This is a genomic window from Streptomyces sp. NPDC037271 (genome assembly GCF_055603605.1).
The window spans coordinates 58,383-113,980 of sequence record NZ_JBVJVN010000020.1; the positions used below are offsets into that span (position 1 = coordinate 58,383).

At 73.1% G+C, this 55,598-nt stretch carries 51 protein-coding genes and 5 tRNA genes (1 of these 56 only partly in view); 21 read left to right on the forward strand and 35 right to left on the reverse strand.

Annotation, left to right across the window (positions count from 1 at the left end):
* Positions 1–336: 336 nt before the first annotated feature.
* Positions 337–897, forward strand: coding sequence for a CGNR zinc finger domain-containing protein (locus ACZ7G3_RS27050; RefSeq protein WP_470928592.1), 561 nt, complete (start codon positions 337–339; stop codon positions 895–897).
* An 86-nt stretch (positions 898–983) separates the two neighbouring features.
* On the opposite strand, the gene ACZ7G3_RS27055 is transcribed toward ACZ7G3_RS27050, so the two are convergent.
* Together ACZ7G3_RS27055 and ACZ7G3_RS27060 are read right to left on the reverse strand one after the other, a co-directional pair.
* Positions 984–1,163, reverse strand: a complete 180-nt coding sequence (locus tag ACZ7G3_RS27055) for a hypothetical protein (protein ID WP_426600820.1) — start codon at positions 1,161–1,163, stop codon at positions 984–986.
* Between the two features lie 169 nt (positions 1,164–1,332).
* Positions 1,333–1,782 carry a hypothetical protein gene (locus ACZ7G3_RS27060; RefSeq protein WP_426518778.1) on the reverse strand — a complete coding sequence of 150 codons (450 nt, stop codon included), beginning with the start codon at positions 1,780–1,782 and terminating at the stop codon, positions 1,333–1,335.
* Positions 1,783–1,973: 191 nt separating this feature from the next.
* On the opposite strand from ACZ7G3_RS27060, the gene ACZ7G3_RS27065 reads away from it, so the two are divergent.
* Positions 1,974–2,498: a DsbA family protein gene (locus ACZ7G3_RS27065; RefSeq protein WP_426600822.1), complete on the forward strand. Its 525-nt coding sequence runs from the start codon at positions 1,974–1,976 to the stop codon at positions 2,496–2,498.
* 26 nt (positions 2,499–2,524) lie between these two features.
* On the opposite strand, the gene ACZ7G3_RS27070 is transcribed toward ACZ7G3_RS27065, so the two are convergent.
* The 3 genes from ACZ7G3_RS27070 to ACZ7G3_RS27080 are packed head-to-tail and all read right to left on the reverse strand — an operon-like array spanning position 2,525 to position 5,267.
* A complete protein-coding gene (locus ACZ7G3_RS27070; RefSeq protein WP_426600823.1) occupies positions 2,525–3,346 on the reverse strand; it encodes a GNAT family N-acetyltransferase in 822 nt (273 codons plus the stop codon).
* A 50-nt stretch (positions 3,347–3,396) separates the two neighbouring features.
* Complete coding sequence (locus ACZ7G3_RS27075; RefSeq protein WP_470928593.1) at positions 3,397–4,218, reverse strand: aminotransferase class IV; 822 nt, start codon at positions 4,216–4,218, stop codon at positions 3,397–3,399.
* Positions 4,215–5,267: a chorismate-binding protein gene (locus ACZ7G3_RS27080; RefSeq protein ID WP_470928594.1), complete on the reverse strand. Its 1,053-nt coding sequence runs from the start codon at positions 5,265–5,267 to the stop codon at positions 4,215–4,217. Before ACZ7G3_RS27080 ends, ACZ7G3_RS27075 begins: the two co-directional genes overlap by 4 nt.
* A gap of 177 nt (positions 5,268–5,444) precedes the next feature.
* Between ACZ7G3_RS27080 and ACZ7G3_RS27085 the strand changes: the two genes are divergently transcribed.
* The 5 genes from ACZ7G3_RS27085 (at position 5,445) to ACZ7G3_RS27105 (ending at position 5,878) form a co-directional block, all read left to right on the forward strand.
* Positions 5,445–5,517 (forward strand) — tRNA-Gly (locus ACZ7G3_RS27085).
* A 38-nt stretch (positions 5,518–5,555) separates the two neighbouring features.
* A tRNA-Cys gene (locus tag ACZ7G3_RS27090) sits at positions 5,556–5,629 on the forward strand.
* 1 nt (position 5,630) lies between these two features.
* A tRNA-Val gene (locus ACZ7G3_RS27095) sits at positions 5,631–5,702 on the forward strand.
* A 19-nt stretch (positions 5,703–5,721) separates the two neighbouring features.
* Positions 5,722–5,793, forward strand: a tRNA-Val gene (locus ACZ7G3_RS27100).
* A gap of 13 nt (positions 5,794–5,806) precedes the next feature.
* A tRNA-Val gene (locus ACZ7G3_RS27105) sits at positions 5,807–5,878 on the forward strand.
* Between the two features lie 165 nt (positions 5,879–6,043).
* Here the strand turns inward: ACZ7G3_RS27105 and ACZ7G3_RS27110 are convergent.
* The 3 genes from ACZ7G3_RS27110 to ACZ7G3_RS27120 all read right to left on the reverse strand — a co-directional run bounded on the left by ACZ7G3_RS27110 (position 6,044) and on the right by ACZ7G3_RS27120 (position 7,766).
* Positions 6,044–6,328: a TFIIB-type zinc ribbon-containing protein gene (locus ACZ7G3_RS27110; RefSeq protein ID WP_426518768.1), complete on the reverse strand. Its 285-nt coding sequence runs from the start codon at positions 6,326–6,328 to the stop codon at positions 6,044–6,046.
* Between the two features lie 116 nt (positions 6,329–6,444).
* Complete coding sequence (locus ACZ7G3_RS27115; protein WP_470928595.1) at positions 6,445–7,404, reverse strand: phosphotransferase family protein; 960 nt, start codon at positions 7,402–7,404, stop codon at positions 6,445–6,447.
* Between the two features lie 179 nt (positions 7,405–7,583).
* Positions 7,584–7,766, reverse strand: coding sequence for a hypothetical protein (locus ACZ7G3_RS27120; protein WP_279565064.1), 183 nt, complete (start codon positions 7,764–7,766; stop codon positions 7,584–7,586).
* Positions 7,767–8,355: 589 nt separating this feature from the next.
* Between ACZ7G3_RS27120 and ACZ7G3_RS27125 the strand changes: the two genes are divergently transcribed.
* On the forward strand, positions 8,356–9,813 hold the full coding sequence (locus tag ACZ7G3_RS27125) for a serine/threonine-protein kinase (protein WP_426600857.1): 1,458 nt from the start codon (positions 8,356–8,358) through the stop codon (positions 9,811–9,813).
* A gap of 96 nt (positions 9,814–9,909) precedes the next feature.
* Here ACZ7G3_RS27125 and ACZ7G3_RS27130 read toward each other — a convergent pair whose 3' ends face one another.
* The 9 genes from ACZ7G3_RS27130 to ACZ7G3_RS27170 form a co-directional block, all read right to left on the reverse strand.
* Positions 9,910–10,728, reverse strand: coding sequence for a TrmH family RNA methyltransferase (locus tag ACZ7G3_RS27130; protein WP_426600827.1), 819 nt, complete (start codon positions 10,726–10,728; stop codon positions 9,910–9,912).
* Between the two features lies 1 nt (position 10,729).
* The gene (cobA, locus tag ACZ7G3_RS27135) at positions 10,730–11,962 is read right to left on the reverse strand and encodes a uroporphyrinogen-III C-methyltransferase (RefSeq protein WP_470928596.1); all 1,233 of its coding nucleotides are present in this window, start codon (positions 11,960–11,962) and stop codon (positions 10,730–10,732) included.
* Between the two features lie 218 nt (positions 11,963–12,180).
* Positions 12,181–16,353 carry a nicotinate-nucleotide--dimethylbenzimidazole phosphoribosyltransferase gene (gene cobT, locus ACZ7G3_RS27140; RefSeq protein ID WP_470928597.1) on the reverse strand — a complete coding sequence of 1,391 codons (4,173 nt, stop codon included), beginning with the start codon at positions 16,351–16,353 and terminating at the stop codon, positions 12,181–12,183.
* A 396-nt stretch (positions 16,354–16,749) separates the two neighbouring features.
* Entirely contained in the window at positions 16,750–17,976 is a 1,227-nt protein-coding gene (gene cbiE / locus ACZ7G3_RS27145; protein ID WP_470928598.1) for a precorrin-6y C5,15-methyltransferase (decarboxylating) subunit CbiE, read from the reverse strand.
* 117 nt (positions 17,977–18,093) lie between these two features.
* Positions 18,094–18,732, reverse strand: a complete 639-nt coding sequence (locus tag ACZ7G3_RS27150; protein WP_470928599.1) for a GNAT family N-acetyltransferase — start codon at positions 18,730–18,732, stop codon at positions 18,094–18,096.
* Positions 18,733–18,892: 160 nt separating this feature from the next.
* The gene (locus tag ACZ7G3_RS27155) at positions 18,893–19,720 is read right to left on the reverse strand and encodes a MetQ/NlpA family ABC transporter substrate-binding protein (RefSeq protein ID WP_470928600.1); all 828 of its coding nucleotides are present in this window, start codon (positions 19,718–19,720) and stop codon (positions 18,893–18,895) included.
* A 75-nt stretch (positions 19,721–19,795) separates the two neighbouring features.
* A complete protein-coding gene (locus ACZ7G3_RS27160) occupies positions 19,796–20,533 on the reverse strand; it encodes a methionine ABC transporter permease (RefSeq protein ID WP_470928601.1) in 738 nt (245 codons plus the stop codon).
* Positions 20,530–21,567: a methionine ABC transporter ATP-binding protein gene (locus ACZ7G3_RS27165; protein WP_470928602.1), complete on the reverse strand. Its 1,038-nt coding sequence runs from the start codon at positions 21,565–21,567 to the stop codon at positions 20,530–20,532. Before ACZ7G3_RS27165 ends, ACZ7G3_RS27160 begins: the two co-directional genes overlap by 4 nt.
* 446 nt (positions 21,568–22,013) lie before the next feature.
* Positions 22,014–22,664 (reverse strand): HAD family hydrolase, encoded by a 651-nt coding sequence (locus ACZ7G3_RS27170; protein WP_470928603.1) that lies wholly within the window; start codon positions 22,662–22,664, stop codon positions 22,014–22,016.
* Between the two features lie 83 nt (positions 22,665–22,747).
* On the opposite strand from ACZ7G3_RS27170, the gene ACZ7G3_RS27175 reads away from it, so the two are divergent.
* Entirely contained in the window at positions 22,748–23,107 is a 360-nt protein-coding gene (locus tag ACZ7G3_RS27175; protein WP_426518745.1) for a hypothetical protein, read from the forward strand.
* Positions 23,088–23,537, forward strand: a complete 450-nt coding sequence (locus tag ACZ7G3_RS27180; protein WP_470928604.1) for a hypothetical protein — start codon at positions 23,088–23,090, stop codon at positions 23,535–23,537. The genes ACZ7G3_RS27175 and ACZ7G3_RS27180 overlap by 20 nt, the downstream gene beginning before the upstream one ends.
* A 97-nt stretch (positions 23,538–23,634) precedes the next feature.
* On the opposite strand, the gene ACZ7G3_RS27185 is transcribed toward ACZ7G3_RS27180, so the two are convergent.
* From ACZ7G3_RS27185 to ACZ7G3_RS27195, 3 genes are all read right to left on the reverse strand, one after another.
* Complete coding sequence (locus tag ACZ7G3_RS27185; protein ID WP_470928605.1) at positions 23,635–24,132, reverse strand: GNAT family N-acetyltransferase; 498 nt, start codon at positions 24,130–24,132, stop codon at positions 23,635–23,637.
* 57 nt (positions 24,133–24,189) lie between these two features.
* Positions 24,190–24,684 carry an RNA polymerase sigma factor gene (locus ACZ7G3_RS27190; RefSeq protein ID WP_470928606.1) on the reverse strand — a complete coding sequence of 165 codons (495 nt, stop codon included), beginning with the start codon at positions 24,682–24,684 and terminating at the stop codon, positions 24,190–24,192.
* 73 nt (positions 24,685–24,757) lie between these two features.
* Positions 24,758–25,933, reverse strand: coding sequence for a glycerophosphodiester phosphodiesterase (locus ACZ7G3_RS27195; RefSeq protein ID WP_470928607.1), 1,176 nt, complete (start codon positions 25,931–25,933; stop codon positions 24,758–24,760).
* Between the two features lie 612 nt (positions 25,934–26,545).
* On the opposite strand from ACZ7G3_RS27195, the gene ACZ7G3_RS27200 reads away from it, so the two are divergent.
* Positions 26,546–27,217: a lysophospholipid acyltransferase family protein gene (locus ACZ7G3_RS27200; protein ID WP_470928608.1), complete on the forward strand. Its 672-nt coding sequence runs from the start codon at positions 26,546–26,548 to the stop codon at positions 27,215–27,217.
* Positions 27,218–27,426: 209 nt separating this feature from the next.
* On the opposite strand, the gene ACZ7G3_RS27205 is transcribed toward ACZ7G3_RS27200, so the two are convergent.
* From ACZ7G3_RS27205 to argH, 4 genes are all read right to left on the reverse strand, one after another.
* Positions 27,427–28,959 (reverse strand): MFS transporter, encoded by a 1,533-nt coding sequence (locus tag ACZ7G3_RS27205; RefSeq protein WP_470928609.1) that lies wholly within the window; start codon positions 28,957–28,959, stop codon positions 27,427–27,429.
* A 3-nt stretch (positions 28,960–28,962) separates the two neighbouring features.
* A complete protein-coding gene (locus tag ACZ7G3_RS27210; protein ID WP_470928610.1) occupies positions 28,963–29,508 on the reverse strand; it encodes a TetR/AcrR family transcriptional regulator in 546 nt (181 codons plus the stop codon).
* 135 nt (positions 29,509–29,643) lie between these two features.
* Entirely contained in the window at positions 29,644–30,615 is a 972-nt protein-coding gene (locus ACZ7G3_RS27215; RefSeq protein WP_426600842.1) for an aldo/keto reductase, read from the reverse strand.
* Between the two features lie 98 nt (positions 30,616–30,713).
* The gene (gene argH, locus ACZ7G3_RS27220; RefSeq protein ID WP_426600843.1) at positions 30,714–32,141 is read right to left on the reverse strand and encodes an argininosuccinate lyase; all 1,428 of its coding nucleotides are present in this window, start codon (positions 32,139–32,141) and stop codon (positions 30,714–30,716) included.
* A 290-nt stretch (positions 32,142–32,431) separates the two neighbouring features.
* Here argH and ACZ7G3_RS27225 point away from each other — a divergent pair, with 290 nt between their 5' ends.
* The 5 genes from ACZ7G3_RS27225 to ACZ7G3_RS27245 all read left to right on the forward strand — a co-directional run bounded on the left by ACZ7G3_RS27225 (position 32,432) and on the right by ACZ7G3_RS27245 (position 36,512).
* A complete protein-coding gene (locus ACZ7G3_RS27225) occupies positions 32,432–33,019 on the forward strand; it encodes a pyridoxamine 5'-phosphate oxidase family protein (protein ID WP_426600844.1) in 588 nt (195 codons plus the stop codon).
* A 3-nt stretch (positions 33,020–33,022) separates the two neighbouring features.
* A complete protein-coding gene (locus ACZ7G3_RS27230) occupies positions 33,023–33,745 on the forward strand; it encodes a L,D-transpeptidase family protein (protein WP_470928611.1) in 723 nt (240 codons plus the stop codon).
* 117 nt (positions 33,746–33,862) lie between these two features.
* Positions 33,863–35,245: a ferredoxin reductase family protein gene (locus ACZ7G3_RS27235; RefSeq protein WP_470928612.1), complete on the forward strand. Its 1,383-nt coding sequence runs from the start codon at positions 33,863–33,865 to the stop codon at positions 35,243–35,245.
* A 27-nt stretch (positions 35,246–35,272) separates the two neighbouring features.
* Positions 35,273–35,719 (forward strand): FMN-binding protein, encoded by a 447-nt coding sequence (locus tag ACZ7G3_RS27240; RefSeq protein ID WP_426600847.1) that lies wholly within the window; start codon positions 35,273–35,275, stop codon positions 35,717–35,719.
* 55 nt (positions 35,720–35,774) lie between these two features.
* Positions 35,775–36,512, forward strand: coding sequence for an FAD:protein FMN transferase (locus tag ACZ7G3_RS27245; RefSeq protein ID WP_470928613.1), 738 nt, complete (start codon positions 35,775–35,777; stop codon positions 36,510–36,512).
* A gap of 171 nt (positions 36,513–36,683) precedes the next feature.
* On the opposite strand, the gene ACZ7G3_RS27250 is transcribed toward ACZ7G3_RS27245, so the two are convergent.
* From ACZ7G3_RS27250 to ACZ7G3_RS27290, 9 genes are all read right to left on the reverse strand, one after another.
* On the reverse strand, positions 36,684–37,223 hold the full coding sequence (locus ACZ7G3_RS27250; RefSeq protein ID WP_426518722.1) for an arginine repressor: 540 nt from the start codon (positions 37,221–37,223) through the stop codon (positions 36,684–36,686).
* Between the two features lie 7 nt (positions 37,224–37,230).
* A complete protein-coding gene (locus ACZ7G3_RS27255; RefSeq protein WP_470928614.1) occupies positions 37,231–38,436 on the reverse strand; it encodes an acetylornithine transaminase in 1,206 nt (401 codons plus the stop codon).
* Between the two features lie 17 nt (positions 38,437–38,453).
* Positions 38,454–39,356: an acetylglutamate kinase gene (argB, locus tag ACZ7G3_RS27260; protein WP_426600850.1), complete on the reverse strand. Its 903-nt coding sequence runs from the start codon at positions 39,354–39,356 to the stop codon at positions 38,454–38,456.
* Positions 39,353–40,504: a bifunctional glutamate N-acetyltransferase/amino-acid acetyltransferase ArgJ gene (gene argJ, locus ACZ7G3_RS27265; RefSeq protein ID WP_470928615.1), complete on the reverse strand. Its 1,152-nt coding sequence runs from the start codon at positions 40,502–40,504 to the stop codon at positions 39,353–39,355. The genes argB and argJ overlap by 4 nt, the downstream gene beginning before the upstream one ends.
* Positions 40,501–41,541, reverse strand: coding sequence for an N-acetyl-gamma-glutamyl-phosphate reductase (gene argC, locus ACZ7G3_RS27270; RefSeq protein WP_470928616.1), 1,041 nt, complete (start codon positions 41,539–41,541; stop codon positions 40,501–40,503). The genes argJ and argC overlap by 4 nt, the downstream gene beginning before the upstream one ends.
* A 47-nt stretch (positions 41,542–41,588) precedes the next feature.
* Positions 41,589–41,984, reverse strand: a complete 396-nt coding sequence (locus ACZ7G3_RS27275) for a GtrA family protein (RefSeq protein ID WP_426518712.1) — start codon at positions 41,982–41,984, stop codon at positions 41,589–41,591.
* Positions 41,984–42,934, reverse strand: a complete 951-nt coding sequence (locus ACZ7G3_RS27280) for a glycosyltransferase family 2 protein (RefSeq protein WP_426600853.1) — start codon at positions 42,932–42,934, stop codon at positions 41,984–41,986. Before ACZ7G3_RS27280 ends, ACZ7G3_RS27275 begins: the two co-directional genes overlap by 1 nt.
* Before the next feature lie 23 nt (positions 42,935–42,957).
* Positions 42,958–45,951 (reverse strand): YfhO family protein, encoded by a 2,994-nt coding sequence (locus ACZ7G3_RS27285; protein ID WP_470928617.1) that lies wholly within the window; start codon positions 45,949–45,951, stop codon positions 42,958–42,960.
* A 1,039-nt stretch (positions 45,952–46,990) separates the two neighbouring features.
* Positions 46,991–49,465 carry an alpha-L-arabinofuranosidase C-terminal domain-containing protein gene (locus tag ACZ7G3_RS27290; protein ID WP_470928618.1) on the reverse strand — a complete coding sequence of 825 codons (2,475 nt, stop codon included), beginning with the start codon at positions 49,463–49,465 and terminating at the stop codon, positions 46,991–46,993.
* A 139-nt stretch (positions 49,466–49,604) separates the two neighbouring features.
* On the opposite strand from ACZ7G3_RS27290, the gene ACZ7G3_RS27295 reads away from it, so the two are divergent.
* The gene (locus ACZ7G3_RS27295) at positions 49,605–50,087 is read left to right on the forward strand and encodes a DUF6314 family protein (RefSeq protein ID WP_470928619.1); all 483 of its coding nucleotides are present in this window, start codon (positions 49,605–49,607) and stop codon (positions 50,085–50,087) included.
* A gap of 127 nt (positions 50,088–50,214) precedes the next feature.
* On the opposite strand, the gene ACZ7G3_RS27300 is transcribed toward ACZ7G3_RS27295, so the two are convergent.
* Positions 50,215–51,672: an aminotransferase-like domain-containing protein gene (locus ACZ7G3_RS27300; protein WP_426601251.1), complete on the reverse strand. Its 1,458-nt coding sequence runs from the start codon at positions 51,670–51,672 to the stop codon at positions 50,215–50,217.
* On the opposite strand from ACZ7G3_RS27300, the gene ACZ7G3_RS27305 reads away from it, so the two are divergent.
* Positions 51,671–52,597: a DMT family transporter gene (locus tag ACZ7G3_RS27305; RefSeq protein WP_426601252.1), complete on the forward strand. Its 927-nt coding sequence runs from the start codon at positions 51,671–51,673 to the stop codon at positions 52,595–52,597. The genes ACZ7G3_RS27300 and ACZ7G3_RS27305 overlap by 2 nt on opposite strands.
* 40 nt (positions 52,598–52,637) lie before the next feature.
* Positions 52,638–52,832 carry a DUF1918 domain-containing protein gene (locus ACZ7G3_RS27310; protein WP_426518696.1) on the forward strand — a complete coding sequence of 65 codons (195 nt, stop codon included), beginning with the start codon at positions 52,638–52,640 and terminating at the stop codon, positions 52,830–52,832.
* Here ACZ7G3_RS27310 and ACZ7G3_RS27315 read toward each other — a convergent pair.
* Positions 52,829–54,136: a glycoside hydrolase family 10-like protein gene (locus ACZ7G3_RS27315; RefSeq protein ID WP_470928620.1), complete on the reverse strand. Its 1,308-nt coding sequence runs from the start codon at positions 54,134–54,136 to the stop codon at positions 52,829–52,831. The two genes, ACZ7G3_RS27310 and ACZ7G3_RS27315, sit on opposite strands and share 4 nt — an antisense overlap.
* A 176-nt stretch (positions 54,137–54,312) precedes the next feature.
* On the opposite strand from ACZ7G3_RS27315, the gene ACZ7G3_RS27320 reads away from it, so the two are divergent.
* The gene (locus tag ACZ7G3_RS27320) at positions 54,313–55,185 is read left to right on the forward strand and encodes a 3-hydroxybutyryl-CoA dehydrogenase (RefSeq protein WP_470928621.1); all 873 of its coding nucleotides are present in this window, start codon (positions 54,313–54,315) and stop codon (positions 55,183–55,185) included.
* Positions 55,186–55,367: 182 nt separating this feature from the next.
* Positions 55,368–55,598, forward strand: the 5' portion of a protein-coding gene (locus tag ACZ7G3_RS27325) for a hypothetical protein (protein WP_426518690.1). The gene runs 27 nt beyond the window's last position; 231 of the gene's 258 nt are visible here — the first part of the coding sequence; it begins with the start codon at positions 55,368–55,370; its stop codon lies off the right edge, out of view.

Genomic DNA, 55,598 nt, shown 5'->3' on the forward strand with positions numbered 1-55,598 from the left:
GGTGGGCCCCGGACTGCCCCCCCCCCCCCCCCCCCCCCCCCCCCCCCCCCACGGCCTCCCACGACCTCCCACGGCCCCTGCCGCCTCCCGCCGGCTCCCGCCAGCTCCCGCCAGCTCCCGCCAGCTCCCGCCAGCTCCCGCCAGCTCCCGCCAGCTCCCGCCAGCTCCCGCCAGCTCCCGCCAGCTCCCGCCGGGGAACGAAGGCCGGCCAGCCACCGTTGTTACGTGCAGCCGACGGCGGGGACCGGCGTGCGAGCCGGGTTCGCCCGCCGCGGAAGCCACTACCATCGGCCAGCATCGGCGGGCGCCCGCCCGACCCCAGCCAGGGAGCGAAATGTGCTGATCACCCACGACGCCCGGTGCGCCCTCGACACCGTGGTGGATCTGGTGAACACCATGCCGGAGGACGAATCGGCGCCGGACGGACTGCCGGATGTCGCGGCCCTCCAGGAATTTGTGGGAAAGCACGAAATCAGCGACGTCGGCGTGCTCTCGGAACTCGACCTCTCGGCGGTGCGCAAGATCCGCGGCCGGTTCGCGGCGGTCTTCGCGGCACCCGAGGCGCGGACCGCGGCGGGACTGATCAACGACTTGGTCGCCGCAGCCGGAACCACGCCCCGGCTCACCGACCACGACGGCTACGACTGGCACATCCACTACTTCGCGCCCGGCGCCTCCATCGCCGACCACCTGGCCGCCGACTGCGGAATGGCCCTGGCGTTCTTCGTCGTCGCCGGGGAACAGGAGCGGCTTCGGCGGTGCGAGGCCCCCGACTGCCGCCGCGCCTTCGTCGACCTCTCCCGGAACCGCTCCCGGCGGTACTGCGACAGCCGCACATGCGGAAACCGCTTGCACGTGGCCGCCTACCGCGCCCGGCGCAAGGAAGCGGCCGGCTGACTCGCCGTTCCCGGTCCGGCACGGACATCCGGTGCTCGATGGCGACGCGGTCCCCGGCGGGTGGCGCCGGGGAACGCGGGTACGGCTCACAGCAACAGCAGGTCATGCAACGCGGCCATGAGCAGCAGACACCCGATCACCGCAAGGAAGATCATGAGCGGTGGCTGGGAAAGGGCGAAGAGGCAGCCGCGCGGTTCGCTCTGCGTTGGCGCGGTTTCGCTCTGTCTCGTGTCCAGCTGGGCATCCAGCTGAGTGGTGTCCTGCATCTCGCCGCGATCATGACGCAGCGTCCAGGGCCCAAGCGATCAACACGCCCGTTTCGACCGGGAGTTCCCTGAATTCCGTGATGTCCGGTTCATGTTGTGACCGTTCCGGAGCGCGCGATGACGCGCTCGGACCACTATGCCGTGGAGAAGGGCAGCCGACGGCGCGGGGTCAAATACCGTGCTTCTTCAGAATCGCCTCGATGTCGCTGAAGTCGTCCTCGCCGCGGGACGTGTTCGCCGGACGGGACGCGGGCCGGGGCGTCGGCCGGGTCCCGGGACCGAGGGAGGGTTCCGAGGCCGCCGGGGCGACGGCGTCGCGCCGTGCCGCGGCGCGGGCCTCCTTGCGTTCCTTGCGGGTGCCGCCGCGACGGCGTTCCACGGTGCGCGTGGTCATGAAGAGGAGCCAGGACACACCCAGCACCGCGAAGCCGGCCCAGGCCACCGGGCTGAAGGCCGTGTCGGCCAGCCACTCGACGACCCCGGTCATCACCAGACCGATCGGCACGAGTGAGTAGGCGGCGATACGGGCCGCGGTGAGGAAACGCCTGCGGTACGCGGTGATCGCCGCGATGCCCAGGCCGGCCGCGGACACCGCGGAGCAGACGGTCTCGGCAATCATCCGGTCCTCCAGGCTGGGCTCGGGTCGGCATGAGTACTTCTGTCCCTTCCATCCTGCACCGTCCGAGCGCCGTGAGGCCATGCTCCGGCCCGAGATCAGGGAGATTCAGGGGTCGGCTCCTTCCCAGGTGCCGGTGACCGCCGCACGCCGGTGGTCGGGGCGCCCTCCCGTGGGCTGGGAGAATGGGGGCCATGAGCGACTCCTCCCCCGCCCGTCCCGCCCCGCCCGTCCTCGACGTCTGGTGCGAGCTGCAGTGCCCGGACTGCCACACCGCCCTGGACGACCTCCGCGCGCTGCGCGCCCGCTACGGCGACCGTCTGGAGCTGCGCCTGCGGCACTTCCCGCTGGAGAAGCACAGGCACTCCTTCGCCGCCGCCCAGGCCGCCGAGGAGGCCGTGGCCCAGGGGCTGGGATGGCCGTACGCGGAGGCCGTGCTGGAGCGGGTCGCGGAGCTGGACCGCAAGGGCGAAGCCCTCCTGGTCGAGGTGGCCCGGGAACTGGGACTGGACGCCGAGGAGTTCGACACGGCGCTGATCGACGGCCGGCACATCCTGATCGTCGACGCCGACCAGGCCGAAGGCAAGGCGATCGGCGTGACCGGCACCCCCACGTACGTGATCGGCGGCGAGCGCCTCGACGGCGGCAAGAGCCAGGAGGGACTGCGCGAGCGCGTCGAGGAGATCGCGGACCGGCTGCTGGCCGGGCAGCCGGACTGACCGGCGGCCGCCCCCGCCCGCCGCCGCTACAACGGTTTGTAGAAGCTGTACCGCGTGGTCCCGTAACCGAGCGACTCGTAGAGCCGTTCGGCCGCGGTGTTGCCCGCGAAGACGTTGAGGCCGATCAGTGGCCGGCCCGCGGCGATCGCCTGGGTCTCGGCCAGCAGCATCAGCGTACGGCCGTGCCCCCGGCCCCGGTGGGCGGCCTCGGCCTCGACGTCGAAGACGTAGGCCCGGTCCTCGCTCAGCGCCAGCCACAGGACGCCGACCCGCGTCCCCTCGTGCTCCAACACGCTGAACAGCATGTTCTCGGTGTCCAGCCCCTGTGGCAGCAGCGTCTCGTGATCGCTGCGCGCCTTGGCGTACGCCTCGGCCTCGGGCACTCCCCGCTCGATCCAGGTCCGGGCGTACTGCTCCGACTCGTAGACACGCCAGGCCTCGAACTCGTCCGGTCGCATGGGCCGTGCGCGGCTGCCCTCGGGCAGGGCGGGCGGCGTGTCGCCGAGCGGCTTGGTCATGCCGCGGGTGCGCAGGACGTAGCCGAGCGCCGAGGCGAGTCGCCGGCCCGCCTCGGCGTCGGGGGCGACGCTCGCCTCGATCTGCCGGCAGCCCCAGCCGCGCGCGATCTCCTCGGCCGCGAGGGCGGCCACCGTGCCCCGGCCGCGCCGGCGGTCCGGTTCGTCGATGCGCAGCTTGTGGATGACGGCCACCGAGCCGCCGAAGGCGCGCGAGGTGCCGAGGTGTATCGCGCCGGCGGGACGGCCGTTCACGCACACCTGGTAGCGGCGTGAACGCGTCCCGTCGGCGGCGCGCTGAAGCGGCTCGGTCGGCCGCAGGGTCGTGGTCATCACGGGTGTTCTACCCGCCGGGGATGCGAAGTGCAGCCGAATATCCGCGGTCACGGATCCAGGTCGTCCCCGGACCGCTCCTCGAAGATCCGCATGGCCTTGGCGGTCACCGGGCCCGGGGCGCCCGGGAGTTCGCGGTCGTCGACGCGGTGCACGGCCTGGACGTCGCGGAGTGTGGAGGTCAGGAAGACCTCGTCGGCGCGGTCCAGGACGTCCAGCGGGAGGTCGGTCTCCCGGGCGCCGGTCCACTCGACGGCCAGGGCGCGGGTGATTCCGGCGAGGCAGCCGGAGGCGACCGGCGGGGTGTGGATCTCGCCGTCGAGGACGACGAAGACGTTCGACCCGGTGCCCTCGCACAGCTGCCCCACCGTGTTGCCGAACAGTGCCTCGGTGGCGCCCCGTTCGCGGGCACGGGCGAGGGCGACGACGTTCTCGGCGTAGGAGGTGGTCTTCAGGCCGGTGAGGGCGCCGCGCTCGTTGCGGGTCCAGGGCACCGTGACGACGGCCGTGGAGTCGGGGCGGCGGCCGCTCTCACCGAGGGCGACGACGAGGGTCGGGCCGTGCTCGCCGCGGTCGGAGCCCAGCGGGCCGTGGCCGCCGGTGTAGGTGACGCGCAGCCTGCCCAGGGGCATGGGGTTGGCCTCGAGGACGGCGGCGCAGGCGCGGCGCACCTCGTCGAGGTCGGGGTCGGGCAGACCCAGGCCGCGGGCCGAGCGGGTCAGCCGGTCGAGGTGCCGGGTCAGCGCGAACGGCCTGCCGTCCACCGCCTTCACCGTCTCGAAGATGCCGTCGCCCACGGTCAGCCCGTGGTCGAGGACGGAGACGCGGGCGGACTCCAGGTCCTGCAGCCCGCCGTCGAGCCAGATCTTCACGTCAGTAGCGCCTCTCCGCTTCCGTTCGCCTCGTACGCGCCCGACGCTACCGCGAGCAGCCGGGACGCCTTGAGTTCGGTCTCCCGCCACTCCCCCTCGGGGTCGGACCCCCAGGTGATGCCGGCGCCGGTGCCGAAGCGCAGCAGCCCCGCGGCGCGGTCGATCCAGAAGGTGCGGATGCCGACGGCCAGCTCCCCGGTCCCCCGGTCGGCGTCGACCCAGCCGATCCCCCCGCAGTACGGGCCCCGGGGCACGGTCTCCAGCGCGTCGATGATCCGCAGGGCGCTCGACTTGGGTGCGCCGGTGACGGATCCCGGTGGGAAGGCCGCGTCGAGCAGCTCCGGCCAGCCGACGTCCGCGCGCAGCTCGCCGCGCACGGTCGACACCAGGTGCACGAGACCCGGGTGCTTCTCGACGGCGCACAGGTCGGGCACGGTCACGGTCCCCGTGGCGCAGACCCGCCCGATGTCGTTGCGGACCAGGTCCACGATCATCACGTTCTCGGCGTAGTCCTTCTCCAGCAGGTCCGCCTCGGTCCGCCCGGTGCCCTTGATCGGCCCGGACTCGACGGTCCGGCCGTCCCGGCGCAGGAACAGCTCGGGCGACGCGGTGGCGATCTCGACGCCGTGCCCGGGCAACCGGATCGTTCCGGCGTACGGCGCCGGGTTGCCGCGGGCCAGCAGGGCGGTGAGGGCGTCCACGTCGGCGCCGGCGGCGACGGGCGCCGAGAGCACCCGGCAGAGGTTGGCCTGATAGACCTCGCCGGCGGCTATGTGCTCGCGGATGCGCCGTACGGCCGCCGTGTACGCGGCGCGGTCGAGGGAGGTCGTCCAGTCACCGGCGGCCGGTCCCCGCCACCCGCCCGGGACCGGTGCCGGTACCGGCTCCGTCCGCACCTCCGCGAAGCGTGCGCAGGTCAGGCGGGACTCGAAGTCCGCGCAGACGGCCCAGAAACCCCTCGAGTCGAGGGCGGCGGGGTCGCTCGTGACGTCGAGGAGGCCGGTGGCGAGCCGGTCGCCGAAGCGGGCGAGGGGAGGGAGGTCGAGCACGTGGTCGAGTCTAGGCCGGTGACTCCCAGGTGGCCCGAACGTGTCCTTCCGGGTGCCCTGACCAGGTCCGCGAGCGGAGGCACCGCAGCACGCTGCGCAAACGCGTTTTTGTGCTGGCCCCGGAATCCGCTAGAGTTCATGACGTCGCCGGGACGCGGAAGCGGACCGAACCGACAGGCGGACGTAGCTCAGTTGGTAGAGCGCAACCTTGCCAAGGTTGAGGTCGCGAGTTCGAACCTCGTCGTCCGCTCGCAGGAACAGGGGGCCTCCCGGGCCTTCTGCACTCCTGGTGGAGTGGCCGAGAGGCGAGGCAACGGCCTGCAAAGCCGTCTACACGGGTTCAAATCCCGTCTCCACCTCCAAGGACGATTAGCTCAGCGGGAGAGCGCTTCCCTGACACGGAAGAGGTCACTGGTTCAATCCCAGTATCGTCCACTGATCCGCAAGGATCCCCGCGCGATTAGCTCAGCGGGAGAGCGCTTCCCTGACACGGAAGAGGTCACTGGTTCAATCCCAGTATCGCGCACGCAGCACTCCCAGGACGATTAGCTCAGCGGGAGAGCGCTTCCCTGACACGGAAGAGGTCACTGGTTCAATCCCAGTATCGTCCACATCCAGCGAAGCCCCCGGCCGTCTCGTACGGTCGGGGGCTTCGTCGTCCCGTGCTCGTGCCGTGCTCGGGTCGTACCCGGGCTGAGCCGACGATCCGGATCAGCCTGGACCAGCCCGGCTCAGCCGGATCAGTCGGCTCAGCCGGATCAGTCGGATCTGCCGGCTCAGCTGGAGAAGAGCATGCGGCCGAAGCCCTTCTGACGGTGGTGACCGTGGTGGCCGTGGCCGGCGTGCGGGGCGCCCCAGGCGGGAGCCGGAGCGGCCGGGTAGGCCTGCGGGGCGGCGGGAGGGGGCGGCGGAGCGGGCTGGGACCACTGGGCCTCCAGGCGGGTCAGCGACTCCAGCTCGCCGTAGTCGAGGAAGATCCCGCGGCAGCCACTGCACTGCTCGATCTGAACGCCGTTGCGGTTGTAGGTGTGCATCGGTGCGTGGCACTTGGGGCACTGCATGCTCGGCTCAACTCCTCGCCGGTCGGTCCTGCTTCGCGTGTCGCCAGGACAGACTCTGCCCGGCTGCGGGTCGGTTGCACCCTACGTCGCGGAACTTCGACTCGACCGCGCGGGGCTCAGGGGCGGACGGAAGCCATCCGCGCGCACGCGTCGACCAGTGACTGTTCCACCTCGTCCAGGCCCCGGCCCGCCGCGACCGCCTTGGTGACGGCCCGGGCGGCGGTCTGCGCGGTGAGGGCGCGGGCCGGAACGTCCAGTGCGGTCCAGGGGTCCACGTCGGGCGGCACGGCCGGGCCGCCGGCCGTGCGGTAGGCGGTCAGGAAGCGGTGCCACTCGTCGGGCGCGAGCAGCCCGCAGGCGTACCAGGCCGCCGGGCGGGCCAGATCCCAGGCCGGAACGCCGGTGCCGAGGTCGTCGACGTCGATCAGCAGCCAGGGGCCTTCGGGCGCGGGGTGGCGTATGAGCTGGCCGAGGTGGAGGTCGCCGTGGCAGAGGGTGGTGGTGTCCGGCATGGCGGACTCGCCCCGGGCCCAGTCGGGGAGAGCGGCCCAGGCGTGCAGTACGGGAGCGGTGGCGGGGTGGCGCGGGGCGGCGGCCCGGAGGCGGGCGACGGCATCGGCCGCCTTCGCGGGGCCCCGCATGGGAGGTACGGCGGCGGGGGCCGGCGTCCGGTGGAGGCGGGCGAGCAGGGTGGCCGCGGCCTCCCAGGGCGCCGCGTCCGGGTCCTCCGGGTCCACGGGGGTGCCGTACGGCCAATAGGTGACGAGCCGTCCGTGCAGGGTGACGGGCGTCGGGCCGAGCGGGGGCAGCAGGATGCCGGGGAGCCGGGCGGCGACGGTGACACGGAGGGCCAGCTCCGCGGGGTCGGCGTCCACCGCATGGGCCTTGGCCACGGTGCCGGCGTGCCGGACGACGGTGGCGTCGGGGCGGTCGGCGAGGGTGGCGTCGGCGAGGGCCGCGGCGGGCAGAGCCGGGGCCGAGAGGGTGGTCGCACCGCAGGGGCAGGCCGGGGTACGGGCGTGGGCCGCCGCCCTGACGCGGGCGGCGAGAGCGGGGAGGAGGGCGTCCGTGGTCACCGGGTGAGAGTACGCAGGGGTCCGCCCGCCCCTCCGCCGTCGGCCTCGGCGGCAAAAGCAATGCCGGCGCAGCTCCCCAGCTGCGCCGGCATTTTGCCGTCCGCCGCACCCCCGTCCCCACGGGGTTTCATGGATGGATGTCCCCGCCCGGACCGCTCTTCCGGGCCTGGGGTCGCCGCTCAGCGCCCCAGCATCACACCCACGGACGACGCCTGTGTGGCCACCGTCTCCCACCCGTCGAAGACGAGGAGGAGCAGGGCCGCCAGGGGCAGGGCCATGAGCGTCGCCACCAAGGGGTGACGGCGTCCCTGACGGCGGCTTTCCCGTGTGCGGACCAGCGTCCGCGGTACCGTCTGGGCCATGGTCCCTCTCCTGACCGATTCCGTTGTCTTGGGCAGCGGCGGGCGTCCGACCTCGGGGGACGAGTGCTGCACCCGCCGCTTGACCTCAAATCTAGGCGTCCGGCGATCGCCCGACGTCATGCCCTCGTACCGAATGCCGGGCCTCCCGGAGGATGAGCCATGACCTGCGGTGTACTCCCCTGGGTGGAGACCGGGGCCCGGGTCTCGGGGTCTTCCCGGAGAGGGCGCCCGCCGTGCCCCGGTATCTCCGCGCCGTCCGGTGACATCGCTCACTTCCGCCGACTCCCCGCGCGCCCCCGCCCCCGGCCGGCGCGGGGCCGCGCCCGCCACCACGCCGCGGGTGCGGGGCGTCTCCACGGCGTCTTCGACCGTGTCGTCTTGGACGTCCCCTCCTGGTCCAATGCCCGTCCCACGGAGGCCGATTGGACGCCCCGACGGGTCGGGGCCGGCCCGCTCCCCCGTTCCCCGGCCGCATCCCAACTCTCCCGTCCCGCACTGACAATCCGTCGCTCCGAGAGGGCGCGGCCTCTGCGCGCGGACGGCCGTGGAAACGTAAGCTGTGGCACGTCACAGGGACCGGGCAGCGGGGATGAACATGGCGATGATGCGCCTGAGGCGCGAGGACCCGCGCGTCGTCGGCTCGTTCAGGCTTCACAGGCGGCTCGGCGCGGGTGGAATGGGCGTGGTCTACCTGGGCTCCGACAAGAAGGGGCAGCGGGTCGCGCTGAAGGTCATCCGGCCTGATCTGGCCGAGGACCAGGAGTTCCGCTCACGGTTCGCCCGCGAGGTCTCGGCCGCCCGGCGCATCCGCGGTGGCTGCACCGCGCGGCTGGTCGCCGCGGATCTGGACGCGGAGCGTCCCTGGTTCGCCACGCAGTACGTGCCCGGCCCCTCCCTGCACGACAAGGTCGTCGACGGGGGGCCGCTCGGCGCGGCGGACGTCGCCGCCGTGGGCGCCGCCCTGTCCGAGGGACTGGTCGCGGTGCACGAGGCCGGTGTGGTGCACCGGGACCTCAAACCGTCCAACATCCTGCTGTCCCCGAAGGGACCGCGGATCATCGACTTCGGCATCGCCTGGGCGACGGGCGCCTCGACACTCACCCACGTCGGCACCGCGGTCGGCTCCCCCGGCTTCCTCGCGCCGGAGCAGGTGCGCGGGGCGGCGGTCACGCCGGCCACGGACGTGTTCTCGCTCGGCGCCACACTGGCGTACGCGTCGATGGGCGACTCGCCCTTCGGTCACGGCAGTTCCGAGGTGATGCTCTACCGCGTGGTGCACGAGGAGGCCCATCTGCAGGGTGTCCCCGACGCCATCGCCCCGCTGGTGCGGGCGTGCCTGGCCAAGGACCCCGAGGAACGCCCCAGCACCCTGCAACTGTCGCTGCGGCTCAAGGAGATCGCCACCCGGGAAGCCCAGGGCCTGGCCGACGTGCGGCCGCCCGCGCCGCGCAGCTCGGAGGCCGACCGGCCAACGGGGCGGCTCGCCGACACCTATCCGGAGCGTGGTCAGCGGCGTCCGCAGGGCCGGCCGGGCGCACCGGGCACGCCCGCACCGCGGAACACGTCCGGGGCGGGCCGGGGGCCGGGGTCCGCGCGCGGTGGCGACCCGTCACGCGGTGGCGCCCCCTCGCGTGGTGGCACGCCGTCGCGCAACGGGTCCGCCGCCCGGGGCACGGGCGCCTCGCGCGGCGGCGGAGCGGGCGCACGGTCCGGGTCACGGCCCACGCCCGCCTCCCGCAACAACACCGGCCGGAACACCTCCCGCAACGACAGCGGCGGCCGGCCCGCGCCGCGCGGCGGAGCCGGCCGTACGGCGCCGAGGACCACCGGGACCGGATGGCGGCGGCCCGCCAACCCGCGGCTGCTGCGGCAGCGCCTGTTCGTGTTCGTGGTCGTGACACTGCTGGTCGCGCTGGGCATCGCCGCCGCACAGGGCTGCCAGGGGCCGTCGCAGGGGCTCGGCGACGACCGGAACGGCGTTCGGACGCAGCAGGTACAGGTGGACGTACGGGGTGACGCTCCCGGACGGCAGGCTCCCGGGCTGTAGGGCCTCGGGCTGTAGGGCCTTGGGGAACGCCGGGGGGGTTGAAGCCGCAGCGGCCGAGCGCGTTGCGGCTCCTGTGCTCGGGTGGCCGGCGGCCTTCTAGGCCGAGGGCCGGCCCGTCGCCACCGCGTAGAAGGCGACCGCTGCCGCCGCGCCCACGTTGAGGGAGTCGACGCCGTGGGACATCGGGATGCGGACCCACGTGTCGGACGCCGCCAGGGCCCGCCGGGACAGGCCGTCGCCCTCGGCGCCCAGCATGAGGGCCACCCGGTCCATCCGGTGCGGGGCGACCTCGTCGAGAGGCTCGGCCCGTTCGTCGGGGGTGAGGGCGAGGAGCGTGAAGCCCGCCTCACGGACCGTCTCCAGACCGGCCGGCCAGGTGTCCAGGCGGGCGTACGGTACGGAGAAGACGGCGCCCATCGACACCTTCACGCTGCGCCGGTACAGGGGGTCCGCACAGTCCGGGGAGAGCAGGACCGCGTCCATGCCGAGGGCGGCGGCGGAGCGGAAGACGGCGCCGATGTTGGTGTGGTCGTTGACCGACTCCATGACGACGACCCGGCGGGCGGTGGGCAGCAGGCCGGCCACCGCGGGCAGCGGCTTGCGCTGCATGGAGGCGAGCGCGCCGCGGTGCACGTGGTAGCCGGTGACCCGTTCGGCGAGCGCCGGGTCGACGACGTACACCGGGGCGGGCGCCTCGTCGATGATGTCGCGCATGGTGTCGACCCACTTGGCGGAGAGCAGCATCGACCGCATCGCGTAGCCGGCCTCGCCGGCCCGCCGGATGACCTTCTCGCCCTCGGCGATGAACAGGCCCTCGGCGGGTTCGCGCCGGCGGCGCAGTTCGACGTCGGTCAGGCCGGTGTAGTCGTGCAGGCGCGGGTCGTCGGGGTCGTCGATCGTGATCAGGTCGGTCATGTCACGCCGTCCCGTGCGGGCCGACGCCGACGACCTCGCCGACGACGATGACGGCGGGCGGCCTGACCTCCTGCGCGACGACCGTCTCGGCGACCGTGGCGAGGGTGGCGTCCACGCGGCGCTGGGCGGCCGTCGTGCCCTCCTGGACGAGGGCGACCGGGGTCTCGGGGGACTTGCCGTGCGCGACGAGGGTTTCGGCGATCCTGCCGATCTTGTCGACGCCCATGAGGATCACGAGCGTGCCGGTGAGTTTGGCGAGGGACGGCCAGTCGACCAGGGAGCGCTCGTCGTCGGGGGCGACATGCCCGCTGACCACGGTGAACTCGTGGGCGACGCCCCGGTGGGTGACCGGGATGCCGGCCGCGCCCGGGACCGAGACGGAGCTGGAGATGCCGGGGACGACGGTGCACGGGATGCCCGCCTCGGCCAGTGCCTGGGCCTCCTCCATGCCCCGGCCGAAGACGAACGGGTCGCCGCCCTTCAGCCGTACGACCGCCTTGCCCTGCTTGGCGTGCTCGATCAGCGCGTTGTTGATGGCCTCCTGGGCCATGAAACGGCCGTACGGGATCTTCGCCGCGTCGATGACCTCGACGTGCGGCGGCAGCTCGGCGAGCAGGTCGCGGGGGCCGAGCCGGTCGGCGATGACGACGTCGGCCTCGGCGAGCAGGCGGCGGCCCCGGACGGTGATCAGGTCCGGGTCACCGGGGCCGCCGCCGACCAGGGCGACTCCGGCGGTGCGCGTGCGGTGGTGCGGGGCGACGAGGGTGCCGTCGCGCAGGCCCTCCACCACCGCGTCGCGGATGGCGGCGGTGTGGCGGGGATCCCGGCCGCGCGCGTTCGTGGTGAGCACGGCGACGGTGACGCCCTCGCTGTGGCCGGTCGCCGGGGTCCAGGCCGTGGCCCGGTCCGCGTCGTCGGACCGGACGCACCACACGCGGTGGCGCTCGGCCTCGGCGGACGCGGCGGCGTTGGCCTCGGTGTCGCTGGTGGCGATCAGGGCGTACCAGGCGTCCGCGAGGTCGCCTTCCGCGTAGGCGCGACGTTCCCAGGCGATCTCGCCCGCGTCCGCCATGGCCTCGACCGACGGGGTCGCCTCGGGCGAGACGAGGCGGATGTCGGCTCCCGCCGCGATGAGGGCGGGCAGGCGGCGCTGGGCGACCTGACCGCCGCCGAGGACGACCACGCGACGGCCGGTGAGGCGGAGGCCTACGGGGTAGGCGGGGTGTTCGGCCATGAGGGAGGGCTCCTCGTCCTGGCGGTGCGGTGGGCGCTGCGGCTCTGGAGCGGCCCTGACGTGCGGATTCTATGAGACGTGTGGATGCGCGGGTATCCGTGAGGCGCGCGGACGCACAGTGGCCCGGGGACCCGCGGTGCGCGGTGGGGCGGTTCGCCGTACAGCGGGGGCGGGGCGGCGCCGGTTCTGCGCCGTGCCGCCCCTCCCCCGCCGCGGGGCTACTTCTCGGTGACGCCCGCCGAGTCGAACGTCGCGACCTCGTGCATCGCCCGCGCGGTGCTCTGCACCATCGGCAGGGCGAGCAGCGCCCCGGTGCCCTCGCCGAGGCGGAGGTCCAGGTCGACCAGCGGGCGCAGGCCGAGCTTGTTGAGGGCTGCGACGTGGCCGGGCTCGGCGCTGCGGTGGCCGGCGATGCAGGCCGCGAGGACCTCGGGGGCGATGGCGCGGGCCACCAGGGCGGCGGCGCCGGCGCTGACGCCGTCCAGGATCACCGGCGTGCGCAGGGAGGCTCCGCCGAGCAGCAGGCCGACCATGGCCGCGTGTTCGAAACCGCCGACCGCGGCGAGGACGCCGATCGGGTCGGCGGGGTCGGGCTGGTGCAGCTCGATCGCCCGGCGTACGACCTCGGTCTTGCGGACCAGGGTCTCGTCGTTGATGCCGGTGCCCCGGCCGGTGACCTCGGCCGGGTCCGCGCCGGTGAAGACGGAGATGAGCGCGGCGGACGCGGTGGTGTTGGCGATGCCCATCTCGCCGGTGAGCAGCGCCTTGTTGCCGGCCGCGACCAGGTCGCGGGCGGTCTCGATGCCGACCTCGATGGCCTGCTTGGCCTCCTCGCGGGTCATCGCGGGGCCGGCGGTCATGTCGGACGTGCCCGCGCGGACCTTGCGGGGCAGCAGGCCCGGCGTGGCGGGCAGGTCGGTGGCGACCCCGACGTCCACGACGCACACCTCGGCGCCGACCTGGGTGGCGAAGGCGTTGCAGACCGCTCCCCCGCCCAGGAAGTTGGCCACCATCTGGGCGGTGACCTCCTGCGGCCAGGGGGTGACGCCCTGGGCGTGCACCCCGTGGTCACCGGCGAAGACCGCGACGGCCGCGGGCTCCGGGATCGGCGGCGGGCACTGGCGGGACAGGCCGGAGAGCTGGGCGGAGATGATCTCCAGCATGCCGAGCGCGCCGGCCGGCTTGGTCATGCGCTTCTGCCGCTCCCAGGCCTCACCGAGCGCCTTGGCGTCGAGCGGGCGGATCTGTGCGACGGTCTCGGCAAGCAGGTCGTGGGGGTCCTCTCCGGGCAGGGCGCGTCGGCCGTACGTCTCTTCGTGCACGACCCACGACAGCGGGCGTCGCTTCGACCAGCCCGCCTGCATCAGCTCGGGCTCGTCCGGGAACTCGTCGACGTAGCCCACGCACAGGTACGCGACGACGTCCAGGTGCTCGGGCAGGCCGAGGGCGCGGACCATCTCGCGCTCGTCGAAGAAGCTGACCCAGCCGACGCCGAGGCCCTCGGCGCGGGCGGCGAGCCAGAGGTTCTCGACGGCGAGCGCGGAGGAGTACGGCGCCATCTGCGGCTGCGTGTGCCGGCCGAGGGTGTGCCGGCCGCCGCGGGTCTGGTCGGCGGTGACGACGATGTTGACCGGGGTGTCGAGGATGGCCTCGATCTTCAGTTCCTTGAACTGCTTGGCCCGGCCCTTGGGGAGGGACTTCGCGTACGCCTCCCGCTGACGCGTCGCCAGTTCGTGCATGGTGCGGCGCGTGTCGGCGGAGCGGATGACGACGAAGTCCCAGGGCTGCGAGTGGCCGACGGAGGGCGCGGTGTGGGCGGCCTCCAGGACGCGGAGCAGCACCTCGTGGGGGATGGGGTCGCTGCGGAAGCCGTTGCGGATGTCACGGCGTTCGCGCATGACCTTCAGGACGGCCGCCCGTTCGGCGTCGTCGTAGGCGGGTGCCGCCGGGCCGGCGGACCGCCGTGCTTCCGCCACCGCGGCCGTGCTCATGTCGTGCGGGACTTCCTGGTTCTCGCCGGTTTCCTGGTGCGCCTGGCCGGCCTGCGCCGCCTCGGCCGCGAGGTCTTCCTGGTCGGCGGCGGCGTGGGTGTCCAGGTCGTCGGCGGTCTGGAGGAGTTCCGGGTCGGCTTCGCGCGGGGCGGGGACCGTGGCGACGGGGCCCGGCGCCTGCGCGGCCGCCTGGGCTCGCGGAGGGTGGACGAGGGCTTCGGCCTGTGTCGGGGCGAGGCGCGGGGTGGTGGGTACCTGACCGCCGTCGACCGGTACGAACCGGCCTGCGGAGTCGTCGGGGTGCTGCCCCACGGGCCGGTCGGGGCGGACCGCCTCCGGCCGGCCGGTGCCCGCGGGCGCCGCGTCGGTTTCCGCGGGCACGGGCGCGGTGCCCGTGGGCGCCGCGTCGGTTTCCGCGGGCACGGGGGCACTGTGGTGCGGGTCCGCTTCCTGGGGTACACCGGCGTTCATCAGGGACTGGGGGCCCTGAGCGTGCTGCGGGACGGGCGAGTGGGCGGCGGGCGGGACGTCCGGCCGGTCCTGGGCTGCGGACGGGACGCCCGGCTGATCCTGGGCTGCGGGCTCGGCGTCCGGGTGCGGTGCGGTGACGTCCTGCGGGGCCGAGGGGACGTCCGGCTGCGGGGCGGCGGCATCCTGCGGGGCCGGCTGGACATCGGGCTGCGGCACGGAGGCGTCCTGCGGGGCCAGCTGGACGTCCGGCTGCGGCACGGCGACATCCTGCGGGGCCGACTGGACGTCCGGCTGCGGCACGGCGGCGTCCTGGGGCGCGGACTGCGGGACGGCTGCTTCCTGCGCTGCCGACGACTGCGCGTCCGGCCGCGGCTGCACGGCCTCCGCCGGGGCGGGCTGCGCCTCCGGCCCGGGCTGCACGGCCGCATCCCCTGCCGGTGCCGGCTGCGGGGCGGCGGCATCCTGCGGGGCCGACTGGACGTCCGACTGCGACACAACAGCGTCCTGGGGCGCGGACTGCGGGACGGCTGCTTCCTGCGCTGCCGACGACTGCGCGTCCGGCCGCGGCTGCACGGCCTCCACCGGGACGGACTGTGCCTCCGGCCCGGGCTGCACGGCCGCATCCCCTGCCGGTGCCGGCTGCTCGGTGGCGGCCGGTACCTCTGGGGAGGGCTCGGGTTCCGCGGGCTCCGGGGCGGCCACGTCGGGTGCCTGGACGTCCCGGGCCACGGCTGCGTCGGCGGGCGGGGCTTCCTGCGGCTCGGGAGCCTCGGCCGGCTCCACCGCCTGGACGGGCTCGGGTCCGGGTGCCTCGGTGGCCTCCTCGGCCGCCGCCGGGGCTTCCTCCGGCACCGGCTGCTCTGCGGCCTCCTGGGCGGGTGGGGCAGCCTGGACGGACTCGGTCGCGGGCTCCGGCGTGCCCGCTCCGGGGGCCGGAACGGGTTCCTCCGCCGGGCCGGGGGCCGGGGCGGGCCCGGCGGCCTGCTCCGCTTCGGCCGCGGGGGCGGGCGGCGCGACGGAGGCCGGTGCGGGCCCCTCGCCCGCCACCGCCTCGGCCACGGCCACGGGCTCGTGCGCCTCGTCACTGGCGGTCGGTGACTTCGGGCCGTACGTCACGTCGTTGGCCGGCACGGCATCGGAGCCGTCGTCGCCGCCATCGCCGGCCACGGTCTCGGGCTGCGCCTCGGCAAGGGCAGGTGCGTCCCCGGCCCGGGCCTCGGCCTCGCCGGCCGCCCCGCCCGTCGCCGCCACGGCCTCGGTCGCCACGCGGGTCACGAGCGCCTGGGCCGCGCCCACCGGCTCGGGCACCTGTACCGACGCCGGTTCCGGTACCGGAGCAACCGTTTCCGCATGCACGGCCCCGGCGTTCACTGGAGCCTCCGCGGCCTGCGGGGCCTGCGGAGCGGCCTGCGGGGCCTGCGGAGCGGCCTGCGCGCCCCACGGAGCCGCCCCCTGCGGCGGCATCGCGGCGGCCTGTCGGGCGTCGAGGTACTCGGGACCGGCGGTCTGCGGCCCGGCATGCCGGACCGGCGCGTCGGCCGGGCCGCGGTCGGCGAGGGAGCGGACCGGGCTCGCGGAGGTGTCGGGGATCGGCGGGCCGAGGTGCAGCGGCCTGCGCGGCGGAACCGGGGCGGACGCCGGCGCCGGGTCGGGCAGGCGGACGCCGCCGAGGTCGACCGAACCGCTGTCGCGGCCGGACATCTCGTGCGGGCCCGGCTGGTGCACGGTCTCGACGACCGGCTCCGGCGCGGGTGGCGCGACCTCGTTGCCCCAGGCACTCTGGGCTCCCGGCAGCAACAACAGGTCCTCGTCCTCGGCGGTGGTCTCGGAGAGGTAGGTGTACGCGCCGGGTGCGGGGACGCCCGGCTGCTCCACCATGCCTGCGTTCTCCGGCAGCCCCTCGCCCGGGATCTGGCCGGTGTCGGTCATGCGTAACCCCTCGCCCATCGGTTAGTGCTTCTACGACCAGCTACACCCGGGACGGCGCACCGACCGCCCCGCAGTGAAGAACGAGCGTGCGTGCCCAGCGGCACGAACGACCCGCCGGAAAAGACGACAAAGCCATTGAGTGGCATTGTCGCGGTCCTTCCCCCGTCACGACAGCTTGATCCGCGACGGCCCGCTGTGGACTGCGCCACGTTGCGCGTCCTCCGGTTCTGCCGTACCGCTCCCAGCCCGGAACGGACCGGTTTCTACGGACATTGACCGGCGAGTGGCCGGGTGTCCGAGTGCGGTACAACAATCCGCCAGCCTACCCCGCGCGGTACGACAACCCGATCACGGGGCGCGGTCCGGGAGTCCCGCCCGTCGCCCGGCCACCACCCCTCAACGAGGCGCTTCGCGCCGCAGAATCTCCCCGCTGAGCAGGAACGCGACGCTCCGCTCCGTCTCCGTCCAGGCCCGGGTGTCGAGCCCGACGGACTGCAGCAGAGCGCACTCGACCCGGTAGCCGTGCTCCGTCAGGTCCCTGCCGACGAGTTCGGCCGCGTCACGGGTCGCGGCGTGCGCGACGATGCGCTGCGGCCGCCGGTCGGCGACCGCGGAGACCACGGCCGCTCCCCCGCCGCCGACGCGGACGACGTCGGGTTCGGGGAGGTCCTCCAGGACGTGCGGGGCCGTCCCGTGCACGACCTGGAGCTGGGTACCGAAGTGACGTGCGGTGGCCTCGGTGCGGGCGCAGGCGTCCGCGTCGCGGTCGACCGCGATGACGGCGGCGCCGCCGCGGGCGGCCTCGGTGGCGAAGGCGCCACCGCCGCAGCCGATGTCCCACACGAGGTCGCCGAGGCGCGGCCCGAGCCGGGCGAGTTGGGCCGTGCGGAGCAGGTCGGTCTCGCCCTCGCCGAGTTCGCCGCCGTACGTTTTGGCCGGCAGGGCCCAGCCGCGTGGCCCGGCGGCGGGGTCGCGGCCGGCGATCCAGCCGGCGCCGTCGGTCGCGGTTCCGGGACCGACGCTCCCGCCGACGACGATGACGACGTTCGGGTCGCGCCAGGTGTGGTCGGCGGCCTTGTCGGAGGTGACGACGGTGACCCGTTCGCGGATGGTGCCGAGTTCCTCGCAGATGACGAACGTGCGGTGGACGCCGTCCATCAGCAGGCCGAGTTCGGCCGGTCCGGCGCCGGGGGAGGTGAGGACCGCGACCTTGGTGTGGGCCCGGCATACGTTCACCGCGCGTCGCAGGGTGCGGGGATGGGCGACGACCACATGGGCGTCGTCCCAGGGCATACCGGCGCGGGCGAAGGCGGTGGCCACGGAGGAGACCGCCGGGACGACTTCGACCTCCAGGCCGAACTCGGGGGCCCGCAGCGTGCGTACGACGCCGAAGAAGCCGGGGTCGCCGTCGGCGAGGACGACCGCCGTGCCGCGGTGGCCGGCGATGCGGCGGGCGGCGAGGGCGACGCTGCCGAGGCGGATGCGTTCGGCGGCGGGCGGTACCTCGGGAAGTGCCAGGTGGTGGGCCGCGCCGGCCACCAGTGTGGCGGCGCCCAGTGCGGAGCGTGCCGCGGCGGTCAGCGGCGAGCCGTCCCAGCCGATCACCGTGACCCGGTCGGCCATCGTCGTCAGTCTCCAGGGTTTTCGCAGGTCGTGGTCGCGGAACCGTACGCGGCGCGCCCCGTGAGGGTACCTGGTGCGGCCTGGGGGCGGGGCGGTGGCGGAGTCGGCCCCCGTGGATCAGTTCCAGTCGGTGAACGTGGTGAAACCGTCCGCGTCGGTCAGCTGCCCGGCCGCGCCCTCGAGGTCCTCCGGCAGCAGGCTCCACACGATGAAGTCGGTGCGTATGTCCGTCCAGGCCCCGTCGTCGGTGCGGACGCGGGCTATGCAGGCGTTGCGCAGGACGCCCTCGCTGATGCAGCCGATCTTCTGGGCGACCTGCTGGGAGGCGGCGTTGTCGGCGGCCGTGCGCAGCTCGATGCGTTCGAACTTCTGGTCGCCGAAGAGCCACTGGGCGGTGGCGAGCGCCGCCTCGGAGGCGTAGCCCTCGCCCCTGGCCCAGGGCGCGACGATGTACGACAGTTCGGTGGACCGTACGTGCCAGTCGGTCTTGGTCAGCTGGACGATGCCGACCAGCCGCTGGGTGAGGAACTCGGTGACCGCGAGGTCGAGGCCCCGGCCGGCCGTGCGCTCGGCGGGGGCGTACTCGCCGATCCAGGTGCGTGCGCCCTGCTCGGTGAAGGGCTGCGGGACGTGGGTCCAGGCGGCGACCTGCTCGTCGTTCATCATCGCGGTGAGGGCGGGGACGTCGTCCTCGTCGAGGGGGCGCAGCACCAACCGCTCCGTGCTGATGGAGATGTTGGGGAAGGTGCTCGTCATGCGCCGCTCCGTAACCTGTGTGACCGTCAGGGCCTGCTCGAACTGCCCAGCATGCAGCATGCGAGCACGCAACCGCACCACGGGGTCCGCCCCGGTTCGGAGCGGACCCCGTACCGGGTGGACCCCCGTGGGTGCGGGCGGTGCGGTGCGGGCGGTGCGGTCAGAAGGAGGGCAGGACGGCGCCGTCGTACGTGTCCTCGATGAACTTCTTCACCTCGGGCGACGTGAGCAGCTCCGCGAGCTTCCTCACCCGCGGGTCGTCCTCCTGGCCCTCCTTGACAGCCAGCAGGTTGCTGTTCGGGTTGCCCTTGGCGGATTCCAGGACGAGAGCGTCCTCGGCCGGCTTGAGGTCGGCCTCGATGGCGTAGTTGCCGTTGACGACCGCGGCGTCGACGTCGTTCAGGGAGCGCGGCGTGGTCGCCGCCTCCAGCTCCTTGAACTTGAGGTTCTTCGGGTTCTTGGTGATGTCCGCGGGGGTCGCCGTGGTGCCGACGCCGTCCTTGAGGGTGATGAGCCCGTTGGCGGCGAGGAGCTGGAGGGCGCGGCCCTCGTTGACGGTGTCGTTCGGGACGGCGACGGTCGCACCGTTCTTCAGGTCCGCGGCCTTGTCGACCTTGTTCGAGTAGAGGCCGAGGGGCTCCAGGTGCACGTCGACGACGGACACGATGTGCGTGCCGCGCTTCTGGTTGAAGTCGTCGAGGTAGGGCTTGGTCTGGAAGAAGTTGGCGCCCACCGAGCCGTCCTCCGTCGACGTGTTCGGCGTGACGTAGTCGGTGACCTCCTTCACCTCCAGGTCGAGGCCCGCCTTCGACGCCAGGTTGTCCTTGACGTAGTTGAGGATCTCGGCGTGCGGGACCGGGCTGGCGGCGACGACCAGCGGGCCGGAGGTGTCGGAGGCGGCGTCCTTGTCCGAGCCGCAGGCGGTGAGCCCGAGGGTGAGGGCTCCGGCGGCGAGGACGGCGGTGGTGAACTTGGCGGTGTTACGCACGAAAAGTGCCTTTCCTGAGGTGGTGCGACCCCGTCTCGGGTGGTACGGGGGGTGTGGGGGAACGCGGGTGGCGGCTTACGCGGCCTTGCGCACGTCGGGTGCCGACGGCTCCTTGGCCTTCAGCAGCCGCAGCCGGGGCGCGGCGCCCGAGCGTCCGCCGCGGCGGTGCAGCGCGCGGGCCGTGGCGTCGCCGGCGAACTGGATGAGCGAGATGACGACGGCGAGGATCGCGACGGTGACCCACATCAGGCCGGACTCGAAGCGGTTGTATCCGTAGCGGACGGCGAGGTCGCCGAGTCCGCCGCCGCCGACGGTGCCGGCCATGGCGGAGTAGCCGATGAGGGCGATGATCGTGGTGGTGGTGCTGGCGATCAGCGACGGGAGCGCCTCGGGGACCAGGACCTTGCGTACGACGGTCCAGGTGTTGCCGCCCATGGCCTGGACGGCCTCGACGAGCCCTCCGTCGACCTCGCGCACGGCGGTCTCGACCAGGCGCGCGAAGAAGGGGATGCCGCCGATGGCCAGCGGCACGATCGCGGCCTCGCTGCCGATGGTGGTGCCGGTGATCCAGCGGGTGAAGTTCATCAGCGCGACCATGAGGATGATGAACGGCAGCGAGCGGCCGATGTTCACGACCTGGCCGATGACCTTGTTCACCACGGTGTTCTGCAGCAGGCCGCCCTTGTCGGTCAGCACCAGCAGGATGCCGAGCGGGAGTCCGCCGACCACGGCGATCAGGGTGGACCAGCCGACCATGATCAAGGTCTCCTGACAGGCCTGCTCCAGCAGGGGCTGCATCTCGGACCAGGTCACTTGGCACCTTCCTTCACCAGCAGGGACGGCTCGTCGTCGATCACGTCGATCTGGAGGCCCTGTTCGCGCAGGAAGCCGACGGGCACGACGTTGTCCTCGTAGCCGCCGGGCAGTTCGATGCGCATCCGGCCGACCTGGAGGCCGCCGACGGTGTCGATGGCGGCACCGAGGATCGATATGTCGATGTTGTAGGTGCGGGACAGCTGGGAGATGACCGGCTGGGTGGCCGCGTCGCCGTGGAAGGTGACGTCGAGGACGGTGCGGTCGTCGCCGGACGCGTCGCCGCCGACCGGGAAGAGGGCGGCTGCCAGCTCGGAGCCCGGGGTGGCGAGCAGCTCGCCGACCGTGCCGGACTCGACGATGCGGCCCCGGTCCATGAGGGCGGCCGAGTCGCAGACGCTCTTGACGACGTCCATCTCGTGGGTGATCAGCAGGACGGTCAGGCCGAGCTGCCGGTTCAGGTCGCGCAGCAGCTGGAGGATGGAGCGGGTGGTCTCCGGGTCGAGGGCGCTGGTGGCCTCGTCGGAGAGCAGGACCTTGGGGTCGCCGGCCAGGGCGCGGGCGATGCCGACGCGCTGCTTCTGTCCGCCGGAGAGCTGGGCGGGGTAGGCCCCCGCCTTGTCGGCGAGACCGACGAGGTCGAGCAGTTCCAGCGCCTTGCGGGAACGTTCCTGCCCGGACTTGCCGAGGATCTCCAGCGGCAGTTCGACGTTGTCCCGCACCGTCCGTGAGGAGAGCAGGTTGAAGTGCTGGAAGACCATGCCGATACGGCTGCGCGCCTGCCGCAGCTCCTTGCCGGCGCGGGGGCCGCGGCCGGCGAGCGCGGTGAGGTCCTGCCCGGCGACGGTGACCGTGCCGGCGGTGGGACGCTCCAGGAGGTTGACGCAGCGGATGAGCGAGGACTTTCCGGCGCCGGACTGGCCGATGACGCCGTAGACCTCGCCCTCGCGGACGTGCAGATCGACGCCGTCCAGGGCGGTGACCTCGCGGCCGCCCGAGCGGTAGACCTTGGTGAGGCCCGATGTGGTGATCACGTGGGTTTCCGTCACTGTCGAGTGCGCGGCGCGGTGATGTGCGCCGGGCACGGGGCGTTGTTCTTCGGGGTCTTGGGTCCTTCGGAACGCGGCACGGTTCTCGCGGTGGCGATGCACGGTGGCGACGCGCGGTGGGGTGGTGATCCGGGGAGAAACGTGTGCGCGGGGCGTGACTCAGCCGCGGGCGCGGGGCGCGGGCGCGGACATGAGCGGGCGCTCGCTTCGGGGCGCGAGGCTCAGGTGGTGCAGGGGCCCTCTAGAAGGCGCACATTCGACACGTACAACGAGCACCGGGCGTCATCGTCGCCTCGGTCGCAGGGGTGCGGTCGCTCGTCGTGCTCATGCGATCAGTAAAGCAGACACACGGTCCCGACCGGACACCGCTGTCCGAATAGTGGACAGCGGTGGATGGTGGCCGGCCGGTGGCCGGCCACCGGGGGCGCGGATCAGCCCCGGACGGAGATCTCGACTCCCGTGTCGGTGACCAGGGCCGACAGGTCGGACAGGTCGGTGATCACCAGGTCGGCGTCGAGTTCGTCGGCGCGGTGGGTTGTGGCCAACGCCACGGTGGTCATGCCGGCGGCGCGGCCGGCCTGGAGCCCGGCGGGGGCGTCCTCGAAGACGACGCAGGCCGCCGGGTCGACGCCCAGGGCACGGGCGCCGAGCAGATAGGGCTCGGGGTCGGGCTTGCCGCGGGTGATGTCGTCGGCGGCGACGAGCGTCTTGGGCAGGATGCCGACGGCGCCGAGCCGGGCCTCGGCGAGCCGCCGGGTCGCCGAGGTGACGACGGCCCAGCGGCCGGCCGGCAGTGCGCCGAGGAACTCCCAGGTGCCGGGCAGCAGGTGCACGCCCCCGTCCGGTACGTCCTCGACCTCCAGCTGCTCGATCCGCGCGACGGCCTCCGGCACGACCTCGGCGGGCAGCAGGTCGGCGGCTATCTCCGCGGCCGGCCGCCCGTGCAGCTCGACCCGCGCGAACTCGGCCGCCGTGATCCCGTACTCACCGGCCCACCGCGTCCAGCACCGGCGCACGGATTCGAGAGAGGAGACAAGGGTGCCGTCGTTGTCGAACAGGAGGGCCTGGGCGTGGATCTTCATGCCTTCGACCCTACGGCGCGACCGGCCCCCGCCGGACGGGGCCGGGGACGGCGGGGCTTTTCGGGCGTAATAGGGTCGCTGCCATGCTTGACGTCCTGACGCTGGTGACCGGCGTCGCCGCGCTGCTGCTCGCCGCCTGGTGCGGCTGGGCCGCCTACCGTGACCAGCCGACCAAGGACTGGCACTTCATCGGCATGGCCGTGGTCTCGGCGCTGGCGCTGGTCCAGCTGGTGATCGGGATCGTGCGGCTGGCGGGGGGCGCGGAGCCGGAGCAGGGCACGACGATCTTCGTGGCGTATCTGCTGGGCGCCTTCGCCTGTGTTCCGGCGGCGGGGTTCATGTCGCTGGCCGAGCGCACCCGCTGGGGCTCGGTGACGGTCGCCGCCGGCGGTGTCGTCCTCGCCGTCCTGGAGGTGCGGCTGTATGACATCTGGGGAGGCTGAGATGGTGGCCACGCGGGAGAGGCCGGGCCGGACGCGCCTGATCGGCGGGCCCGGCATCCTGCTGGTGTGGCTGTACGGGGTGATGGTCGTGGGCGCCGTGTCCCGGTCCGCGTACCAGATCGCGACCGAGTTCGACCGGGCGCCGCTCCCCTACACGTTGTCGGCGGTCGCGGGCGTCGTCTACGGCTTCATCACGTACACCCTGGTACGCGGCGGCGAGACGGCCCGCAGGGCGGCACAGGTCTGCTGCGCGGCCGAGCTGGTGGGCGTGCTGGCCGTCGGCACGTGGTCCATGGTCGAGCCGTCGGCGTTCGCCGACGCGACGGTCTGGTCCGACTTCGGCATGGGCTACGTCTTCATCCCGGTGCTGCTGCCGCTGTCCGCGCTGTACTGGCTGCGGAAGGGCGTGCGGGACGGGGAAGCCGCCTGAGGCCGTCAGGCGGCTGCCGCTCTTCCGCGGCGGTTCGCACCCACGCGGCGGGGACCGCGGATCGGCAGGGTCCCCGCGCCCCGGGAGCGCCCGGCCCTCACGCCGTCGCCGCGTACGCCCCCGCCGGCTTCTCCAGGACGATCATCGGGACGCCGTCCGCGCCCTCGGCCGTTCCCACCGTCTCGTAGCCGACCCGCCGGTACAGCCGCAGGTTGCCTTCGCTGCGGTGCCCGGTGTGCAGGCGGAAGCGCTTGGCGCCCCGGTCCTCGGCGAGCGCCGACTCGGCGGCCCGCAGCAGGCGGGCGCCGATGCCGTGTCCCTGGAGCCGCGGATGGACGCACAGCTTTCCGATGGACGCCGCGCCGTCCTCGGTCGACCGGCCGCGCACCGAGCCGACGACCTCCTCGCCGAGCCGCGCCACGAAGACGCAGTCGGCCGCGACCTCCTCGCGCACGGAGTCGAGGGTCTGGACGAGCGGGTCGATGCGGTAGTTGCCGTACAGCGCCGCCTCGCTCTGGAAGCAGAGGTACTGCAACCGGAAGATCTGCTCGGCATCCTGCTCGGCCGCCGCCGAGATGGTCACGCTCATGCCCATGTGCGCATGCCTCCCGCTCACCTGATCAGCTGTGGTCCCCCACTCCTATCCCCGTCCTCAGCACGCCGCAACCTCCGGCGACAGCAATCGCCGCAGACATCCCAGACATCGGGAACGTTCCGGGCCAAGACTGCCCTGTGAGATACCCAACTCCCCCGCGATCTCCCGGTATGTGAGGTCCTCCGGCGACAACAGGGCCTCCATCAGCCGGGGGCAGCGGCCGGGCAGCCGGTGCACGGCGTCCCGCAGGGTGCGGCGGCGGGCCGCGGCGAGCGCGAGCTGCTCGGGCTCGTGCTCGGCGGCGCCGGCGGGTTCGGTCTCGTACGGCTGCTCGTCGCGGCTCGTACGGCGGGTGCGGCGGGCCTCGAGGCGGACGGCGCTGCGCAGCCAGCGGTGCGGGTCGCGGGGCGGGCCGTCGGCCTCCAGGCGCTCCAGCAGGCGCAGCCAGACCGCCTGTTCGAGATCGCCGGGTTCGACTCCGGACGCATATGCCTCGGCCGAGGCCTCGGCGGTGAGCAGTGGATGCAGGGAGGTGACCAGGTCATGGGTCATGTGCGGGGCGACGCGGCCGCCCGGGCGGCGGTTGCCCGGGCGGCCGAAGGTCACCCCAACCGGGGGCGGTGGCTCAGCTGTTGACGAAGTCCTCGCGGGCCAGCACACCGGTGTCCGGGTGGTCGGTGAAGACGCCGTCGATGCCGGTGGCGAAGTAGGCGCGGAACGCGCCGAAGACGTCGCCGTAGGCGTCGGGGTCGCTGCCCTTGCGGAAGTCGGCGGGGAGGAAGGGGTTCTCGTTGCGCATCGTGTACGGGTGCAGGATCAGGCCCGCGCGGTGCGCGTCGCGGACGAGCGTGGTCGGCTCGGTGAGCCGGCCGGCGGAGTCCCTCGGGATGATCAGGTCCAGGGTCGGGCCGATGCCCTGCGCGTAGGAGGCGATCTCCTTCAGGCCCTTCGGCGTGATCAGGTCGGCGGTCGTGCGCGGGTCGCCGTTCTCGACGAAGTCCCAGGGGCGGCTCTTCGCGCCGGACAGCAGGACGGCGAGGGGGTTGCCGACGAGCCTGTTCATCCGCTGGATGCTGGTGGGCTCGAAGGACTGGATGATGACGGGCGAGTTCTTCCGGTCCTTGCCGTACTTGCGCAGCAGCCGCGCGAGCCGCTCCTCCGTACCCAGGCCCAGCTTGCGGAAGTAGGTCGGGTGCTTGAGTTCGGGGTAGATCCAGACCTGCTTGCCGCGCCTGCGCGTCTGCTCGTTCTGCCAGCGGAGCACCTCTTCGAAGGTGGGAATCTCCCAGCGGCCGTCGTAGAGGGTGTTGTGCGGGCGGTTGGCCGGGATGCGCTCGGTGGCGCGGAGGGTCTTGAGCTCGGCGAGCGTGAAGTCCTCGGTGAACCAGCCGGTGACCGAGACGCCGTCGAGCAGCTTGGTGCGCTTGCGGTCGGCGAACTCGGGGTGGTCGGCGACGTCCGTGGTGCCGCCGATCTCCGGCTCGTGCCGGCAGACGAGGTGACCGTCCCTGGTCGGGACCAGGTCGCCCGCCTCGACGATGTCGGCGCCCATGTCGAGGGCGAGTTCGTAGGCGCCGAAGGTGTGCTCGGGGCGGTGGCCGCTGGCGCCGCGGTGGCCGATGACCGTGGGGACGGGCAGGCTCTTGACGCCGCCGCCGCGACCGCCGCCGTGCCGCGGGTCGGCGGCTCTCGCCGTGCCGGACAGGCCGAGTACGGCTCCGCCCGCACCGAGCACCGCTGCTCCGAGGAGCGCCCGCCGTCCGGTGCCGCCCGCCTGCTCGTCCGACTCCTGCGTTCCCATCAGGGCCTCCTGCCGTTGACCGTCGGTGCGGGCCGATCGTAGGGGCGCGTACATGACGAGCGGGAGACCGCGACCGGAACACGCGGGTGCCGGGGCGTGTCGTATGAGTCGTACGGGCCTGGAGGGGCCGTCGGGACGGGACGTCTGACGTTCCGTCGGCTTCGTGTCGGCCGGGCGGGGTACGCGGTCAGTGGCCGCGTTCGTCGTGGCGGTGCCCGACGAGCCCCGTGGCCACGGAGAAAGGGGTCGCGGCACGGCTCCAGCGGCGCGCCTCGCGCGGTCCGCTCGTCGTCCGTGTTTCGATCCGGTCGGTGTCCGGTCCCCGGACCGACGACGCCGGTCCCTGCGGACCAGGACGGTGACGGCGGCGGCCATGACGGCACGGAGCACGGCGAGTACGGCGAGGACCGGCACGCGTCGCCTTCCCCTGTGGACGCGACCTGCCTCACATCCTCGTGCGGGCGTCACGGCCCCGCAACACCCTGCACCGCAGGTGAACGCGCGTCAACACCGCGTAGGACCCGGACGGCCCGACGTGCGTGATCCCGTCGGCCGCGAGTAATGTCCTCACCTGCACAGACTCATACCGCATCCCCGACACCGGAGGACCCGTTGTCCCGCTTCGCGCTCATCAAGGCAGTGCTCGGCCCGATCATGCGCCTGATGTTCCGCCCACGGGTGGAGGGCGTGGAGAACATCCCGGGCGACGGCCCGGTGATCCTGGCCGGCAACCACCTCACCTTCATCGACTCGGTGATCATGCCCCTGACCTGCGACCGGCAGGTCTTCTTCATCGGCAAGGACGAGTACGTCACCGGCAAGGGCCTCAAGGGCCGGCTGATGGCCTGGTTCTTCACCGGCGTCGGCATGATCCCGGTCGACCGCGACGGCGGGCGGGGCGGAGTCGCGGCCCTGATGACCGGACGCCGCGTACTGGACGAGGGCAAGGTCTTCGGCATCTACCCCGAGGGCACCCGCTCCCCCGACGGCCGTCTCTACCGCGGCCGCACCGGCATCGCCCGGCTCACCCTGATGACCGGCGCCCCCGTCGTCCCGTTCGCGGTGATCGGCACCGACAAGCTCCAGCCGGGCGGCGCCGGCCTGCCCCGGCCGGGCAAGGTCACGGTGCGCTTCGGCGAGGCGATGGAGTTCTCCCGCTACGAGGGCATGGACCGCGACCGCTATGTCCTGCGGGCCGTGACCGACTCCGTGATGACCGAGGTCATGCGGCTGTCCGGCCAGGAGTACGTGGACATGTACGCGAGCAAGGCGAAGGCGGCGTAGGGCCGCAACGACGGAGAGGGACGGCGGGCCGCGGTGAGCGGCCCGCCGTCCGTGCGTGGTGGGCGCCTGACGGCGTCCCCTGTCGCACCGGTGTCTCGAAGGACGCGGTGATGAGCGGAAGCGTCGGGGCCGGCGCGCAGCCGACGGTCACGGCGGGTGTTCCCGCGCAGCCGGTCCGGCCGGCCGGAGGGCACGCCCCGGCCGGCTCCCTACGGGTGCTCCGCCCCGTCCTCCAGGCGCTGGCCCCGCAGCAGGAACCAGGAGGCCACGGCGGCGGCCAGGAGGACGGTGGCGCCGACGCCCGCCGCGAGGGCCAGGCCGTCGACGAAGGCCTGGCGGGCGGCGTCCAGCAGGGCCTCGGCCGACGGGGCCGGGAGGCCGGCGGCCGCCTCCACCGCGCCGCCCAGCGACTCGTGCGCCGCGGCGGGGGTGCCGTCCGGGCCGGTGAAGTCGCGGTAGACGCCGGTCACGATGGAGCCGAGCACCGCGATGCCGAGGGCGGCACCGAGTTCGTACGCCGTCTCGGAGACCGCGGAGGCGGCTCCCGCCTGCTCGCCCGGCACGCTGGACAGGATCACGTCGGCGGTGACGGTGAACGAGAACCCGGCGCCCACGCCGACGACGAGCAGGACCGCACCGAGCAGCGGGTAGCCGGTGTGCTGGCCGATGACGGTCAGCGCCGCCAGTGCGAGGCCGATGGCGGCGAGTCCGCCGCTGACCACGGCACGTACCGAGAAGCGCCGGGCCGCGCGGCCGGCGATCAGGCCCGCCACCACCGCGCCGACGGCGGCGGGCAGTTCGGCCAGGCCCGCCTCGAACGGCCGCCTGCCCTGCACGAGTTGCAGGTACTGGGAGAGGAAGAACACCAGCCCCGACAGGCCCAGGATGGTCAGCAGGTCGGCCAGCACCGCGCCGCTGAAGCCGCGGCTGCGGAACAGCCGCATGTCGAGCAGCGGTGCCGGCATGGTCAGCTGGCGGCGGACGAACCCGTACAGCGCGGCGGCGCCCAGCAGCCCCGCGGCGAGCGTGGCCCACGCGAAGCCGTGCGCGGCGGCCTCCTTGACGGCGTACACGACACCGACCATGCCGATCAGCGAGAGCACGACGCTGAGCAGGTCCCACGGGCCCGGGTCCGGGTTGCGGGACTCGGGCAGCAGCTTGATGCCGACGACGACCAGGACGGCCATCACCGGCAGGTTGATCAGGAAGACCGAGCCCCACCAGAAGTGCTCCAGCAGGAACCCTCCGACGACCGGGCCGACCGCCGCGCCGGCCGAGGCCGTGGCGCCCCAGATGCCGACGGCGAGGCTGCGTTCGCGCGGGTCGTGGAAGAGGTTGCGGATCAGGGCGAGGGTGGCGGGCATCAGGGTGGCGCCCGCGACGCCGAGCAGGGCCCGGGCGACGATCATCAGCTCGGGCGTGGACGCGTAGGCGTTGAAGACCGATATCGCGCCGAACGCCGTGGCGCCCACGAGCAGGATCCGCTTGCGGCCGATGCGGTCGCCGAGGCTGCCCATGGAGACGAGCAGACCGGCGATGACGAAGGAGTAGACGTCGCCGATCCAGAGCAACTGGGTGCCGGAGGGGGCGAGATCCTCACTGATGTAGGGGGTCGCGAGACCGAGAACGGTCGCGTCGACGGCCACCAGCAGCACGGCCAGTACGAGGACGGACAGCGCCAGCCAGCGGCCTGGGCGCTTCACCGCCTCGGTCGACCGGGCCGGCTGCAGGGTGCGGGTCATGGTTCACTCTCTCCGAAGTGCGCCGCCGAGCAGCAGCTCGACGATCATGTGGGTCAGGTCGTTGCGGGCCACGCGGCCCTCGGTCACCGCCCAGGCGCCGGAGGCCAGCAGCCCGTAGAGCGCCTCGGTGAGCCAGGCCGGGGTGAGGTCGATGCGGAACTCGCCGTTCTCCTGGCCGCGGCGGAACACCGCGGCCATCCGGGCGTCGATGCGGGCCCAGCCCTCGTTCTGCTCCTCGCCCTCGAACAGCTGGTTCTCGGTGTAGAGGAAGGCGAGCAGACCGGCGGAGGGCTCGATCTCGCGCACGAGCCGGCGCACCGCGTCGGCCGCCGGCCCGTCGTCCAGGCGGGCCGCGTCGAGGGCGGCCTCGCACTCGGCGATGCCGAGCGACTCCAGCGCCCGGACGAGGGCGTCGCGCCCGGCGAAGTGCCGGTGCAGCGTGGCACGGCTCAGCCCGGCCGCCCTGGCGACCTCGTCCATGGTCGCGGTGGCTCTGCGGGCCAGCAGGGCCGCCGCGCTGCGCAGTACCTGGTCTCGATCAACAGTCATGAGACAAGGATAGCCCGCATGAGACATGCTTGTCTCATGCGGGCTATGCGTGACTCACCCCACAGGGCGGCGCGACACGGCTTGCCGACATCCGTACGGGACAGCTGCCCGCCCCCCGCGGTGGGGGCTCGGTGCTCAGTGCCAGGGGAGCCGCCCGCGCCGCTCCCAGTAGGCGTGCGGGTCCTCGACGAGTGCGTCGAGGCGGGCCACCTGGTCGTCGTCGAGGTCGACGACGGCGGCGTGCAGGTTCGAGCCGAGCTGGTTCACGGTCGCGGCGCCGGAGAGGACGACGCCCGCCCAGGGCCGGCGCAGAACCATGGCGAGGGCGACCGCGTCACAGCCCAGGGCCGTCTCCTCCGCGACGGCCGCCAGGGCACTGGGCGCGTGGGGCTCCGCGAGACGGCCGTTGGCCATGCCCTCCTTGACGATCACGGTGAGCCCGGCCTCGTGCGCCTCGGCCAGCGCGGGCCCGGCGGAGGTCTCCAGCACGTTGTACGTCGACTGCACGGTACGGAAGAGGGGTTCGCCGTCGACGGTCACCGCGAGCGCGGCGCGGATGGTGTCCGCCTGGGCGGGGCCGCTGGTGGAGAAGCCGACGGTGACACCGCCCGCGGCGGCTTCGGCGAGCTTCGCGTGCAGTTCCTTGTCGGTGAGCGCCGGGCTGTCGGGGGTGAGGGAGTGGATCTGGTAGAGGTCGAGCCGGTCGCCGAGCAGGGCGCCGGTCTCGGCGTGCTGGCGCTCGTACGTCGCGACGCCGTGGTCCTTGACCTCGTGCCGCTCGGCGTCGGCCGACCAGTCGGCCGTGTAGGTGTAGCCCCATTTGCTGCCGACGACCACGTCGTCGACGTCCGGGCGGCCCCTGAGCCAGTCGGCGAGGAACTCCTCCGAGCGCCCGTAGGAGCGGGCCGCGTCGAAGTACCGGACACCCTGCGCGTAGGCGGCGTCGAGCAGGTCGTGGGTGCGCTCGCGCATCACCTCGACGCCGCGGTCGGCCGGCAGGTCCCGGTCGCGGCCGAGGTTGATGTAGCCGGGGCGGCCTACGGCGGCGAGCCCCAGGCCGATGTGGCAGGTGGGGGTGGTCGCCGCGGCCAGGCGGGCGAAGGGCATCGCGGGCTCCGTTCGGTCGGGTGCTGAAGCCGGGGTCCGTCGGGCGGACAGGCCCCGGCGACCAACGTAACCGCGATGCCCTGCCGGCACACCGGCGGCTATCGCTCGGCGTCCGCCCACGCGTGCTGGCCGGCCACGTCGGCCTTCACCTCGGCGAGCTGGACGGCGACCGCGCTGGGCGCCGTACCGCCACGGCCGCTGCGGGAGGCCAGGGCTCCGGGGACGTTGAGGACGGTACGCACCTCGGGGGTGAGATGGGCGGAGATCTTCGCGAACTGCTCGTCGGTGAGCTCGTCCAGCTCCTTGCCCTCGGCCTCGGCCGCCTTCACGCACTCGCCGGCCACCTCGTGTGCGACGCGGAACGGCACGCCCTGCTTGACGAGCCACTCGGCGATGTCGGTGGCGAGGGAGAACCCGGCCGGGGCCAGTTCCTCCATGCGCTCGCGGTGCACGGTGAGGGTGGCCATCATGCCGGTGAAGGCGGGGAGCAGGACCTCCAGCTGGTCGATGGAGTCGAAGACCGGCTCCTTGTCCTCCTGGAGGTCGCGGTTGTACGCGAGCGGGAGGGCCTTGAGGGTGGCCATCAGGCCGGTGAGGTTGCCGATCAGGCGGCCCGACTTGCCGCGCGCCAGCTCGGCGATGTCGGGGTTCTTCTTCTGCGGCATGATCGACGAGCCGGTGGAGAAGGCGTCGTGCAGGGTCACGAAGGAGAACTCCTTCGTGTTCCAGATGATGATCTCCTCGGCGATCCGGGAGACGTTCACGCCGATCATCGCGGTGATGAAGGCGAACTCGGCGACGAAGTCGCGGGAGGCCGTGCCGTCGATGGAGTTGCCGGCGCTGCCGTGCTCGAAGCCGAGGTCCTTGGCGACCGCCTCCGGGTCCAGGCCGAGGGAGGAACCGGCCAGGGCGCCCGAGCCGTACGGCGACACCGCCGTGCGCCGGTCCCACTGGCGCAGCCGCTCCGCGTCCCGGGACAGCGCCTGGACGTGGGCGAGGACGTGGTGGGCGAAGAGCACCGGCTGGGCGTGCTGGAGATGGGTGCGGCCGGGCATCGCCACGTCCGGGTGGGCCTCGGCGAGGCCGATGAGCGCGTCCTGGAGGTCGGCGATCAGACCGCCGACGGTCCGGGCGTGGTCGCGCAGGTACATGCGGAAGAGGGTCGCCACCTGGTCGTTGCGGGACCGCCCGGCGCGCAGTTTGCCGCCGAGGTCGGGGCCGAGCCGCTCCAGCAGGCCGCGCTCGAGGGCGGTGTGGACGTCCTCGTCGGCGATGGTGCCGGTGAAAGAGCCGTCGGCGACGTCCGCTTCGAGCCGGTCGAGGCCGGCGGTCATCCGGGTCAGCTCGTCCTCGGTGAGCAGCCCGGCCGCGTGCAGCACGCGCGCGTGGGCCCGCGAGCCGGCGATGTCGTAGGGGGCGAGCCGCCAGTCGAAGTGGACGGACGCGGACAGCTTCGCCAGGGCCTCGGCGGGGCCGTCGGCGAAACGGCCGCCCCAGAGCCGGACGTCACCGCTGTTGCTGCTCACTTGGGTCGCTCCTCAGGGCCGTTGATGTGCCACCGCCTCCGCACGGTTACCTCCGGCGGCATGCATGAGTATGCAGAGCTATGCATGATTCGTCAATTCGACGGGGCCGTGAACGCACGGACCCTCTTCTTCGTACCCCTGGCCGGGCGCAGGCGCCGTGGCCGTCCCGCGAAACGCCGGCCGGGACGGCCACGGCTTCGTCCGGCGGCGGCGCGGCGGCGGCGTCCGGATGACGGGAACGTCAGAGCTTCTTCGGACAAGCGCACGAACAGCACCCATAATCGTTAGACATGGGAAAGACCTACGAACGCATAGACGGCAGACTCCGCTCCTTCATCGAGGCACAGCCCCTTTTCTTCACCGCCACCGCGCCCTTGTCCGGCGACGGCACGGTCAACCTGTCCCCGAAGGGTCTCACCGGCAGCTTCGCCGTGCTCGACGAACTCACCGTGGCCTACCTCGACTTCGCCGGCTCCACCGCCGAGACCGTCGCCCACCTGCGCGAGAACGGACGGATCACGCTGATGTGGTGCGCCTTCCAGGGGCCGCCGAACATCGTCCGGGTGCACGGCCGCGGCGAGCCGGTCTTCCGCGACGACCCCCGCTTCCCGGAGCTGCTCACCCACTTCCCGGACATCGACACCAGCGCGCACGGGCTGCGCGCGATCATCGTCGTGACCGCCGAACTGGTCCGCGACTCCTGCGGCTACGCCGTCCCCTTCATGGCGTACGAGTCCGACCGGGACCTGCACGGCAAGCGTTTCGCGCGCGAGGACGACGCCTCGCTCAGCGCGTACTTCACCAAGAAGGAGCACATCGCCACCAGCCTGGACGGCCTCCCCGGGCTGCCGTTGCCGCTGCCCCCGTCTACCGTCTGAGCCATGCGCCCCGGTGTCGTCGCCGCCCTCGTCTCCGCCTCCCTCCTCGTGCTCGGTGCCGCGCCCCCCGGCGGGCCCCCGCCCCGGCCGCTGCCGGCCCGGATGGCGGACACCGGCGGCGGCAGCCAGCTGATCACCGCGGTGGCACCGGGGACCGGCTCGACCGAGGGCCGGGTCACCTGGTGGGACCGCAGGGACGGTGGCCGGGGCGGCGGCCGGTGGGTGAAGGCCGGTTCCGCGCCCGCCCGCTTCGGCGCCGGCGGGCCGGCCGACGGAGCGACGCGCGAACAGGGCACGAACACCACACCGACCGGGCTGTACGACCTGCCGTACGCCTTCGGTGTCGCGGCGGCGCCGCGCGGGACGTCGTACCCGTACCGCCCGGTGCGCCAGGACTCCTGGTGGTGCCAGGACACCGCCTCCCGCTCCTACAACCGCTGGACCGAACCGCGCCCCGCGGACTGCCGCGCCGCCGAGGCCGAGCACCTGATCACCTACCCGGCGCAGTACGCGCACGCCCTGGTCGTCGGCTTCAACTACCACCGCCCGGTGCGCGGACGCGGCGCCGGGATCTTCCTGCACGTCAACGGGCGTGGCGCGACGGCCGGTTGCGTTTCGGTGCCGGCGGAGGCGATGCGCCGCATCCTGCGGTGGGCCGACCCGGCCGCCCGGCCGCACATCGCGATCGGCACGGCCGGCGGGGCGACGGCGATCACGCGCTACTGAGCGGCGGCAGGAGTACCGGGAGCACCGAGCGGCGGCAGGAGTACCGGGAGCCGGCTGAACGCCGGGGCGGTGCGGCGCGTATCCGTGGGTCAAGGGCCGAGTCCCCACGGAGGAACCGTGACCACCACGCTCGCCGGCGGCCGTGCCGCCCGCCGTCAGACCATGCGGCGCATCCGTCCGCGCCGCTCCCCCGCCGTCCCCCTGCTGCTCGCCGTGTGGGCGGGCGCGGCGGGCGTGTTGTGGCTGTGGTGGCACAACACGCCCGCCATCTCCGACCGGACCGGCATGATCCTGAACGCGGGCCGGATCACCGGCCTGCTCGCCGGGTACCTGATGGCGCTCGTGGTGCTCCAGATGGCGCGGGTGCCCGCGCTGGAGCGGCGGGTGGGCTCCGACCGGGTCGCCCGCTGGCACGCCATGACCGGCCGCTACACCCTCTGCCTGGTCCTCGCCCACGTCGTCCTGATCATGTGGGGCTACGCCGCCCAGGCAGGCAGAGGCCTGGGCGGCATCGTGCAGCAGACGATCGACTCCGTGAACCAGCTGCCGGACATGGGCAAGGCGGCCCTCGGCACCGGGCTGCTGGTCCTCATCGGCCTGTCGTCCATCGGCCCGGTCCGGCGCCGGGTCCCGTACGACGCCTGGTACCACGTGCACCTGCTCACCTACGTGGCGGTGTTCCTGACCTTCTGGCACCAGCTGACCACCGGCAACGACTTCGCCGTCGAGCCGGTCGCCAGGACCGTCTGGTACGCGCTGTACGGGTCGGTGACCGCGCTCGTGCTCTGGTACCGCGTCCTGACCCCCGTCCGCCTCAACCTGCGGCACCGGATGCGGGTCGAGGCGGTGATCGAGGAGACGCCCGGGATCGTGTCGGTGCTGATCGGCGGGCGCCGGCTGCACCGGATGGGCGCGGAGGCCGGGCAGTTCTTCCGCTGGCGGTTCCTGGCGCCCGGGATGCGGTTCAGCTCCCACCCGTACTCGCTGTCGGCGGCGCCGCGCCCGGACATGCTGCGGATCACCGTGAAGGCGATCGGCGACCACAGCGCCCGGCTGCGCGAGCTCGCGCCCGGCACCCGGGTGTGGGCGGAGGGCCCGTACGGCGCCCTGACCGCGCAGCGCCGCAGCCGCGGCAAGGTGCTGCTGGTGGCGGGCGGGGTGGGGATCACCCCGATGCGGGCGCTGTTCGAGACGCTGCCCGGGGCGTCCGGCGACATCACCCTGCTCTACCGGGCCAACAGCACCCAGGACCTGGCGCTGTGGGACGAGCTCGCCGGGATCGCCGACGAGCGCGGGGCCCGGCTGATGTACGCCGTCAACAGCCCGGACGGGGAGCGTCCCGACATCTCCGCCCAGACCCTGAGCCGCAAGATCCCGGACGTCGAGCGTCACGACGTCTTCCTGTGCGGGCCGCCCGGCTTCGCCCGGTCGGTGTACGAGGCACTGCGCGGCGCGGGGGTCCCCGCCCGCCGTATCCATCACGAGTCGTTCGAGATGTGAGCGACGGACGTCAGGAGTCCAGGACAGATGAGGAAGAGCCACCCCGTCCGGCGTGCCGTGCTCGCCGGCGCCGCGACCGTGTCCGGCATCGTGCTGCTGCTGTCGCTGAAACCGGCGTCCGACCCGGGTTCCGCCTCGGCGGCCGGCGGCGCGGCCCCGCCGGTGGCCGCGCGGTCGCCGCAGGGCGGCCGGGACGCGGGGGCCGGCACGGTCACGGGGGACGCGGCCGGCACCCCGTACGGGCCCGTGCAGGTCCGGCTCACGGTGAACGGCGGGAAGATCACCCGCGCCGAGGCCGTGCGGGCACCCGAGGGCGGGAAGAGCGGCCGGATCACCGCCGACGCCGTGCCCCGACTCAACCGGGCCGCCGTCACCGCCGGCAGCGCCGACATCGACACCGTCTCCGGCGCCACCTACACCAGCGCCGGATACAGACAGTCGTTGCAGTCGGCACTGGACCGGGCCGGCGGCTGACACCGTGGCCGGATCCGCGCGGGCTCCCGCCCCGGTGCGTCACGTGGAGGAGACGATGGGGACCGTCTTCTCCTTCGACGTCCGCGGCGGGGAACCCGCGTCCGTACGGACGGCACTGGACGAGGCGGTCGCGGGGCTGCGCCGGGCCGACGAGGTGTTCAGCACCTACCGGGAGGACAGCCAGGTCTCCCGTCTGGCGCGCGGTGAACTGACCGTCGACGCGTGCGCGCCCGAAGTCGGCGAGGTGCTGGAGCTGGCGGCCGAGGCGGAGCGGGTGAGCGGCGGCTGGTTCAGCACGTCGTACCGGGGCCCGCCGGACCCGACCGGGATCGTCAAGGGCTGGGCCGTGGAGCGTGCCGCCCGGGGGATCGCGGCGGCCGGTGCGCTCGGCGTCAGCGTCAACGGGGGCGGGGACGTGCAGGTGCTCGGGACGCCGGGGGCGGGGCGGCCGTGGCGGGTCGGTGTGTCGGATCCGCTGCGTCCGGGCGGACTGGCGGCCGTCGTCTCCGCCGCGGGGGCGGCCGAGCTGGCCGTGGCGACGTCCGGCAGCGCGGAGCGGGGCGCGCACGTCGTCGATCCGCGCACCGGGTGCTCCGCGGTGACCGACCTGGTGTCCGTGACGGTGGTGGCGCCCCGGCTGACCTGGGCGGACTGCTGGGCGACGGCGGCGTTCGCGATGGGGTCGAGGAAGGGGCTGCGGTGGCTGGAGTCCCTCGGCGGGGTCGAGGCGCTGTTGGTCACGGCGGGGGACGAGGCGCTGTGCACGAGGGGTCTGGCGGGGTGGCTGGGATGAGTGGCGTCGGTCAGCGACCGGCGGTGCCGCCCGGCCGGACGCCTTCGCCCGCGGCCGCGCCCGCGGTGGCACCCGACGGTCCCGGCCGGGGCGCCCTGAAGCGCCGCGGGGAACCGCGCGGCCAGCCGCGCACGGTCCGCGGCCGACGGACAGGAGAAGCCGCCGCGGCGCTCAGTGCCCGTTCTGAGCCAGCCGCAGCAGATGGTCCGCCAGGGCCTGACCGCCCGTCGGCTCCCTGCTGATCAGCAGCAGCGTGTCGTCACCCGCGATGGTGCCCAGGATGTCGTGCAGCTCCGCCTGGTCGATCGCCGAGGCGAGGAACTGCGCCGCACCCGGAGGGGTGCGCAGGACCACGAGGTTCGCCGACGCCTCCGCGGAGATCAGCAGCTCCGCGGAGAGCCGCCGCATCCGCTCCTCCTTCGCCGACCCCCCGAGCGGGGCCCGCGGGGTACGGAAGCCGCCCTCGCTGGGCACCGCGTAGATGAGGTCGCCGTCGGTGTTGCGGATCTTCACCGCGTTCAGCTCGTCCAGATCCCGGGAGAGCGTCGCCTGGGTGACGGTCAGCCCGTCGTCGGCGAGCAGCTTCGCCAGCTGGCTCTGCGAGCGCACCGCCTGCCGGTTGAGGATGTCCACGATCCGGCGGTGGCGTGCGGTGCGGGTCTGCGGAAGGGCGGGCCCGGCCGTCTGCTCGTGCTCCTGCGCATGGCTCATCGTCGTCTCATTCTCCGGATCGTCCGTCCCCGTGGGCCGCGTGGGCCTGGTCAAGGATGCCGGGAAGCGCCCCGAGGAACGCGTTCACCACGTCGTCGCCGAGGTTCAGCGCGGGCATCAGCCGTACGACATCGGGTGCGGGCGCGTTCACCAGGATTCCGGCGTCCTGAGCCGCCTGCTGCACCCGGGGTGCGAGCGGCTCGGTGAGCACGATACCCAGAAGGAGACCCGCGCCCCGGACGTGGCCGACCAAGGGGTGGCCGAGCGCCTCGACCGCACCGCGGATCTTCTCGCTCTGCCGCTTGACGTTGTCCAGCAGTCCCTCGTCCGCGATGGTGTCGAGGACGGCGAGTCCGGCGGCGCAGGCGACCGGGTTGCCGCCGAAGGTCGTGCCGTGCTGGCCGGGCCGGAGGAGTTCGGCGGCGCGTCCGAAGGCGACCGTGGCGCCCAGCGGCAGTCCGCCGCCGAGGCCCTTGGCGAGGGTGACGACGTCCGGCAGGACGCCCTCGTGGGCCTGGTACTCGAACCAGTGCCCGGTCCGGCCGATCCCGGTCTGCACCTCGTCGAGCACCAGCAGCGCCCCGGTGGCGGCGGTGATGGCCCGGGCCGCCTTCAGGTAGCCGGGCGGCGGGACGACGACGCCGTTCTCGCCCTGGATGGGCTCGATGACGACGAGGGCGGTGTCCTCGGTGACCGCGGCGGCCAGCGCCTGCGGGTCGCCGTACGGTACGTGGGTGACGTCGCCGGGCAGCGGCCGGAACGGTTCCTGCTTGCCGGGCTGGCCGGTCAGCGCCAGGGCGCCCATGGTCCGGCCGTGGAAGCCGCCGTCGGTGGCGACCATGTGCGGCCGCCCGGTCAGCCGGCCGATCTTGAAGGCGCCCTCGTTGGCCTCGGCACCGGAGTTGCAGAAGAAGACCCTGCCGTCGCGGCCGAAGCGCTGGAGGAGCCGTTCGGCGAGCACGACGGGCGGCTCGGCGATGAAGAGGTTGGAGACGTGGCCGAGGGAGGCGATCTGCCGGCTCACCGCCTCGACCACCGCCGGGTGGGCGTGGCCGAGCGCGTTGACCGCGATGCCGCCGACGAAGTCCAGGTACTCCTTGCCGTCGGCGTCCCAGAGCCGGGAACCCGCACCGCGCACCAGGGGCAGGCGCGGGGTGCCGTAGTTGTTCATGAGCGCGCCCTGCCACCGCTCGGTCAGCTGTTCGTTGCTCACGGTCGCCCCTGTGCTGCTCACGACTCCCCCTGTTCGTCCGGCACGACCATCGTGCCGATGCCTTCGTCGGTGAAGATCTCCAGCAGGATCGAGTGCTGGACCCGGCCGTCGATGACCCGGGCGGTGGTGACGCCGCCCCGCACGGCGTGCAGGCAGCCCTCCATCTTCGGCACCATGCCGCTGGACAGCTCGGGCAGCAGTTTCTCCAGCTGGGACGCGGTGAGGCGGCTGATCACCTCGTCCGAGTCCGGCCAGTCCTCGTAGAGGCCCTCGACGTCGGTGAGGACCATGAGAGTCTCGGCGCCGAGCGCCGCAGCGAGTGCCGCAGCCGCCGTATCAGCATTGACGTTGTAGACATGTCCATCGTCCTGGGAACGGGCGATCGACGAGACGACCGGGATACGGCCGTCGGCGAGCAGCGCCTCGATGGCGCCGGTGTCGATCTCGGTGATCTCACCCACCCGCCCGATGTCGACGAGCTCGCCGTCTATCTCGGGCCGGTGCCTGGTGGCGGTGATGGTGTGCGCGTCCTCGCCGGTGAGGCCGACGGCGAACGGGCCGTGCTGGTTGAGCAGTCCGACCAGCTCGCGCTGCACCTGCCCGGCCAGCACCATCCGTACGACGTCCATGGCGTCCTCGGTGGTGACGCGCAGGCCGGCCTTGAACTCGCTGACGATGCCGTGCTTGTCGAGGGCGGCGCTGATCTGCGGGCCGCCGCCGTGCACGACGACGGGCTTGAGGCCGGCGTGGCGCAGGAAGACGACGTCCTGGGCGAAGGCGGCCTTCAGGTCCTCGTCGATCATGGCGTTGCCGCCGAACTTGATGACGACGGTCTTCCCGTGGTGCCGGGTCAGCCAGGGCAGTGCCTCGATGAGGATCTGGGCCTTGGGGAGCGCGGTGTGTTTCCTCGTCGTGCTCATGAGCTGTACGCGCTGTTCTCGTGGACGTAGTCGGCGGTGAGGTCGTTGGTCCAGATGGTGGCGGTGGCGTCACCGGCGGCCAGGTCGGCGACGATGTGGACCTCGCGGTAGCGCATGTCGACCAGGTCGCGGTCCTCGCCGACGCCGCCGTCCTTGCAGACCCAGACGCCGTTGATGGCGACGTTCAGGCGGTCGGGCTCGAAGGCGGCGGAGGTCGTGCCGATCGCGGAGAGCACGCGGCCCCAGTTGGGGTCCTCGCCGTGGATGGCGCACTTGAGGAGGTTGTTGCGGGCGATGGTGCGGCCGACCTGGACGGCGTCGTCCTCGGTCGCGGCGTTCACGACCTCGACCTTGATGTCCTTGCTGGCGCCCTCGGCGTCCCGGATGAGCTGCTGCCCGAGGTCGTCGCAGACGGTGCGTACGGCCTCGGCGAAGTCTGCGTACTCCGGGGTGACGCCCGCGGCGCCCGAGGCGAGCAGCAGCACCGTGTCGTTGGTGGACATGCAGCCGTCGGAGTCGACGCGGTCGAAGGTGACCCGGGTGGCGTCGCGCAGGGCGCGGTCGAGCACCCCGGTCTCCAGGTCGGCGTCGGTGGTGAGGACGACGAGCATGGTGGCGAGGCCCGGCGCGAGCATGCCGGCGCCCTTGGCCATGCCGCCGACGGTCCAGCCGCCCTTGGTGACGACGGAGGTCTTGTGCACGGTGTCGGTGGTCTTGATGGCGATGGCGGCCTTCTCGCCGCCGTGCTCGGAGAGCCGGCCGGCGGCGGTCTCGACGCCCGGGAGCAGCTTGTCCATGGGCAGCGGTACGCCGATCAGTCCCGTCGAGCAGACGGCGACCTCGCCCGCGCCCACGCCGAGCACCTCGGCGGCCTTCTCGGCGGTGGCGTGGGTGTCCTGGAAGCCCTTGGGGCCGGTGCAGGCGTTGGCGCCGCCGGAGTTGAGGACGACCGCGGACAGCTGCCCGCTCTTGAGCACCTGCTCGGACCACAGGACCGGCGCGGCCTTGACGCGGTTGGAGGTGAAGACGCCCGCGGCGGCGCGGCGGGGGCCGGTGTTGACCACGAGGGCCAGGTCGGGGTTGCCGCTCTCCTTGATTCCGGCGGCGATACCGGCCGCCGTGAACCCCTTTGCTGCCGTCACACTCACGGCGCGACTCCGATCGTCGTCAGTCCGGTGGTCTCGTCGAGACCGAGGGCGATGTTCATGCTCTGGACGGCACCGCCCGCGGTGCCCTTGGCCAGGTTGTCGATGGCGCTGATGGCGATGATGCGGCCCGCGGCGGCGTCGTACGCGACCTGCACCTGAACGGCGTTGGAACCGTGGACGGACGCGGTCGCCGGCCACTGGCCCTCGGGCAGGAGGTGCACGAAGGGCTCGTCGGCGAAGGCCTTCTCGTAGGCGGCGCGGACGGACTCGGCGGTGACACCGGGCTTCGCCTTGGCGGTGCACGTGGCGAGGATGCCGCGGGGCATCGGCGCGAGGGTGGGGGTGAAGGAGACGGAGACCGGCTCGCCGGCGACCGCGCCGAGGTTCTGGATCATCTCGGGGGTGTGCCGGTGGCCGCCGCCGACGCCGTACGGCGACATGGAGCCCATGACCTCGCTGCCGAGCAGGTGCGGCTTGGCCGCCTTGCCCGCGCCGGAGGTGCCGGAGGCGGCGACGATCACGGCCTCGGGCTCGGCGAGCGCCGCGGCGTAGGCCGGGAAGAGGGCCAGCGACACGGCGGTCGGGTAGCAACCGGGCACCGCGACGCGCTTGGCCCCCTCCAGCGCCGCGCGGGCGCCCGGCAGCTCGGGCAGGCCGTAGGGCCAGGTACCGGCGTGCGGGGAGCCGTAGAACTTCTCCCAGTCGGCGGCGTCCCTCAGCCGGAAGTCGGCGCCCATGTCCACGACCAGCACGTCCGGTCCGAGCTGCTCGGCGACGGCGGCGGACTGTCCGTGCGGCAGCGCGAGGAAGACCACGTCATGCCGTCGGCCCTGCCCGGCGAGCACCTCGGGCGTCGTCGCCTCCAGGACGCGGTCGGCCAGCGGCAGCAGGTGCGGCTGGAGCGCGCCGAGCCGCTGACCGGCGTTGGAGTTGCCGGTCAGGGCACCGATCTCGATCTCGGGGTGCGCGAGGAGCAGGCGCAGCAGCTCTCCGCCCGCGTACCCACTCGCTCCGGCCACCGCCACACGTACAGCCATGGAAAACCCTCCTCCTGGATGGCATGACTATACGTATGGCCGCACGTTTATGCAATCCTGGCCGGGTCCGCCTTCGGCAGCATGATCCAGCGGGAGATGACGAAGGTCACCGGGATCGCCGCCGCGGACGCGAGCAGCGGGGCGAACCGGCTCCCCGCGTGCAGCACGTCGACGATCAGGTACACGCCCGCCGTGGTGATCAGGAAATTGGCGGCGTTCGTCAGCGGGAACAGGAGGAATTTCCGCCAGGTCGGCCGGGTCCGGTAGGTGAAACGCGCATTCAGGAAGAAGGAGCCGATCATGCTGAGGAAGAAGGCGAGCACATGCGCGAGGAGATACGGCATACGCGTGAGGAACAACAGGTAAAGAACGTAGTACGTCGCCGTGTTGAGAACGCCGACCACGGCGAAGGTGACGATCTGCCTCGTCATCGGGTTACGCATCAGGTAATGAGATCTTTCGTTCGCTCGACGTTGCTCTCCTTCACCAGGAAGTGCGGGCGTCCCTTCACCTCGTAGTAGATCCGGCCCGTGTACTCACCGATGACGCCGATCATGACCATCTGCACGCCGGCGAGGGCGGTGACGGCCGTGATGATCGTGACATAACCGGGGGTCTGCACGCCGTTGACGAGGGCGGCGCCCACGATCCACGCCGTGTACGCCCCGGCACACAGCAGCAGCCACATGCCCAGGTGGAGGGCGGCGCGCAGCGGCCTGTTGTTGAACGAGAGCAGCCCGTCGAGGCCGTAGTTGAGCAGGGACTTCAGGGTCCAGGAGCTACTGCCGTGCTCGCGCACGGCGTTCTCGTACTCGAAGGTGGTGGTGGGGAAGCCCACCCACGCGAACAGGCCCTTGGAGAAGCGGTTGTACTCGGTCAACGCCAGGACCGCGTCGACCACGCGGCGCGACAGCAGCCGGAAGTCGCCCACGCCGTCCTTGAGTTCCACGTCGACGAGCCGGTTGACGAGCCGGTAGTACAGGCGGGCGGTGAGAGTGCGGGTGAACCGGTCGCCGCTCCTGCTGCGCCGCGCCAGCACCTGGTCGTAGCCCTCGCCGCTCAGCTCGACCATGCGCCGGATCAGCTCCGGCGGGTGCTGGAGATCGGCGTCCATGACGATCACGGATTCGCCCGTGGCGTGGCGCAGGCCGGCGAGCAGGGCTGCCTCCTTGCCGAAGTTGCGACTGAAGGAAACGTAGCGCACGCGCGCGTCGGCGGCGGCCAGTTTCTGGAGCAGCGTCAGCGTGCGGTCGCGGCTGCCGTCGTCGACGTACACGAACTCCATGTCGTGGCCGAGCGGCAGGAGGTCTTCGGCGACCTTCTGGACGGCCTCGTGGAAGCGTTCGATGACGTCTTCCTCGTTGTAGCAGGGCGCGACGATCGATATGAGCATGGGTTCTCCCCCGGGGGGCGCGGTCAGAGAGCGCTGGTCGTGCGCTCACGCGGGCGTGTGGGTGTGGGGTGCGGGGCGGGGCGTTCGGCGGTCCGCCGTCGGCGGCGCACGACGCCGAGGGCGCCCAGCAGGGTCAGGGTCAGGAGCGAGGCACCGCCGACGGCGGTGCCCAGGCGCAGGCCCGGTGGATGGAAGGAGCAGGTGAGGCTGGTCGACGAACCGTCCAGGGGCACGGCGATCAGGCCGTAGTACTGCTCGGCGGGGACGGCGGAGGCGTTGCCCGCGGCACACCGCCAGCCGGCGATCCGGGGCGCGGCGACGACGGCGGTGCCGGTGCTGCCGGCCGGGAGCCGGGCGTGCAGCGTGCCGTCGGAGACGGTCACCTCGCTCGCGCCGGTGGTCTTGAGGTGCTCGACGGCGGTGTGCAGACGGGCGGTGTCCAGGCAGCCGACCGCGCCGTCCGGGACGGTGCCGGCCCTGGTGGGGGCCAGCTCGATCCGCAGCCGCCCGTCGGCCGGGACCCGGCCGAGCCGCTGCATGGCGGCGATCTTGGCCGCGTCGGACGTGAACCGCCCGGTCGGACCGTATGCGGTACCCGTTCCCGTCCCGCCCGCGGGGGCGGCGGTGAGCCGGGCGGTGCCGGAGAAGTGCGGCGCCCACAGGTAGACCTCGCTGCCGGCCGGGCACCAGGCGGTGATCGACGGCTTCGGTGCGGGGCCCGTCCCGGCGGTGCGGCGGGTGGCGTCGATGCGCAGACCGGGACGCGCCGCGTCGTCGCTGCGGTCCGGCTGCTTCCCGGCGGGCGTGCGCACGGTGAGGCGGGGCACGGTGTACACGCGGGCGCCGAGCACCGTCTCCTGGTTGCGGTACGGCGACGGCCCGAGGGCGGCGACACCCGCGCGCGCGGGTGTCGCGGCGCCGGACGGCCGTACGGTCACCAGCGCGGGCACGTCCTGGCGGGACACGGTCAGCGGGCTGCGGTCGCGCGGGTTCCAGCGCTGGTGCTGGTCCGGCGGGGAGTGCACGCGGGCGCCCACGGAGAAGATCACGTCCGTGACGGCGTTGTCCAGGCTCTGGACGTTCCGGCCGCGGGAGGTCCAGCCGCCGCCCAGGGCGGTGAGCATGCGGCTGAAGACGTCGGCGGTGAGGCTGCTGTAGTACTGGGCCCCCTGGCCGCCCACCACCATCGGGTCGTTGCCCACGGTCTGCTCCCGGCCCGGGTCGGTGCGGTGGCGGGGCCAGTCCTCGGCCCCCGCGATCGCGTCCGCCTGCCGCTGCTGCCGCGTTCCCCAGGGCGCGTAGTCGTCCAGGTGGTCCAGCCGCAGCCGGGTCGCCACGGCGGAGGTGGCGGCGGACTCCCCCAACTGGGCCCCGACGAGCAGCACCACGGCCAGACCGACGAGGACGGGCCGCCGCGTCCGGCCGTCCGGCCGCACACCGCCGGAGCCGGACCACCGCGCGCCGGTGGACGGGCGCGTGGCGGCGGTGGGCGGCCGTGCGCCGCCGGTGGTCGGCTGGAGGTCCCCGGGGGCCGGTTTTCCGCCGTCGGCGGCCGGCGGCTCGCCGGCACCCGCGCCGGGGGCGCCGCTGCCGGCCGCACGGGCGCCGCGAGGTGCGGCATCCTCACCGGCGTCCCCGCCCGCGTCCGCGGTCCGCTCCGCGCGGCCGAGCAGCAGCAGTCCGCCCAGGGCGCCCGCCGCGGCCACGAGCAGCACCGGCCAGAGGAACGAACGCACCAGGCCGCTGCCGCTCGCGACGGCGGCGATCAGGGCGAGCAGCGCGCCCGCCGCGCCCAGCGCGCGCGGCCCCGGGGTGCCGTACGAGAGGGCGTGCCAGGCCGCGATCACCAGCAGCGCGCAGAGCACGAAGCCCTGGCGGTAGGGGCTGCCGTTCGGGGTGGCGAAGGCGTGCCAGGCCAGATGGGTCGGCGTCCACTGCAGGGACAGCAGCACGACGGCCACCAGCAGGGGCCACCCGGCGCGCACCCGCATCGGGGCCGCCCGGTGGAAGGGCAGCGCGAGGGCGAGCAGCAGCGCCGTGGTGCCCACGAAGAGAGCCGGGCTGCCGAAGCCGTACGTCGTGGGCAGCATGCGGGCCAGGACGTCCTCGGTGGGCACCGGCGAGAACTGCGTGACCCGGCCCGGGTAGGCGTGCTTGGTGCCGAAGTAGATCACCGTCACCAGTGGCGCGGCCAGGCCCACGCCCAGGGCGACGGTGGTGGCGGCCCGGCCCGCGACAGCCAGTGCGCGCCCGCGCGGCAGCCCGCTGAGCCACAGCCGCAGCAGCAGCACCAGTCCGGCGCCGAGGGTGGCCATGTAGGCGGTGTAGAAGTTGGCGATCCAGGCGAGCGTCACGATCACCACGCCGAGCAGCGGACGCCGCCCGGTCAGCGCCCACTCGCCGACCAGACAGAGCAGGGGCAGCGCGACGAGGCCGTCCAGCCACATCGGGTTGTAGGAGGCGTCCGCCAGGGACCACCCGCACAGGGCGTAGGCGGCGCCCAGCAGCCCCGCCGCCCACCAGCGGCCCGGGCGCAGGCGGAGCAGCAGCCACGCCATGGCGGCGCCGGCGGCCATGGTCTTCAGTACGGTGACGGCGTAGACCGCGAGGTCGATCTCGTCCCGCGGGAAGAACGCGACCAGCAGGGCGAAGGGGCTGCTGAGGTACGTGCCGAGGTCGGGCAGGAAGCTGGATCCGTACCCCGACTGCCAGTTGACCAGCAGACCGCCGTCGGCGCGTCCGTGCAGCAGGTCCCACAGGTGGGCGTGGAAGGGCACGTACTGGTTGCCCAGGTCGTTGACGGCGCGGGTGCGGGGACCTAAGGGGTAGCTGCCGGCGATGACGTCGGCGGCGCAGAAGGCGGTGGCGGTGAGCAGCGCGGCCAGCAGGGCGGCGGACTGTCCCGGCCGCCGCCACCAGGGTATGGCGGGCGGGCCGTCGTCCCGGGCGCCGCCGCCCTCGTCCGATCTTCGTCGCACGACTCCCAGAACGGCCCTCGGCAGGCTTGAACGTTCCATTTTCGGCAGGCTCCCAGGAAGTTCGGGACGGGACGGCGTCTCGTGGGGGGGAGAGGGGAGGTCACTCCCCACGCGTTGCTGATTCGCCGACCCGGACGGCAGACTTCCCGACGGTTGCGTCGTCGCCCGGTAGGGGTGCCGCGAATTCGAATGCGCAGCAGTATTCTCCGGCACCCTGTTTCCGTCAGGGAAACTCGAACCGTCCCGTAAATGATCCAGGGGTTAATTGAATTGCCGTCAGGTTTCGGGACGGTGACCGCGGATCCGGGAGCGGCTCGCGGGGCCCCGCCGTGGGCTGTCCGGCCCCGGAGCTCGACCTGGAGCGCGCGCCGCAGGTCATACGGTCCTTCCGTGACGGCGGACGGCCAATCCCCGGTCGGGGCAAAGCCTCTGACCGACGTTCAGGCCGCCGAGCGCACCGGCCTGACGCACGGCACCCCGCGCCACCGCGAACCGGCCGTCCTGATCGAACAGGCCGGCCCGGCCCGGCCGGAGTTCCCGCTGCGGCTGCGCGGGGCGGGCCTGCCGACCGCCCGCCTGCGGGACTTCGCGCGCCTGCGGGCGGGAACGGCGCGACGGTCGTCGGCCGGCCGGCGTCGCTCCGTGAGCACCGGGCCGAACCGGCCGCGCGGACGCGGGCGCTGCGGCGCGGCGCGGGCGGCGCGGGCGACGTGGGCGGCGCGGCATGGGCGGCGCGGGCGGCGCGGCATGGGCGGCGCGGGCGGCACGGGCGGCACGGGCGGCACGGGCGGCACGGGCGGCGCGGGCGGCGCGGTACCTCCGGACCGAGGCCCGGAGGTACGCGGAGCGTGGACGGCGACGCGGCGCGGCGCCGCGGGTCATCGGCTCGCTCGCCGGCACCAGCCCCGGGCCGGGCCACCCGATCGCCTCCCGGGGCTTCGCCGCGGTCTACGCGTCTTCCGCGCGCCCGGAACCCGCGCCGCGGGAGCGCCGGTCGGTGACGCCCGCGGACGCGGGCCCCGGCCGGAGGCGCGGGACGACAAGGCCCGCGCCGCCGGCCTTCGTTGAGCGCGGGCGCTTACCTCTGCTTGATCCTGAGGAAGGTGACGGAGTTCGCCGGGAAGGTGTACGTGAACTTCCCCGCCACTCCCGAGAAGGTCGACGTGACCGGGGTGACCGGCGCGTCCGTCTCGGTGTTGACCGCGTCCGGTTCGGCGGCCAGCGTGGTGACGCGGGCCTTGGAGGCGACCTTGGCGCCACCGAGGTCGACGGCCGTGCGGGCCGCCGTGTCCTGGGCGTTGACCACCTTGACGATCAGCTCGCCGGTGCGCTCGTCCTCCGTGACGATCTGGCGGAACGGCTCGGCCGGCTTGTCGTCGGTGAAGCTGCCCCACTCCTTCCCGTCGAGGTAGAGGGTCACCTGGCGGCCCCGCACCTTGATGTCGATGTCGTAGGCGCGGCCCGTCTCGATCGAGCCGGCCTTCGACAGCAGGGTCGACTTGCCGCCGTCCGAGGCCTGTTCGACAGCGGACTGGGTGTTGTTCCAGCCGCCCAGGTTCCACCAGTAGTAGTTGCCGGTGTCCTTGACGCCGAAGGCGACGAGGAAGCCCTCCTTGCCGGACTTCTTCGTGGCCTTCACATGCAGGTCGTAGTCCTTCCAGGCGGGGTCGCCCGCCGTGACCAGGGTGTTCTCGGCGGCGGCGTCGGTCTGGACGTACTGGCCGTCCTGGACGGTCCAGCTGCCGGTGCCCGAGTGGGTCCACCGGGAGGCGTCACCGGAGAAGTCGTCGGCCAGGAGGGTCTTCCCGTCGGCCGAGGTCACCTTCACGTCGTCGTACGCCGCGCTGGTCGCCCAGGTCGACAGGCCGACGGCGCCGGTGATGGGACCGCTGACGGCCGGCGTGCCGGTCGCCTTCGAGGGGACGACGCGGTCGCCGGTGTTGTTCATGAAGAGCTTCTGGACCTCGTAGTTGGCCGAGTTCCAGGACGCGTGGTTGTTGAACCAGATCATGTCCGGGCTCCACTGCACGTAGTCCTCGTTGGCGAGCAGCGGGGCGTAGGAGGCGAGCTTGACGATGTCCGCGTTGCGCTCCAGGCCGGTCATGAAGGCCGCCTCGGACAGGGCGTTCTTCCAGGCGTTGCCCTGGGAGGCGTACTCGCCGAGGAAGACCTTCGGGCCGTTCCTGTCGTACGAGTCGTAGCGGTCGTTGTTCTGCAGGAACCACTGCGGGCTGTTGTAGTAGTGCTCGTCGACCATCTCGACGCCGGCCTCGCGGTTCAGCTGCCAGGCGGTGTCGAAGGTGGTGCCGGAGTCGTCCGGGCCGGAGTTGGAGACCACGGTGATGTCCGGGTACTCCGCCTCGATCGCGGCGCGGAACTCCTTGAAGCGGGCCATGAACTCCCGGGGGAGGTTCTCCTCGTTGCCGACACCGATGTGGGTGAGGCGGAAGGGCTTCGGGTGGCCCATCTCGGCGCGCTTGGCGCCCCACTCGCTGGTACGGGGGCCGTTGGCGAACTCGATGAGGTCCAGGGTGTCCTGGATGTGCCGCTTCAGCAGGGCGTCGTCGGTGGTGGCCTTGTTCTGGCCGCAGCCGGTGACCAGGGCGGGGACGACGGGCAGCGGCATGGCGCCGATGTCCTCGGCGAAGCGGAAGTACTCGTAGTAGCCGAGGCCGTAGCTCTGGTTGTAGCCCCAGAAGTTGGCGTTGGTGGCGCGCTCCTCGACCGGGCCGATGGTGTCCTTCCACTGGTAGCTGCGTTCGCGCTCCCAGCCGCTCGCCTCGCTGTAGTCCTCCATGGAGCCGGTGTTGACCAGGCAGCCGCCGGGGAAGCGCAGGAAGCCGGGGTCGAGGGCCTCGATCTTCTCGGCGAGGTCCTTGCGCAGGCCGTTGGACTGGTTCTTGTAGGTGTCGCGCGGGAACAGCGACACCATGTCGAGGGCGGCGGGGGCGGTGGTGGCGACGGCGAGCCGGCCGCGGTTGCTGGTGCGGGTCGCCTTGAAGGTGGCGGTGTACTTGCGCCACTCGCCCTTCGCGGCGACCTGGCGGACCTTCGCGAGCGGGCCGGCGGCGTCCCGGAGGGTGACGGTGAGGGTCGTGCCGCTCTCGGCGCGGGCCCACACCGAGAAGTCGTACTTCTTGCCCTTCTCCACCCGGATGCCGGTGTTGTAGCCGGCGTTGGCGACGGAGGAACCGGCGCCCAGGGAGAGGTAGTTGCGGTTGCGCTCGTTGAGGCGGCCGTCGTCGTTCACCACCTCGGCGGTGCCGTCGGCCGTCCAGGAGGTGAGCGGCGTGTACGAGGCGTTGTCGGCGGTGGAGTACTCGAAGGACCGGTTCTGCACGAGCTCGGCGTACAGGCCGCCGTCGGCGGCCCGGTTGATGTCCTCGTAGAAGACGCCGTACATCGTGTCGTCGATCGCGGCGCCCTCGGCGGACGGGTCGACGGTGATCGCGTAGTCGGCGACGGCCTCCGCGTGCGCCGGGGACGGCAGCAGGGCCGAAGCCGTCAGCAGGGCGGTGACGCTGAGACCGAGTCTCCAGCGGGTGCGTGACATGGATACTCCGCGGCTCTCACTAGGTTGTTCGAGATATCGGACGTTGGTCAGCACTTCGAACGGCAAGATAGGGAGGGGGTGGAGGCGCGTCAATGGGTCGCGCAGCAACCAGTGGGCCGGAGGCGGAAAGCGGGTGGAAATGGGCGAGTTGTGGCCGGTACCGGATGTGCTGGCGTTTCTCGCGGGCCGGTGGCGCACCGAACGCTCGGTGCGGGACCTGGCGAGCGGCGCGGAGGGCCGCTTCGTGGGGACCACGGCGTTCGACGCCCTGGTCGGCGGCGGGCTGCTGAGCCGGGAGTCCGGGGCCTTCACCTGGCAGGGCGTGACCCGCCCCGCCGAGCGCACCCTGCGCTACGAACCCGGGGCCGCGCCGGGCACCGCCGACGTGCGCTTCGCGGACGGCCGCCCCTTCCACGGCCTGGATCTGACCTCCGGACGCCATGTGGTCGACCACCCGTGCGCCGCCGACCTCTACCGGGGCGAGTTCACCGTCCGGGACGAGGACCGCTGGCGGACCGTGTGGCGCGTGGGCGGCCCTGCCAAGGACCTGCTGCTCACGACGGATCACCTCCGCGAGAGCCCGGGTCCCCGCGCCTGCGGCCGGCCCTCCCCGGGACTCTAGGCAGGCGTCCCCGTGTCCCTGGGCAGGCGTCCCCAAACTCCAGGCAGGCATCCCCGGGCCCCTGGGCAGGCTCGGCGCGTCGGTCAGGCCGGGATGCCCGCAGGGCTCGGGGGAGCCCTGCGACCCGTTATCGCGGCGCGTCCGCCCCGTCGCCCCTCGCCTCCGCGCAGGCCGTACGCAGGCGCCGCACCCCTTCCGCGATCTCCCCGACGCCCGCGACCGCGGCGAAGCTCAGCCGGAGGTGGGCGGCCGGGGGTTCGGCGCTGAAGTACGGGCGGCCGGGGGTGATGGCGACGCCCGCGCGCAGGGCTGCCGAGGCGAGCCCCGCCTCGTCCGTGCCTTCGGGCAGGCGCGGCCACAGGTGGTAGCCGCCGGAGGGGACGTGGGGCAGGGACAGCTCGGGCAGGTGCAGGCGCAGCGCGGCTGTCATCGCGTCCCGGCGGGCCTTCAGCTCCGCGGAGATGAACCGCAGATGGCGAGGCCAGGCGGGCGAGCCGACGAGTTCCAGCGCCGCCTCCTGAAGGGGCCGGGGCACGAAGAAGGTGTCGACGACCTGGATGGCCCGCAGCCGCTCCAGCACCGGCCCGCGGGCGGCCAGGGCGCTCACCCTGAAGCTGGGCGAGGTCGCCTTGGTCAGCGAGCAGACGTGGACGACGACGCCGTCCGGGTCGTCGGCGGCGAGCGGGGCCGGCAGCGGGCCCGCGTCCTCGTGCACCAGCCGCCGCACGAAGTCGTCCTCGACGACGAAGGCACCGGCCTCGCGGGCGATGCGCAGCACCTCGCCGCGCCGCTCGGGGGCGAGCACGGCACCGGTCGGGTTCTGGAACAGCGGCTGGCAGACGAAGACCCGGGCACCGGTCGCCCGGAAGGCGTCGGCGAGCAGGGCCGGCCGCACACCGTCCGCGTCCACGGGGACCGGCACCGGACGGAGGCCCGCCGCACGCGCGATGGCCAGCATGCCGGGGTAGGTCGGGGACTCGACGAGTACGGGGGTGCCGGGCGGGGCGAGGGCGCGCAGGGCCGTGGTCAGCGCGGACTGGCCGCCCGCGGTGATCAGCACCTCCGCCGCCGTGATGGCCCCGCCGATCCCGCGGGCGAACCACTCCCGCAGCTCCGGCAGACCCTCCATCGGCGGCCGGCCCCACGCGCCGGGCCGCCGCCCGGCCCGGGACAGGGCCGCCGCCATCGCCCGCTCCGGCTGCAACGACGGGTGCAGGTAGCCGCCGTTGAACTCCACGACGCCGGGCGGCGGGGCGGCCAGCGAGACCAGGACCCCGGAGGCGTCCACCGAGCGCGGTACGAGGTCGGCGGCGCCGTCGGCGCTGAGCGCGACCTCCTGCCAGGAGGTGTCCCCGGAGGGCACGGCAGGCCGGTGCCGGTGGGCGCGGAAGGCACCGGCGCCGGGCCGGGTGACCACCAGCCCCTCGGCGGCCAGCTGCGCCAGGGCGCGGGAGACGGTCACCGGGCTGACCCGGAACCGGTCGACGAGGGCCCGGCTGGACGGGAGCTTTCCACCGGGTGAGTAGCGGTCGAGTTCCCGCCGCAGTTGGTTCGCCAGATCACCGACGCTGCTACGCTCTTGCATGAGAGCACAGAGTAGCGCTACCAGCTCGACGGCGATAGCAGTCGGCGGTCCGGACACCTCCTCGGGCGCAAGCTCGTTCGGCACCCTCCAGGCCGCCCTCGGTGTGGTCGCCTTCTCCCTCACCTTCCCCGCCACCGCCTGGGGCCTGGAGGGCTTCGGCCCCTGGTCCCTGATCGCCGTGCGCAGCGTCCTGGCCGCGGTGATAGCCGGTGGCTGTCTGCTGATGCTGCGCGTGCCGCTGCCCGAGCGGCGGCACTGGTCCGGGCTCGCGGTGGTGGGCGGCGGCGTCGTCCTCGGTTTCCCGCTGCTGACCACCCTCGCGCTGCAGACCTCGACCACCGCGCACGCCGCCGTCGTGGTCGGCCTGCTTCCGCTGACCACCGCGCTGCTGTCGGCGCTGCGCATCGGCACCCGCCCTTCGCGCACCTTCTGGATCGCGGCGCTGGCGGGTGCGGCGGCCGTGCTCGCCTTCACGGTGCAGCAGAGCGGCGGCGCCCTGACCACGGCCGACGCCTATCTCTTCGGGGCGCTGCTGGTGTGCGCGGCCGGCTACACCGAGGGCGGCCGGCTGGCCCGGGTGATGCCGGGCTGGCAGGTCATCGGCTGGGCGCTGATGCTGTGCCTGCCGCTGACCGTGCCGATGGCCGCGGTGGCCCTGTCGTTCGAGCCGGTGCACCTGACGGCGCACGGCGTGACCGGGCTGCTCTGGGTGGCGGTGGGCTCGCAGTTCCTCGGCCTGGTCGTCTGGTACCGGGGCATGGCGGCCATCGGCATCCCGAAGGCCAGCCAGTTGCAGCTGGCCCAGCCGCTGCTCACACTGGTGTGGTCGGTACTTCTCCTGGGCGAGCACCTGACGGTGGCCGCTCCGCTGACGGCCGCGGCGGTGCTGGTCTGCATCGCGGTCACCCAGCGGGCCCGGGGGTAGGGCATGCCCCAGGCGGCACACAGGTGAGGAGGCCTCACAGATGCACGCGACCAAGGGCGACCAGCTCATCCAGCACGGACGGGTGGTCGGTGAACACGACAAGGTGGCGGAGATCGTCGAAGTGATGGGCGAGAAGGGCGCTCCCCCGTACCGGGTCCGGTTCGAGGACGGGCACGAGGCGGTGTGCTCGCCCGGCCCCGACTCCGAGATCCGGCACCGGGAGATCCAGCTCTAGCCGACGCCCGACGTCCGGCGCCCGTCCTGGCGGGAGGTGCCGGCCGGCTGCGCGTAGTGGTCGGCACTCACCCGCGCCATCGCGCCGGTCCGGTCGGCGGCGACGTCCTTCGCGGCGAAGAAGACGTGCCCGCGCACCTCGGGATACTGCCGCGCCAGCGTGAGGTGCCGGGACAGTTCGGCCGGGTCCTGCCAGGCGGCGGGCTGTGCCGGGTCGCCGGCCTTGTACAGCGCCTCCCCCACGTACAGCTGCGTCCGGCTGCCCCTGGCCACCTCCGCCCACCACTGGAGCAGCTTCGCGTAGTCGGCGGCGGCGAGACCGATGTTCCAGTAGAGCTGCGGCACGATGTAGTCGATCCAGCCCTCGCGCACCCACGTGCGGGTGTCCGCGTGCAGGTCGTCGTACGTCTGCACACCGGCCCGGGTGTCCGAGCCCTTCGCGTCGGTCGCCGCGTTGCGCCACACCCCGAACGGGCTGACGCCGAAGCGGGCGGCCGGCCGGACCTTCTGGACGCGGGCCGCCGTCTCGCGCACCAGCAGGTCGATGTTGTGCCGTCGCCAGGCGGCCTTGGTGGCGAAGCCGCTGCCGTGGGCGCGGTAGGTCGCCCCGTCGTCGAAGCTCTCGCCCGCTACCGGATAGGGGTAGAAGTAGTCGTCGAAGTGGACGCCGTCCACGGCGTACTTCTCCACCGCGTCCATCATCGCGTCCTGGACGAAGGCCCGGACCTCGGGAAGCCCCGGGTCGTAGTAGAGCTTGCCGCCGTACGGCACCACCCAGTCGGGGTGCCTGCGCGCGGGGTGGGTGGGCACGAGGAGGGCCGGGTCGTCGTGCGTGGCGACGCGGTACGGGTTGAACCAGGCGTGCAGTTCCAGGCCGCGGGCGTGGGCCTCCTTCACGGCCGTGCCCAGCGGGTCCCAGCCCGGGTCCCGGCCCTGGCTGCCGGACAGGTACTGGGACCAGGGCTCGTACGCCGACGGCCACAGCGCGTCCGCCGTCGGCCGCACCTGGAAGATCACCGTGTTGAGACGGTGCCGGACCGCCGTGTCGAGGTGCTCGACGAGTTCCGCGCGCTGCTCGGCCGCACGCAGCCCCGCGCGGGTGGGCCAGTCGCGGTTGGCCACCGTGGCCAGCCACATGCCCCGCATCCCGGTGACGGCACGGCGGGCGGGCGGCCGCGCGGCGGGACCCGGCACCGCCGGCGGGGTCTGCGCGGCCGACGGGACCGGCGCCGCCGACGCCCCGGGCGCCATGCTGAACGCCGACAACGCCGCCACCGCGAAGGCACGACGCGAGACACGGCCCATGGGGAGACCTCCTGAACGCAGTGGATCCGCGCGGTCACGGATCGTGGACGGGCTCCCAGCATGCCCGACCCGGGCGACGGATCCGTGGCCATTCGGGGGTAACGTGCACGATCGGAGCAGACGCCGGGGACCCCGGCGGAGCTGCCTCAAGTCGTGGAGTCAGCGAAAGGGACGATGTGACCGGCATCTCGGGAGATATCGCACGCGTCGGCGTGGTGGGCTGCGGTCAGATGGGAGCGGGCATCGCCGAGGTGTGCGCCCGCTCCGGTCTGGAGGTGATGGTCGCCGAGACCACCGGCGAGGCCCTCGAGATCGGCCGGACCCGGTTGTACAACTCGCTCGGCAAGGCCGCCGAGCGCGGCAAGATCACCGAGGAGGAGCGGGACGCGACGCAGGCGCGGCTGAGCTTCACCACCGACCTCGGCGAGTTCGCCGACCGTGATCTGGTGATCGAGGCCGTCGTCGAGAACGAGCTGGTCAAGACCGAGATCTTCCAGGTGCTCGACCAGGTCGTGACCCGGCCGGACGCGATCCTGGCCTCCAACACCTCCTCGATCCCGCTGGTGAAGCTGGCGGTCGCCACCTCGCGGCCCGACCACGTCATCGGCATCCACTTCTTCAACCCGGCCCCGGTGCAGCAGCTGGTCGAGCTGATCCCGGCGCTCACCACCTCCGAGGGCACGCTCAGCCGGGCGCAGCTCTTCACCGAGAAGGTGCTGGGCAAGCACTCCATCCGCGCCCAGGACCGTTCCGGCTTCGTGGTCAACGCGCTGCTGATCCCCTACCTGCTCTCCGCGATCCGGATGTTCGAGTCGGGCATCGCCAGCCGCGAGGACATCGACAACGGTATGGAGATGGGCTGCGCCCACCCGATGGGCCCGCTGAAGCTGTCCGACCTGATCGGCCTGGACACGGTCGCCTCGGTCGCCTACTCCATGTACGAGGAGTACAAGGAGCCGCTGTACGCCGCTCCCCCGCTGCTCCAGCGCATGGTCGACGCGGGCCGGCTCGGCCGCAAGAGCGGATCGGGCTTCTACTCCTACGGCTGATCACGCTGAGCTACGTGTCGCGGGCCCGGTACCTGGCAGGTGCCGGGCCCGCGGCATTCACACGGTGTGTGCGCTCCGGGCTCGCATATGCCCTCCGCACACGCTCCCCATGCGCCCACCAGGCGGGTTGACTCACGATGCACATGCAAGGGATGTGAGACGACTACGGAAAGGAGCGGTTCGTGACCGCCGATCCCGAGCATTCCGTCGCACAGGGAGAACTCGCAGAGTTACGACGCCGGCTGGACGTGGCCTACGCCCGCGTCGAGGGCGGACTGGCCCTGCTCTCCCACCGCACCGAGGAGGCCGCCAAGGAGCTGGAGGACCTGAACGCACGGCTGACCGCCCTGGAGCACGCCCGCTGGCCGCTTCCCTCGCTCGCGGTCGTCACGGCCGTGGGCTCCCTGGTGGTG

Coding starts and splice junctions, on each gene's coding strand:
- ACZ7G3_RS27310 (WP_426518696.1), top strand. CDS start 52,638: ATGCACGCGACCAAGGGCGACCAGCTCATCCAGCACGGACGGGTGGTC.
- ACZ7G3_RS27295 (WP_470928619.1), top strand. CDS start 49,605: ATGGGCGAGTTGTGGCCGGTACCGGATGTGCTGGCGTTTCTCGCGGGC.
- ACZ7G3_RS27230 (WP_470928611.1), top strand. CDS start 33,023: ATGCGCCCCGGTGTCGTCGCCGCCCTCGTCTCCGCCTCCCTCCTCGTG.
- ACZ7G3_RS27065 (WP_426600822.1), top strand. CDS start 1,974: ATGAGCGACTCCTCCCCCGCCCGTCCCGCCCCGCCCGTCCTCGACGTC.
- argC (WP_470928616.1), bottom strand. CDS start 41,541: ATGGCTGTACGTGTGGCGGTGGCCGGAGCGAGTGGGTACGCGGGCGGA.
- ACZ7G3_RS27240 (WP_426600847.1), top strand. CDS start 35,273: ATGAGGAAGAGCCACCCCGTCCGGCGTGCCGTGCTCGCCGGCGCCGCG.
- ACZ7G3_RS27225 (WP_426600844.1), top strand. CDS start 32,432: ATGGGAAAGACCTACGAACGCATAGACGGCAGACTCCGCTCCTTCATC.
- ACZ7G3_RS27130 (WP_426600827.1), bottom strand. CDS start 10,728: ATGACCGACCTGATCACGATCGACGACCCCGACGACCCGCGCCTGCAC.
- ACZ7G3_RS27275 (WP_426518712.1), bottom strand. CDS start 41,984: ATGCGTAACCCGATGACGAGGCAGATCGTCACCTTCGCCGTGGTCGGC.
- ACZ7G3_RS27180 (WP_470928604.1), top strand. CDS start 23,088: ATGACATCTGGGGAGGCTGAGATGGTGGCCACGCGGGAGAGGCCGGGC.
- ACZ7G3_RS27055 (WP_426600820.1), bottom strand. CDS start 1,163: ATGCAGGACACCACTCAGCTGGATGCCCAGCTGGACACGAGACAGAGC.
- ACZ7G3_RS27215 (WP_426600842.1), bottom strand. CDS start 30,615: ATGCCCTTCGCCCGCCTGGCCGCGGCGACCACCCCCACCTGCCACATC.
- ACZ7G3_RS27110 (WP_426518768.1), bottom strand. CDS start 6,328: ATGCAGTGCCCCAAGTGCCACGCACCGATGCACACCTACAACCGCAAC.
- ACZ7G3_RS27190 (WP_470928606.1), bottom strand. CDS start 24,684: ATGACCCATGACCTGGTCACCTCCCTGCATCCACTGCTCACCGCCGAG.
- ACZ7G3_RS27285 (WP_470928617.1), bottom strand. CDS start 45,951: ATGGAACGTTCAAGCCTGCCGAGGGCCGTTCTGGGAGTCGTGCGACGA.
- ACZ7G3_RS27290 (WP_470928618.1), bottom strand. CDS start 49,465: ATGTCACGCACCCGCTGGAGACTCGGTCTCAGCGTCACCGCCCTGCTG.
- ACZ7G3_RS27210 (WP_470928610.1), bottom strand. CDS start 29,508: ATGACTGTTGATCGAGACCAGGTACTGCGCAGCGCGGCGGCCCTGCTG.
- ACZ7G3_RS27300 (WP_426601251.1), bottom strand. CDS start 51,672: ATGCAAGAGCGTAGCAGCGTCGGTGATCTGGCGAACCAACTGCGGCGG.
- cbiE (WP_470928598.1), bottom strand. CDS start 17,976: ATGGCCGACCGGGTCACGGTGATCGGCTGGGACGGCTCGCCGCTGACC.
- ACZ7G3_RS27195 (WP_470928607.1), bottom strand. CDS start 25,933: ATGGGAACGCAGGAGTCGGACGAGCAGGCGGGCGGCACCGGACGGCGG.
- ACZ7G3_RS27305 (WP_426601252.1), top strand. CDS start 51,671: ATGAGAGCACAGAGTAGCGCTACCAGCTCGACGGCGATAGCAGTCGGC.
- ACZ7G3_RS27205 (WP_470928609.1), bottom strand. CDS start 28,959: ATGACCCGCACCCTGCAGCCGGCCCGGTCGACCGAGGCGGTGAAGCGC.
- cobT (WP_470928597.1), bottom strand. CDS start 16,353: ATGACCGACACCGGCCAGATCCCGGGCGAGGGGCTGCCGGAGAACGCA.
- ACZ7G3_RS27170 (WP_470928603.1), bottom strand. CDS start 22,664: ATGAAGATCCACGCCCAGGCCCTCCTGTTCGACAACGACGGCACCCTT.
- ACZ7G3_RS27280 (WP_426600853.1), bottom strand. CDS start 42,934: ATGCTCATATCGATCGTCGCGCCCTGCTACAACGAGGAAGACGTCATC.
- ACZ7G3_RS27245 (WP_470928613.1), top strand. CDS start 35,775: ATGGGGACCGTCTTCTCCTTCGACGTCCGCGGCGGGGAACCCGCGTCC.
- ACZ7G3_RS27315 (WP_470928620.1), bottom strand. CDS start 54,136: ATGGGCCGTGTCTCGCGTCGTGCCTTCGCGGTGGCGGCGTTGTCGGCG.
- ACZ7G3_RS27070 (WP_426600823.1), bottom strand. CDS start 3,346: ATGACCACGACCCTGCGGCCGACCGAGCCGCTTCAGCGCGCCGCCGAC.
- ACZ7G3_RS27120 (WP_279565064.1), bottom strand. CDS start 7,766: ATGGCCCAGACGGTACCGCGGACGCTGGTCCGCACACGGGAAAGCCGC.
- argB (WP_426600850.1), bottom strand. CDS start 39,356: ATGAGCACGACGAGGAAACACACCGCGCTCCCCAAGGCCCAGATCCTC.
- ACZ7G3_RS27175 (WP_426518745.1), top strand. CDS start 22,748: ATGCTTGACGTCCTGACGCTGGTGACCGGCGTCGCCGCGCTGCTGCTC.
- ACZ7G3_RS27150 (WP_470928599.1), bottom strand. CDS start 18,732: ATGACGAGCACCTTCCCCAACATCTCCATCAGCACGGAGCGGTTGGTG.
- ACZ7G3_RS27185 (WP_470928605.1), bottom strand. CDS start 24,132: ATGGGCATGAGCGTGACCATCTCGGCGGCGGCCGAGCAGGATGCCGAG.
- ACZ7G3_RS27250 (WP_426518722.1), bottom strand. CDS start 37,223: ATGAGCCATGCGCAGGAGCACGAGCAGACGGCCGGGCCCGCCCTTCCG.
- ACZ7G3_RS27060 (WP_426518778.1), bottom strand. CDS start 1,782: ATGATTGCCGAGACCGTCTGCTCCGCGGTGTCCGCGGCCGGCCTGGGC.
- ACZ7G3_RS27125 (WP_426600857.1), top strand. CDS start 8,356: ATGAACATGGCGATGATGCGCCTGAGGCGCGAGGACCCGCGCGTCGTC.
- cobA (WP_470928596.1), bottom strand. CDS start 11,962: ATGGCCGAACACCCCGCCTACCCCGTAGGCCTCCGCCTCACCGGCCGT.